The organism is Streptomyces sp. WM4235 (genome assembly GCF_001279725.1).
Lineage (GTDB): Bacteria > Actinomycetota > Actinomycetes > Streptomycetales > Streptomycetaceae > Streptomyces.
On record NZ_LGDE01000469.1, the window covers coordinates 1 to 56,952 of the forward strand.

General features: G+C 72.8%; 51 protein-coding genes and 1 pseudogene (1 of these 52 only partly in view). 38 read left to right on the plus strand and 14 right to left on the minus strand.

Translation table 11 applies throughout. The features are described 5' to 3' along the window. Positions 1–357: 357 nt before the first annotated feature. The 6 genes from ADK55_RS33990 (at position 358) to ADK55_RS34015 (ending at position 6,208) form a co-directional block, all read left to right on the plus strand. Entirely contained in the window at positions 358–1,290 is a 933-nt protein-coding gene (locus tag ADK55_RS33990; RefSeq protein ID WP_053684603.1) for a TauD/TfdA dioxygenase family protein, read from the plus strand. 28 nt (positions 1,291–1,318) lie between these two features. Next, positions 1,319–1,876 carry an NADPH-dependent FMN reductase gene (gene ssuE, locus ADK55_RS33995; protein WP_053684605.1) on the plus strand — a complete coding sequence of 186 codons (558 nt, stop codon included), beginning with the start codon at positions 1,319–1,321 and terminating at the stop codon, positions 1,874–1,876. Between the two features lie 27 nt (positions 1,877–1,903). After that, positions 1,904–2,935 (plus strand): ABC transporter substrate-binding protein, encoded by a 1,032-nt coding sequence (locus ADK55_RS34000; RefSeq protein ID WP_053684607.1) that lies wholly within the window; start codon positions 1,904–1,906, stop codon positions 2,933–2,935. A 9-nt stretch (positions 2,936–2,944) separates the two neighbouring features. Beyond that, complete coding sequence (locus ADK55_RS34005; RefSeq protein WP_053684609.1) at positions 2,945–3,775, plus strand: ABC transporter ATP-binding protein; 831 nt, start codon at positions 2,945–2,947, stop codon at positions 3,773–3,775. Next, positions 3,772–4,770, plus strand: a complete 999-nt coding sequence (locus ADK55_RS34010) for an ABC transporter permease (protein ID WP_234350369.1) — start codon at positions 3,772–3,774, stop codon at positions 4,768–4,770. The genes ADK55_RS34005 and ADK55_RS34010 overlap by 4 nt, the downstream gene beginning before the upstream one ends. A gap of 106 nt (positions 4,771–4,876) precedes the next feature. Beyond that, the gene (locus ADK55_RS34015; protein WP_053684611.1) at positions 4,877–6,208 is read left to right on the plus strand and encodes an LLM class flavin-dependent oxidoreductase; all 1,332 of its coding nucleotides are present in this window, start codon (positions 4,877–4,879) and stop codon (positions 6,206–6,208) included. Positions 6,209–6,256: 48 nt separating this feature from the next. Here ADK55_RS34015 and ADK55_RS34020 read toward each other — a convergent pair whose 3' ends face one another. Further along, positions 6,257–7,174, minus strand: coding sequence for an NADP-dependent oxidoreductase (locus ADK55_RS34020; protein ID WP_053684844.1), 918 nt, complete (start codon positions 7,172–7,174; stop codon positions 6,257–6,259). A 101-nt stretch (positions 7,175–7,275) separates the two neighbouring features. Continuing rightward, positions 7,276–8,001: a DUF2470 domain-containing protein gene (locus tag ADK55_RS34025; protein ID WP_053684613.1), complete on the minus strand. Its 726-nt coding sequence runs from the start codon at positions 7,999–8,001 to the stop codon at positions 7,276–7,278. A gap of 226 nt (positions 8,002–8,227) precedes the next feature. Here ADK55_RS34025 and ADK55_RS34030 point away from each other — a divergent pair, with 226 nt between their 5' ends. The 6 genes from ADK55_RS34030 (at position 8,228) to mmuM (ending at position 13,073) form a co-directional block, all read left to right on the plus strand. Then, positions 8,228–8,623: a cell division protein SepF gene (locus ADK55_RS34030; RefSeq protein ID WP_053684615.1), complete on the plus strand. Its 396-nt coding sequence runs from the start codon at positions 8,228–8,230 to the stop codon at positions 8,621–8,623. Positions 8,624–8,689: 66 nt separating this feature from the next. Next, entirely contained in the window at positions 8,690–9,940 is a 1,251-nt protein-coding gene (locus ADK55_RS34035; protein ID WP_234350370.1) for an AAA family ATPase, read from the plus strand. Then, on the plus strand, positions 9,937–10,308 hold the full coding sequence (locus ADK55_RS34040; protein WP_053684617.1) for a nucleotide pyrophosphohydrolase: 372 nt from the start codon (positions 9,937–9,939) through the stop codon (positions 10,306–10,308). Before ADK55_RS34035 ends, ADK55_RS34040 begins: the two co-directional genes overlap by 4 nt. A 122-nt stretch (positions 10,309–10,430) precedes the next feature. Continuing rightward, the gene (locus ADK55_RS34045; RefSeq protein WP_053684618.1) at positions 10,431–10,916 is read left to right on the plus strand and encodes a DUF6099 family protein; all 486 of its coding nucleotides are present in this window, start codon (positions 10,431–10,433) and stop codon (positions 10,914–10,916) included. Positions 10,917–11,226: 310 nt separating this feature from the next. Continuing rightward, positions 11,227–12,150 carry an LLM class F420-dependent oxidoreductase gene (locus ADK55_RS34050; RefSeq protein ID WP_053684620.1) on the plus strand — a complete coding sequence of 308 codons (924 nt, stop codon included), beginning with the start codon at positions 11,227–11,229 and terminating at the stop codon, positions 12,148–12,150. A gap of 14 nt (positions 12,151–12,164) precedes the next feature. Then, a complete protein-coding gene (mmuM, locus tag ADK55_RS34055; protein ID WP_053684621.1) occupies positions 12,165–13,073 on the plus strand; it encodes a homocysteine S-methyltransferase in 909 nt (302 codons plus the stop codon). A gap of 37 nt (positions 13,074–13,110) precedes the next feature. Here the strand turns inward: mmuM and ADK55_RS40815 are convergent, their stop codons facing one another. Continuing rightward, complete coding sequence (locus ADK55_RS40815; RefSeq protein ID WP_324611216.1) at positions 13,111–14,028, minus strand: excalibur calcium-binding domain-containing protein; 918 nt, start codon at positions 14,026–14,028, stop codon at positions 13,111–13,113. A 154-nt stretch (positions 14,029–14,182) separates the two neighbouring features. Between ADK55_RS40815 and ADK55_RS34065 the strand changes: the two genes are divergently transcribed. The 5 genes from ADK55_RS34065 to argF all read left to right on the plus strand — a co-directional run bounded on the left by ADK55_RS34065 (position 14,183) and on the right by argF (position 21,468). Beyond that, positions 14,183–15,769, plus strand: a complete 1,587-nt coding sequence (locus tag ADK55_RS34065) for a 3' terminal RNA ribose 2'-O-methyltransferase Hen1 (RefSeq protein WP_078999762.1) — start codon at positions 14,183–14,185, stop codon at positions 15,767–15,769. Beyond that, complete coding sequence (locus ADK55_RS34070; RefSeq protein ID WP_053684623.1) at positions 15,766–18,354, plus strand: polynucleotide kinase-phosphatase; 2,589 nt, start codon at positions 15,766–15,768, stop codon at positions 18,352–18,354. Before ADK55_RS34065 ends, ADK55_RS34070 begins: the two co-directional genes overlap by 4 nt. Positions 18,355–18,524: 170 nt before the next feature. Further along, complete coding sequence (locus ADK55_RS34075; RefSeq protein WP_053684625.1) at positions 18,525–19,028, plus strand: hypothetical protein; 504 nt, start codon at positions 18,525–18,527, stop codon at positions 19,026–19,028. A gap of 76 nt (positions 19,029–19,104) precedes the next feature. After that, positions 19,105–20,331 carry an arginine deiminase gene (locus ADK55_RS34080; RefSeq protein WP_053684627.1) on the plus strand — a complete coding sequence of 409 codons (1,227 nt, stop codon included), beginning with the start codon at positions 19,105–19,107 and terminating at the stop codon, positions 20,329–20,331. Positions 20,332–20,445: 114 nt separating this feature from the next. Further along, on the plus strand, positions 20,446–21,468 hold the full coding sequence (gene argF, locus ADK55_RS34085) for an ornithine carbamoyltransferase (protein WP_053684629.1): 1,023 nt from the start codon (positions 20,446–20,448) through the stop codon (positions 21,466–21,468). Between the two features lie 99 nt (positions 21,469–21,567). Here argF and ADK55_RS34090 read toward each other — a convergent pair whose 3' ends face one another. Next, positions 21,568–22,005, minus strand: a complete 438-nt coding sequence (locus ADK55_RS34090; protein WP_053684632.1) for an ATP-binding protein — start codon at positions 22,003–22,005, stop codon at positions 21,568–21,570. A 199-nt stretch (positions 22,006–22,204) separates the two neighbouring features. Between ADK55_RS34090 and ADK55_RS34095 the strand changes: the two genes are divergently transcribed. Both ADK55_RS34095 and ADK55_RS34100 read left to right on the plus strand, forming a co-directional pair. Further along, a complete protein-coding gene (locus tag ADK55_RS34095) occupies positions 22,205–23,032 on the plus strand; it encodes an enoyl-CoA hydratase family protein (protein ID WP_053684633.1) in 828 nt (275 codons plus the stop codon). 5 nt (positions 23,033–23,037) lie between these two features. After that, entirely contained in the window at positions 23,038–25,296 is a 2,259-nt protein-coding gene (locus ADK55_RS34100; protein WP_053684635.1) for a bifunctional salicylyl-CoA 5-hydroxylase/oxidoreductase, read from the plus strand. A gap of 9 nt (positions 25,297–25,305) precedes the next feature. Here ADK55_RS34100 and ADK55_RS34105 read toward each other — a convergent pair whose 3' ends face one another. After that, positions 25,306–26,106 (minus strand): PaaX family transcriptional regulator C-terminal domain-containing protein, encoded by an 801-nt coding sequence (locus tag ADK55_RS34105; protein ID WP_053684637.1) that lies wholly within the window; start codon positions 26,104–26,106, stop codon positions 25,306–25,308. 4 nt (positions 26,107–26,110) lie between these two features. Beyond that, the gene (locus ADK55_RS34110) at positions 26,111–27,721 is read right to left on the minus strand and encodes an AMP-binding protein (RefSeq protein WP_053684639.1); all 1,611 of its coding nucleotides are present in this window, start codon (positions 27,719–27,721) and stop codon (positions 26,111–26,113) included. Positions 27,722–27,898: 177 nt separating this feature from the next. Here ADK55_RS34110 and ADK55_RS34115 point away from each other — a divergent pair, with 177 nt between their 5' ends. The 3 genes from ADK55_RS34115 to ADK55_RS34125 all read left to right on the plus strand — a co-directional run bounded on the left by ADK55_RS34115 (position 27,899) and on the right by ADK55_RS34125 (position 29,930). Further along, positions 27,899–29,020 carry an acyl-CoA dehydrogenase family protein gene (locus ADK55_RS34115; protein ID WP_053684640.1) on the plus strand — a complete coding sequence of 374 codons (1,122 nt, stop codon included), beginning with the start codon at positions 27,899–27,901 and terminating at the stop codon, positions 29,018–29,020. Then, the gene (locus ADK55_RS34120) at positions 29,017–29,415 is read left to right on the plus strand and encodes a RidA family protein (protein ID WP_053684642.1); all 399 of its coding nucleotides are present in this window, start codon (positions 29,017–29,019) and stop codon (positions 29,413–29,415) included. The genes ADK55_RS34115 and ADK55_RS34120 overlap by 4 nt, the downstream gene beginning before the upstream one ends. 143 nt (positions 29,416–29,558) lie before the next feature. After that, complete coding sequence (locus ADK55_RS34125) at positions 29,559–29,930, plus strand: hypothetical protein (RefSeq protein WP_159041637.1); 372 nt, start codon at positions 29,559–29,561, stop codon at positions 29,928–29,930. A 38-nt stretch (positions 29,931–29,968) separates the two neighbouring features. Here the strand turns inward: ADK55_RS34125 and ADK55_RS34130 are convergent, their stop codons facing one another. Beyond that, a complete protein-coding gene (locus ADK55_RS34130; RefSeq protein WP_053684646.1) occupies positions 29,969–31,339 on the minus strand; it encodes an aminopeptidase P family protein in 1,371 nt (456 codons plus the stop codon). A gap of 187 nt (positions 31,340–31,526) precedes the next feature. On the opposite strand from ADK55_RS34130, the gene ADK55_RS34135 reads away from it, so the two are divergent. The 9 genes from ADK55_RS34135 (at position 31,527) to ADK55_RS34175 (ending at position 41,734) form a co-directional block, all read left to right on the plus strand. Then, positions 31,527–33,950 carry a collagenase gene (locus ADK55_RS34135; RefSeq protein WP_053684648.1) on the plus strand — a complete coding sequence of 808 codons (2,424 nt, stop codon included), beginning with the start codon at positions 31,527–31,529 and terminating at the stop codon, positions 33,948–33,950. Between the two features lie 92 nt (positions 33,951–34,042). After that, positions 34,043–35,215, plus strand: coding sequence for an NAD(P)/FAD-dependent oxidoreductase (locus ADK55_RS34140; protein ID WP_053684650.1), 1,173 nt, complete (start codon positions 34,043–34,045; stop codon positions 35,213–35,215). After that, positions 35,212–35,589 (plus strand): (2Fe-2S)-binding protein, encoded by a 378-nt coding sequence (locus ADK55_RS34145; protein WP_199826702.1) that lies wholly within the window; start codon positions 35,212–35,214, stop codon positions 35,587–35,589. The genes ADK55_RS34140 and ADK55_RS34145 overlap by 4 nt, the downstream gene beginning before the upstream one ends. After that, positions 35,570–36,970, plus strand: coding sequence for an NAD(P)/FAD-dependent oxidoreductase (locus ADK55_RS34150; protein WP_053684653.1), 1,401 nt, complete (start codon positions 35,570–35,572; stop codon positions 36,968–36,970). The genes ADK55_RS34145 and ADK55_RS34150 overlap by 20 nt, the downstream gene beginning before the upstream one ends. A gap of 84 nt (positions 36,971–37,054) precedes the next feature. Continuing rightward, complete coding sequence (locus ADK55_RS34155) at positions 37,055–37,972, plus strand: dihydrodipicolinate synthase family protein (RefSeq protein ID WP_053684655.1); 918 nt, start codon at positions 37,055–37,057, stop codon at positions 37,970–37,972. A gap of 17 nt (positions 37,973–37,989) precedes the next feature. After that, positions 37,990–38,994 carry a proline racemase family protein gene (locus tag ADK55_RS34160; protein ID WP_053684657.1) on the plus strand — a complete coding sequence of 335 codons (1,005 nt, stop codon included), beginning with the start codon at positions 37,990–37,992 and terminating at the stop codon, positions 38,992–38,994. Beyond that, positions 38,991–40,028 (plus strand): proline racemase family protein, encoded by a 1,038-nt coding sequence (locus ADK55_RS34165; RefSeq protein WP_053684660.1) that lies wholly within the window; start codon positions 38,991–38,993, stop codon positions 40,026–40,028. The genes ADK55_RS34160 and ADK55_RS34165 overlap by 4 nt, the downstream gene beginning before the upstream one ends. Positions 40,029–40,051: 23 nt before the next feature. Continuing rightward, positions 40,052–40,969: an ornithine cyclodeaminase family protein gene (locus ADK55_RS34170; RefSeq protein WP_053684850.1), complete on the plus strand. Its 918-nt coding sequence runs from the start codon at positions 40,052–40,054 to the stop codon at positions 40,967–40,969. A gap of 54 nt (positions 40,970–41,023) precedes the next feature. After that, positions 41,024–41,734 carry a GntR family transcriptional regulator gene (locus tag ADK55_RS34175; RefSeq protein WP_053684661.1) on the plus strand — a complete coding sequence of 237 codons (711 nt, stop codon included), beginning with the start codon at positions 41,024–41,026 and terminating at the stop codon, positions 41,732–41,734. Between the two features lie 39 nt (positions 41,735–41,773). On the opposite strand, the gene ADK55_RS34180 is transcribed toward ADK55_RS34175, so the two are convergent. Beyond that, positions 41,774–42,031 carry a hypothetical protein gene (locus ADK55_RS34180; RefSeq protein WP_053684663.1) on the minus strand — a complete coding sequence of 86 codons (258 nt, stop codon included), beginning with the start codon at positions 42,029–42,031 and terminating at the stop codon, positions 41,774–41,776. Continuing rightward, the gene (locus ADK55_RS34185) at positions 42,018–42,290 is read right to left on the minus strand and encodes a DUF6400 family protein (protein WP_053684665.1); all 273 of its coding nucleotides are present in this window, start codon (positions 42,288–42,290) and stop codon (positions 42,018–42,020) included. Before ADK55_RS34185 ends, ADK55_RS34180 begins: the two co-directional genes overlap by 14 nt. Before the next feature lie 204 nt (positions 42,291–42,494). Between ADK55_RS34185 and ADK55_RS34190 the strand changes: the two genes are divergently transcribed. Genes ADK55_RS34190 through ADK55_RS34210 form a run of 5 tightly spaced genes read left to right on the plus strand, consistent with a single transcriptional unit; the run spans position 42,495 to position 48,301 of the window. Next, entirely contained in the window at positions 42,495–44,240 is a 1,746-nt protein-coding gene (locus ADK55_RS34190) for an ABC transporter substrate-binding protein (protein WP_053684667.1), read from the plus strand. A 32-nt stretch (positions 44,241–44,272) separates the two neighbouring features. After that, entirely contained in the window at positions 44,273–45,307 is a 1,035-nt protein-coding gene (locus tag ADK55_RS34195) for an ABC transporter permease (RefSeq protein WP_107089386.1), read from the plus strand. After that, entirely contained in the window at positions 45,304–46,290 is a 987-nt protein-coding gene (locus tag ADK55_RS34200; RefSeq protein ID WP_053684669.1) for an ABC transporter permease, read from the plus strand. Before ADK55_RS34195 ends, ADK55_RS34200 begins: the two co-directional genes overlap by 4 nt. Beyond that, on the plus strand, positions 46,290–47,291 hold the full coding sequence (locus tag ADK55_RS34205; protein WP_053684671.1) for an ABC transporter ATP-binding protein: 1,002 nt from the start codon (positions 46,290–46,292) through the stop codon (positions 47,289–47,291). Before ADK55_RS34200 ends, ADK55_RS34205 begins: the two co-directional genes overlap by 1 nt. Continuing rightward, positions 47,291–48,301 (plus strand): ABC transporter ATP-binding protein, encoded by a 1,011-nt coding sequence (locus ADK55_RS34210; protein WP_053684673.1) that lies wholly within the window; start codon positions 47,291–47,293, stop codon positions 48,299–48,301. The genes ADK55_RS34205 and ADK55_RS34210 overlap by 1 nt, the downstream gene beginning before the upstream one ends. A 99-nt stretch (positions 48,302–48,400) precedes the next feature. On the opposite strand, the gene ADK55_RS34215 is transcribed toward ADK55_RS34210, so the two are convergent. Continuing rightward, a complete protein-coding gene (locus ADK55_RS34215) occupies positions 48,401–50,524 on the minus strand; it encodes a S9 family peptidase (RefSeq protein ID WP_053684675.1) in 2,124 nt (707 codons plus the stop codon). Positions 50,525–50,706: 182 nt separating this feature from the next. Here ADK55_RS34215 and ADK55_RS34220 point away from each other — a divergent pair, with 182 nt between their 5' ends. Next, positions 50,707–52,155: an MFS transporter gene (locus ADK55_RS34220; protein ID WP_053684854.1), complete on the plus strand. Its 1,449-nt coding sequence runs from the start codon at positions 50,707–50,709 to the stop codon at positions 52,153–52,155. Between the two features lie 41 nt (positions 52,156–52,196). Here ADK55_RS34220 and ADK55_RS34225 read toward each other — a convergent pair. Next, positions 52,197–53,610, minus strand: a pseudogene (locus ADK55_RS34225) (cytochrome P450). Positions 53,611–53,717: 107 nt separating this feature from the next. After that, positions 53,718–54,206 (minus strand): NUDIX domain-containing protein, encoded by a 489-nt coding sequence (locus ADK55_RS34230; protein ID WP_053684677.1) that lies wholly within the window; start codon positions 54,204–54,206, stop codon positions 53,718–53,720. A 25-nt stretch (positions 54,207–54,231) separates the two neighbouring features. Between ADK55_RS34230 and ADK55_RS40340 the strand changes: the two genes are divergently transcribed. Continuing rightward, positions 54,232–54,621: an HD domain-containing protein gene (locus ADK55_RS40340; RefSeq protein ID WP_324611217.1), complete on the plus strand. Its 390-nt coding sequence runs from the start codon at positions 54,232–54,234 to the stop codon at positions 54,619–54,621. A 245-nt stretch (positions 54,622–54,866) separates the two neighbouring features. On the opposite strand, the gene ADK55_RS34240 is transcribed toward ADK55_RS40340, so the two are convergent. Together ADK55_RS34240 and ADK55_RS34245 are read right to left on the minus strand one after the other, a co-directional pair. Beyond that, complete coding sequence (locus tag ADK55_RS34240; protein ID WP_053684679.1) at positions 54,867–56,396, minus strand: helix-turn-helix domain-containing protein; 1,530 nt, start codon at positions 56,394–56,396, stop codon at positions 54,867–54,869. Between the two features lie 367 nt (positions 56,397–56,763). Further along, positions 56,764–56,952 carry the end of an amidohydrolase gene (locus ADK55_RS34245; RefSeq protein WP_199826703.1) on the minus strand. Its footprint extends 1,704 nt past the window's final position, so 189 of the gene's 1,893 nt are visible here — the last part of the coding sequence; its start codon lies beyond the right edge, outside the window; it ends in the stop codon at positions 56,764–56,766.

A 56,952-nucleotide genomic window follows, 5' to 3' on the forward strand; every position in this document is an offset into this window, starting at 1 on the left:
GGGCAGGTCAGGGGTGCTGTGCGGGGTTTTGGCGCCGGGCGCCGGCGGGGGCTGCGGTGGGGGTTGACCCCGGCGGGGGGCGCTGACAGTCTCCGAGCCATGTCCGCGATCGAGCACCTCGCCCCGCGGCTCCACACCCCCGGCTCCTGTACCGCGCCGGGCGAGTGTCAGGGCCGCCTCCCGGCCCCGCGCCGCGCCTGAGCGACGCCGCTCCGGGGTCCTGTGACCCCGCGGTGCCCCGAGGCCGCTTCCGCCCCCGCCCCGCCCCGTGTGCGTGCCGTTCGCCGCGCATCGCGCCCCGTTCGCGTACCGGCATTTCTTCCCCTGCGGAAATAAATCTCTGACCCGGGAGTTCCCATGACCACTGTCACCGCTGTCTCCGTCGCCAAGATCGGCGGCCGCATCGGCGCCGAGATCGGCGGCGTCCGCCTCGGCGGCGACCTGCCCGCCGAGACCGTCGCCGAGATCCGTGCCGCCCTCCTCGCCCACAAGGTGGTCTTCTTCCGCGGCCAGGACCACCTCGACGAGGCCGGACACGAGGAGTTCGCCCGGCTGCTCGGCGCGCCGGTCGCCCATCCGACCGTGCCCTCCGCCGACGGCCGGTACGCCCTCGGCATCGACTCCGACCACGGCGCCCGCGCCAACCAGTGGCACACCGACGTCACCTTCGTCCCCGCCTACCCCGCCTTCTCCATCCTCCGCGCCGTCACCATCCCCCCGTACGGCGGCAACACGCTCTGGGCCAACACCGCCACCGCCTACGCGGGCCTCCCGGAGCCGTTGCGGGTCCTGGCCGACGGCCTGCGCGCCGTGCACTCCAACGAGTACGACTACGCCGCCCTGCGGCCCGACGCGCTCCCCGAGGCCCTCGCCCAGTACCGCGAGGTGTTCACCTCCACCACGTTCCTCACCGAGCACCCGGTGGTCCGCGTCCACCCCGAGACGGGCGAACGCACCCTGCTCCTCGGCAACTTCGTCCAGCGGATCACCGGCCTCACCGGCCGGGACTCCCGCGTCCTCCAGGACCTGTTCCAGGCGCACATCGAGAGCCCCGAGAACACCGTCCGTTGGCAGTGGCGCGCCGGCGACGTCGCGATCTGGGACAACCGCGCCACCCAGCACTACGGCGTCGACGACTCCGACGACCACGAGCGCACCCTGCGCCGCGTCACCGTCGACGGCGACGTGCCCGTCGGCCCCGACGGACGCCCGTCCCGCCTGATCAGCCCGGAGACCGTGCCCGACCCGGAGTTCGGCATCGCCTCCGGCGCCTCCTCCGCCTCCGTCTGACCCGCCCCCGCCGCACAAGGAGAGCCCCGTGCCCAAGCTGCTCGCCGTCACCGGCAGCCCCTCCGTCCACTCCCGTACCGCCGTGGTCGTCGACCAGGTGCTGCGTCGTCTGTCCCACTCCGGGTACGAGACCGCGCACCTCGCCGTACGGGAACTGCCCGCCGCCGACCTGCTCTCCGCCCGCCGCGGCGAGCCCGAGATCCGCCGCGCGGTGGAGGCCGTGGCCGAGGCGGACGGCCTGATCATCGCCACCCCGATCTACAAGGCCTCGTACACCGGCCTGCTCAAGGCCTTCCTCGACCTGCTCCCGCAGGACGGCCTGGCCGGCAAGACGGTCCTGCCGATCGCCACCGGCGGCAGCCTCGCCCACGTCCTGACCATCGACTACGCCCTGCGCCCGGTCCTCTCCGCGCTCGGCGCCCGACACGTCACCGCCGGCCGGTTCGTCCTGGACTCCGCCGTCGAGCGCGGGGACGGCCCGGACCGGCTCCGGCCCGAGGCGGAGCTGGACCTGTACCAGGCCGTCGACGAGTTCGCCGACGCGCTGCGCATCGCCCCCGCGGGCGCCCTCACCACCGCTCACTGACCCCGTACGCACCGACAAGGACCCGTCATGCCCGCAGCCTTCACCACGTCCTCCACCTCCCGACGCCAGTTCCTCACCCTGCTCGGCATCTCGGCGGCCGCGGTGAGCTGCGGCACGGCCACCGCCACCGGCGGCTCCGGCAAGCAGGTCACGTCCCTGAAGTACCAGGGCTCGGTGGGCGCGGTCACGCTCCCCGAACTGGCCGCCGATCTCGGGTACCTCGGCAACCTCACCCTGGACTGGGTCGGCAACACCATCAGCGGCCCCCAGGACATCCAGTCCGCGGCCACCGGCCAGACCCACTTCGGCGGCGCCTTCAACGGCGCGATCGTCAAACTCGCCGCGAGCAAGGCGCAGATCCAGGCCGTCATCTCCTACTACGGCTCCGACAAGGACACCTACCTCGGCTACTACGTCCTGGAGGACAGCCCGATCCGGTCGGCCCGCGACCTGATCGGCAAGAAGGTCGGCATGAACACCCTGGGCGCCCACGCGCAGGCCCTGCTCGACATCTACCTGGAGCGCAACGGCCTCTCCAAGGGTGACGCCGGCAAGGTCGAGTCCCTCGTCGTCCCGCCCGTCAACACCGAACAGGCCCTGCGCCAGAAGCAGATCGAGGTGGGCGTCCTCAGCGGTGTGCTGCGCGACAAGGCCCTCGCGGCCGGCGGGATACGCCCGCTGTTCAAGGACTTCGAGCTGTTGGGGGCGTTCAGCGCCGGCAGTTACGTGATGACCCGGCGCTTCATCAAGGAGAACCCCAACACCGTCAGGACGTTCACCACCGGCGTCGGCAAGGCCATCGATTGGTCGCGCACCACCCCGCGCGAGCAGGTCATCGCGCGGTTGACCGACATCGTGAAGAAGCGCGGCCGCAACGAGGACACCTCGACACTGCGCTACTGGCGCTCGTACGGGGTCGCCGAGCCGGGGGGCCGGATCGCCGACAAGGAGTTCCAGCTCTGGATCGACTGGCTGGGCGAGCGCGGCGAGATCAAGAAGGGGCAGCTCAAGGCCGCCGACCTCTACACCAACCAGTTCAACGGGAACGGGAAGGGCTGACCGACTGCCATGGCGAAGATCGTGTTCGACTCCGTGACGAAGACCTTCCCGACGAAGGACAGGAAGAACAGGAGGAACAAGCAGGAGTTCACCGCCCTCGACGGCATCGACCTGGAGATCGAGGCGGGGGAGTTCGTGGTCGTCGTCGGCCCCAGCGGGTGCGGCAAGTCCACCCTGCTCGACCTCCTCGGCGGCCTGACCCGCCCCACCTCCGGCAGGATCCTGCTCGACGGCGAACCCGTCACCGGGCCCGGGCTCGACCGGGGCATCGTCTTCCAGCAGTACGCGCTGCTGCCCTGGCGCACCGCACTGGGCAACATCGAGTTCGGCCTGGAGGCGACCGGCGTCCCGCGCCGCCAACGGACCGAGAGGGCAAGGGAGTTCCTGGACCTCGTCGGGCTCACCGGCTTCGAGGACCGCCACCCCCACGAACTGTCCGGGGGCATGCGCCAGCGGGTCGCCATCGCCCGCTCGCTCGCCTACGACCCCGACGTGCTGTTGATGGACGAGCCGTTCGCGGCCCTGGACGCGCAGACCCGCGAATCCCTCCAGGACGAACTGCGGCGCATCTGGCAGCGGACCGGCAAGACGATCGTGTTCATCACCCACGGCATCGAAGAGGCCGTGTACCTGGGGCAGAAGGTCGCCGTGATCACCTCGCGCCCCGGCCGCGTCAAGGAGGTCGTCCGGGTCGACCTCGGCGACCGTGCCACCGGCGCCACGGGCGAGGACCTGCGCTCCAGCCCGGAGTTCGCCCGTCACCGCCACGAGATCTGGACCCTGCTCCACGACGAGGTGGCCCGCGCTCAGCAACTGGAGAAGGAGGAGGCCACCGTATGACCACCGGAACCGACATCACCGCCGCCGCCCTGGCCGGCCTGGCACCCCCGCCGGAGACCGAGGACCCGGCCCGGCCCGCGGAACAGCCGACCACCGGGGCGCCCGCGCGGCCGGCGGCGCCCGCCGAAGCACCTGCCCCCGCGCCCGTCGAGGAGGCCGTCGCCCGTACGGAGCCGGTCACGGCGAAGACCCCCGTACGGAGCCCGGGGCGCGGGCGCGGTCTGCTCGCCGCCGTCGGGCGCGGGCTGAGCGCCGCCGTGCTGCGCTCGGCCGCCATCCTCGCCCTGCTCGCCCTCTGGGAGACGGCGCCCCGGCTCGGCCTGGTCGACGCCACGTTCCTGCCGCCGGTCAGCGAGGTCGCCACGGCCTGGTGGGAGCTGCTGGGGGACGGGCAGCTCGCCGAACACACCGGGGCCAGCCTGGTCCGCTCCTTCGGCGGCTTCGGCATCGCGGTCGTGATCGCGGTACCGCTCGGCCTGCTCATCGGCTGGTACCGGCCGGTCGCGGTGCTGCTCGGGCCGCTGCTGGAGGTCTTCCGCAACACGGCGGCGCTGGCGCTGCTGCCGGTGTTCGTGCTGCTGCTGGGCATCGGGGAGACCTCGAAGGTGTCCATCGTGGTCTACGCGTGCGTCTGGCCGATCCTGCTCAACACGATCAGCGCGGTCGGCAACGCCGATCCGACCCTGGTGAAGCTGGCCCGGTCGATGGACCTGTCCACGCCGAGGCTCTTCCAGAAGGTGATCCTGCCGTCGTCGGTGCCGGCGATCTTCACCGGGATCCGGTTGGCGGGAGCGGTGTCGATCCTCGTGCTCGTGGCGGCCGAGATGATCGGCGCCAAGGCGGGACTGGGCTACCTGATCAACGCCTCGCAGTTCAACTTCGCGATCCCGCAGATGTACGCGGGCATCGTCACCATCTCCGCGATCGGGCTGGCGTTCAACCAGCTCCTCGTCACGATCGAACGCCGCCTGAGCCTCTGGCGCGTACCCGCCTGACACCGGCGCCCCCCGCGGTGCGACCCGGGGCCGCCGCCCCGCGCCGCCCGCCCGCCCTTCCCCCCGGCGGTGCCCCGCGCGCGCCGACCCGACCCGAGGAACCGACATGACCGCTCCCCGCACCCTCCACCTCAACGCCTTCCTGATGAACGCCGGTCACCACGACGCCGCCTGGCGGCACCCGGACAGCAGCCCCGAACGGGTCACCGACCTGCGCTACTTCCAGGAGCTGGCGCGCACCGCCGAACGCGGACGCCTCGACTCGATCTTCTTCGCCGACGGCCTGGCCCTGTGGGGCAAGGCCCGCTACAACGCCCTCGGCGGGTTCGAGCCGCTGACCCTGCTCTCGGCCATCGCCGCCGTCACCGAGCACATCGGGCTCATCGCGACCGTCTCCACGACCTTCAACGAGCCGTTCCACACGGCCCGCAAGTTCGCGTCGCTCGACCACATCAGCAACGGTCGCGCCGGCTGGAACATCGTCACCTCCGGCACCGTCGACGAGGCCCGCAACTTCAACCAGGACGAGCACCTGGCCCACAACCTGCGCTACGAGCGGGCCCGCGAGTTCCTGGACGTCGCCGGCAAGCTCTGGGACAGCTGGGAGGACGACGCGATCGTCCTCGACAAGGAGCGGGGCGTCTACGCGGACACCGACAAGCTGCACCCGGCCGCCCACCGGGGCGAGTACTTCGGTGTCGCCGGCCCGCTCAACGTGCCCCGCTCACCCCAGGGACACCCGCTCCTCGTGCAGGCGGGTTCCTCCGAGGACGGCAAGGAGTTCGCCGCCCAGTACGCCGAGGCGGTCTTCACCGCGCAGCAGACCCTCGCCGACGGCCAGACCTTCTACAAGGACCTCAAGTCCCGGCTGGCCCGTTACGGCCGCGCCGAGAGCGACCTGCTCGTCCTGCCCGGCATCGCCCCCGTCATCGGCTCCACCGAGGCCGAGGCCAAGGCGCTGGAGCAGCAGCTCACCGACCTCCAGGTCCCCGAGTACGGGCTCGCCCAGCTCTCCGGGATGCTCGGCGTCGACCTCTCGGACCACCCCCTCGACGGCCCGCTGCCCGAGCTGCCCGAGGAGCGGGACATCAACGGCAACAAGAGCCGGTTCACGCTCGTCGCCGAACTGGCCCGGCGGGACGGGCTGACGCTGCGCCAGTTGATCGCCCGGCTCGGCGCGGGACGTGGACACCGGGTCTACGCCGGCACGCCCGAGCAGATCGCCGACCAGCTCCAGGAGTGGTTCACACAGGGCGCGGCGGACGGCTTCAACATCATGGCGCCGGTCCTGCCGACGGGCCTGACCGCGTTCGTCGACCACGTCGTGCCGATCCTCCAGAAGCGCGGTCTCTTCCGTACGGAGTACACCGGCACCACCCTGCGCGAGAACTACGGCCTCGCCCGCCCGGCCAACCGTCACCTCGCGCCGACGGCCTGAGCGCACGCGCCGCCCGGGTCCGACCCCGGGCGGCGCGCCCGTGCGCCGTCAGACGGTCAGGACGATCTTCCCTCGGGTCCTGCCGGAGGCGCTCAGCTCCCACGCCCTGGCGGCCTCGGCCAGCGGCAGGGCGTGCGCCACCTCGACCGTCAGCCGTCCGGAGTCGGCCAGCTCGGCCAGGAACGTCAGGTCGGCGGTGTCGGGCCGTACCCACGGCTGGTGCGCGCCCTTGGCGGCGGCCTCCTGGTCGGCCAGGGAGGACACCCGGTCACGCTGCTTGACCAGCGACTGGAGGAGTTCCACCCCGTCGCCGTGGAAGTCGAGGCCCGCGTCGACACCGTCGGGTGCCAGCGCGCGGATCCGCTCCGCCAGCCCCTCCCCGTACAGCACCGGTTCGGCCCCGAGCCCGCGCAGGTAGTCATGGTTGTGCGTGCCGGCCGTGCCGATGACGCGCAGGCCCAGCGCGACCGCGATCTGCACGCCCAGCGAACCGGTCCCACCCGCCGCGGAGTGGATGACGACGGTCTCGCCCGCTTCCGCCCCCACGCGCAGGAGCGACTGGTAGGCGCTGAGGCCGGCCAGCGGGAGACCGGCGGCCTGTTCGAAGCTCAGCGAGCGGGGCTTGCGGGCGAGGGTGCGCACGGGTGCGGCGACGCGTTCCGCGTAGGTGCCGAGCTGTACCCATTCCTTGCGGACGTAGCCGTACACCTCGTCACCGACGGAGTGGTCGAAGGTGTCGGGGCCGACCGCCTCGACGACTCCCGCGACGTCCCAGCCGGGTATGACGGGGTGGCGGACCTCCAGGACGGGGTCGAGGTATCCGAGGGCGAGCTTCCAGTCCACCGGGTTCACCCCGGCGGCCTTGACCCGGACGAGGACCTCGCCCGGTCCGACCTTCGGCTCCGCCACGTCGGTGAGTTCGAGGTTCTCGGCGGGTCCGTACGCGCTGTAAGTGATGGCCTTCATGATCATCACCAACCCGGGTCCCGCGGGCCTCTATTCCCGGACCGCGCGAAACCTCCGGAGAACTCGTCCGCGCCTCCAGGGAGTTCGGGTACGGCGCGGGCTCAGGCGGGCAGGGTGTTGCGGTGCGAACGCCGCCGGGCCGCGCTGAGCAGGGCCTGGATCTGCGCCCCCGACTGTTCGACGTCGTCCAGGGGGGAGGGGAAGGGCAGCCGCGCGTCACGGTGACCGTTCGCCTCCTCCAGCCGCAGCGTGATGCCGTACCGGTCCAGGGCCAGCGGCAGCGCGCGCACCACGGCGGCCGCGGGCGCCGGGCGGACCAGCCGCAGCAGCAGGGTGACCAGTTCGGGGTGGTCGTCGAGCAGGTGGGTGAGCATCCCGGCCTCGTACGGGGCGAGCGGGTCGGGCCAGGCCTGGTCCAGCTCCTCCAACCCGATGTACGAGGTCCCCTCGGCCGTCTCCAGGATGGCCTGGCCGTACTCCACGCAGGTGCTCTCGGCGCTGTTCTCGGTGTACGGGGTGAGCAGGTGCCCGATGACGGTGACCCGGGCGCGCACCCGGTCCCGTACCGGGGTCGGGGCGATGTCGGTGAACTCCAGCCGGATGACCGGCCGGTCCTCGGCGGGGGCGGTGCCCCCCTGACCGGCGGCGGGGGCGGCCGGGTGCAGGTGCAGCCGACCGAGCAGGTCTTCGCCCTCCATCTGGTGGACCTCGCTGCGCAGTCCGTCCGTGACCACGGTCATGGAGTGGGCGGCGGCCAGGATCGACCGGACCCGCTCGGCGTCGGTGGGCGCGGCGGCGGGCGTGGCAGGGGCACCGGACATGCGCATGCGGATCTCTCCATCGTCCGAAGGTTAGGTATGCCTAACCTAACCCATTCGTCTCCCGGGGAGTACCCCGCGCCCCGGTCGACCCGAAGGCTCGGCGATTTGTTCGGGCGAAGATTCGGGTCCCGCGGCGGCGCGCCCCGACACCCGCCGTGTCGGTGTTGGGCTGAACGGGTGAAACACGAGAGGATGGCCCGATGCACATGAAGCGCACGGCCGAGGCGGCCCGGTGAGCAGGTACGACGTCACGGACGAACAGTGGGAGGGACTCGCGCAGGTGGTCCCCCTGCGCAGTCGCAACGAGTGGCCCTCCCGGGTGGACCACCGCACGATCCCCACGGCTCCCGGGGCGTCGGCGGCGGAACAGCGGCGCTTCGTCGTGATCCGGGTCCAGATCTTCGCGGACGCGCGGGAGGTGGCCGAGTATCTGATCGCCCAGATCCCCGTGCTGCTGGACCTCACGGGCGCGGACACCGAGGTGGCCAAGCGGATCCTGGACTTCAGCAGCGGCGTCGTCTTCGGACTGGGCAGCGGGATGCACCGGGTCGACCGGAACGTCTTCCTGCTCGCGCCGGTCGGCACCGAGGTCGAGGGCATCGCCGCGGCGGCCGTCCCCCGATCGTAGGAAGGTCCGCACGACGGAACGGTTCGCCGGGACCGAGGGGTCACCGGCGGCCGTACCGTCCGGCGCATGGAAGCCACTGCGGGCACAGGGTTGGCCGAAGCCCCCGCCGTCGACGCCCCAGCGACCGAAGCCCTCGTCGCCGAAGCCCTCGTCCATGACACCCCCGGGGATCCCGCCCCCGGGCGGCCCGTCGCGCACCAGCGGCCCGCCGTCACCGAGTTGCGGCTGTCCGCCTTCGGCCCGCACCGCTCGGCCGTCTTCCCGCTCGGCCCCGTCACCCTGTTCGCCGGACCCAGCGGCAGCGGCAAGTCCCAGGCCCTGGACGCCTACGAGGCGCTGGCCGCCCTCGCCTCCGGGGCGACACTGGAATCCGTGTTCCCGGATCCTTCCGCCCGGGTGCCCGAACGGGCCGTGCCCGACGCCCAGCGCCGGCGCGGATTCCGGATCGGCTGCACCGTCGACGGACCCGTCGGACCGATCCGGCTCGACCTCGCCGTCCAGGCCGAACCCACGCTCCGCGTCGTCGGCGAACGACTCGCGCAGGACGGACAGATCCTGCTCGGCACGGCCCTGCGCGACCCCGGTCGACGCACCGTGCAGGCGAGTTGGCTGACCGGCGGGTCCGTCGGCATGACCCGCGCCCCGCTGCCGGACGACCGCCTCGGAACCGCCCTGCTGCCGCTGCGCGTCGCCGGGTCCACCGCCGGGCAGCGGCGCGTCCTGACCGCCGCCGAGCAGGTCGTGGTCGCGCTGCGCTCGGTGTTCCCCTGCGACCCGCGCCCGGAGCGGATGCGGGCCGCCGTCCCGCCCGGCGCCGGACGGCTCGCCGGCGACTGCGCGAACCTGGCCGACGTCCTGCGCCGCACCCGTCACGAATGCGGCACCCGCCACGCCCTCCTGACCGAGGCGGCGCGCACCGGCTGCGCGGGACCGGTGGCCGGGCTGACCGTACGGGACCTGCCGGACGGCTCCGTCGCCGCGCTGCTGGACCGGGGACCCGGCCGGCCCGGTACCGGCCTCGACCGCCTCGGCTCGGGCGAACTGCGCTTCCTCGCCCTGGCGCTCGTCCTGCTGACCGGACCCGGGGTGCTGGCCATGGACCCGGCCGCCGAACTGCTCTCCGCGCGGCAGGCCCTGACCGTGCTCGCCGACGACCTCGACCGCGGGATGGACCGGCGGCAGGAAGCCGAACTGCTGCGACTCGCCCAGCTCTGCTGCGCGCGCGGCCAGGTCAGGTTGGTGGGCTCCGTCGGAGAGGGGTGTGCGGGAACCGCGCGCGGACTCCCCGGCGTCTCGGTGGTAGACCTGGTCCCATGAGCGACACACAACCCCGGGAAGAGCGCCTGTACCTGCTCCAGCGAAGGCTCGCCGAGTTCGCGGCGGCCCGCGACTGGGCCCCCTACCACACACCCAAGAACCTGGCCGTGGCCCTCAGTGTGGAGGCGTCCGAACTGGTCGAGATCTTCCAGTGGTTGACGCCCGAGCAGTCGGCGCGGGTCATGGAGAAGCCGGAAAGCGCGCACCGTGTGGCCGACGAGGTGGCCGACGTGCTCGCGTATCTGCTGCAATTCTGTGAGGCCCTCGGGGTGGATGTGCTGGACGCGCTCGCGGCGAAGATCGAGAGGAACGAGCTCCGTTTCCCGGCACCGGGCGGTTCGAGCCAGAATCGTCACTCTTCGGAGTGATGGCGTCGTCCACAACCATGTTTGTGTCCATAGATTTCCGAATACCCCTGGCTTTACTGGCTCGTTGCCTTCACTCTGGGTAGTGGAGAACGGTGGGATGTCGTGCGGACGGGGGACGGCATATGGATGCGGTACGGCTCATCGCGGCCGGCCGGCACGCGCTGGCACAGAGTGGGGCTGCGTGGGACATCGTGGGCGAGGCCTGGCAGGCCCAGGCGCTCGCCCAGGGGATAGGGAGCTGGCTGGCGGTCACCGGGCCGCCGGAACTCAGAGCGGAGTCACGGGGACTGGGAGAAGCGGGTGGCAGAGGCTGCGGAGTGCTCGACCGCGCGGCACTGCGGGGCGAGGGCAGCGCGCCCGAGCCGCCGCCGAGAGCGGCGCAACTGGCCGGGGTGGCGGATGTCCGGCAGGCGCTGCTGGGGCTCCAGGCGCTGCTCGGCGAGGTCGGCATAGCACTGGTCGGGGTGGCCTGCGGAACGGACGACGAGGGCCTGTACTGGCAGTGCATCGAGTCCATCGACGCGGCCGACGAGTCCAGCGACCGGGTGCGGGCGATACTGCGCAAGATGTCCGTCCGGGAGCGGGGTTCCGCGTCGGGAGTGTCCTGAGCGACGAGGTTCCGGCGGCGGTGAGGCGGCGGTGAACCGCGGGGTGTCGGCGGGGTGCCCGGGCCGGACTTCCAGCCGGGGTGCCGGGGCGGGGTGCCGGGCCGGACTTCCGACGCGGGCCCCCCGGGCGGGACTTCCGGGGCGGGCACCCGGGCGGGACTTCCCGAGTGGGCTGATCGGCGCGCGGGGCCGGCGGTTCGGCTCCGTCCGGGCGGCGATCCCGGTCCGGGCCGGTCGCCGGCGGGGTAGGGGTGGACCGTCCGGTTGACGGAGATTCACCCGGGCGGGGCTGGAGGGGCAGGATAGGAGCATGGACCTCCGCATTTTCACCGAGCCCCAGCAGGGTGCGAGCTACGACACCCTGCTGACCGTCGCCAAGGCCACCGAGGACCTCGGCTTCGACGCGTTCTTCCGCTCCGACCACTATCTGCGGATGGGGTCGGCCGACGGCCTGCCCGGTCCCACCGACGCCTGGATCACCCTCGCGGGCCTGGCCCGCGAGACCAGCCGGATCCGGCTGGGCACCTTGATGACTGCCGGTACCTTCCGGTTGCCCGGTGTCCTCGCCATCCAGGTGGCCCAGGTCGACCAGATGTCCGGCGGCCGTGTCGAACTCGGCTTGGGGGCGGGCTGGTTCGAGGACGAGCACAAGGCGTACGGGATCCCCTTCCCGGCGGAGCGGATGGCCCGACTCGAAGAGCAGCTGGCCATCGTCACCGGACTGTGGGCCACCGCGCCCGGGGCCACCTTCGACTACCGGGGCACCCACTACCAGGTGGAGAACTCCCCGGCGCTGCCCAAGCCGGCCCAGGCCAAGGTGCCCGTCCTCATCGGCGGTCACGGAGCGAAGCGCACGCCCCGTCTCGCGGCCCGGTACGCCGACGAGTTCAACATGCCGTTCGCGTCGATCGCCGACAGCGAGCGGCAGTTCGGTCGGGTCCGGGCCGCCGCCGAGGAGGCGGGCCGCAAGCCCGGAGAGCTCGTCTACTCCAACGCGCTCGTGGTCTGTGTGGGCAGGGACGACGCCGAGGTGGCCCGCCGGGCCGCGGCGATCGGCCGCGAGGTGGACGAGCTCAAGGCCAACGGCCTGGCCGGTTCACCGGCCGAGGTCGTCGAGAAGATCGGCGCGTACGGGGCCATCGGCGCCTCCCGGATCTACCTCCAACTCCTCGACCTCGACGACCTGGACCACCTGGAGCTGATCTCCGCCCAGGTGCTGTCCCAGCTCGGCTGAGAGAGGCGGATCCGATGCCCCGTGCCCGCGAGGTGCTCGCCGAAGCCCTGGCGGGCGCCACCGTGCTCTTGGACGGCGGGCTGAGCAACCAGCTCGCCGCCGAGGGCTGCGACCTGTCCGGCGGCCTCTGGACGGGCCGGGTGCTCGCCGAGCGGCCGGACCTGATCGAGGCCGCCCACACGGCCTACGCGCGGGCCGGCGCCCAGGTGCTGATCACCGCGAGCTACCAGGTCGGGTACGAGGCCTTCGCCGCCCGGGGGTACGGGCGGGACCGGACCACGGCCCTGCTGGGGCGCAGCGTGCGGCTGGCCGCGACCGCCGCCGAAGCCGCCGAGCGGGACGTCTGGGTGGCCGCGAGCGTCGGCCCGTACGGGGCGGTGCTCGCGGACGGTTCCGAGTACCGCGGCCGCTACGGCCTCGGGGTGCGCGAGCTGGTCGACTTCCACCGGCCCCGCATCGAGGCGCTGTGGGCGGCCGGACCGGACGTGCTGGCCCTGGAGACCGTCCCGGACGCCGTCGAGGCCGAGGCGCTGCTCACGGTCGTGGCGGAGACGGGCGCCGCCGCCTGGTTGAGCTACACGCCGGCCGGCGGCCGGACCCGGGCCGGGCAGCCGCTCGCCGAGGCCTTCGCCCTGGCCGCCGGGGTGCCCGGGATCATCGCGGTCGGGGTCAACTGCTGCGACCCGCGGGACGTGCTGCCGTCCCTGCGGGTCGCGGCCGAGGCCACCGGGAAACCACTCGTGGCCTACCCGAACGACGGCTCCGTGTGGCAGGCCGACACCGACACCTGGCAGACCCCGGCCGCGCCGCCCCCCTGGCCCGTGGCGGACTGGCGCGCCGCCGGCGCCCGACTCGTCGGAGGCTGCTGCCGCATCGGCCCGGCCGAGATCGCGGCCCTGGCCGGGCGACTGCGGCTGGGGTAGGACACCACAGGCTAGGAAGGCGCCCCCGCCCGGAGGGCTACTCGCAGGCGATGCCGTCGCCGTCCCGGTCGAGGTGACGGCCGTAGCCGGGGTCGCCTCGCCGGATGGGGGCGGCGCCGGCGGCCCGCACGGCGGCGCAGTTCCGGTAGGAGACGTCTCCTCCGCCGGTCGAGGAGCCGCCATCAGTCGAGGAGCCGCCGGTCGAGGAGCCGCCGGTCGTGGTCGACGATCCGCCGCTGGTCGAGGACGAGCCGCCGCCCGTGCCGGAGGAGCCGCCACCGGTCGTCGAGGAGCCCGAACTCGACGCGGAACCCCCGCCGTTCGAGTCGTCGGCGGGCTCGGTGGGGGTCGGCTTCGGCTTCGGCTTCGGGTGGAGCACGGCGCCGACCGACGCCGGGCAGGCGGTGCCCGGTGCGACGAGGTGGACGTCCGTGCCTGCGGTGTCCGCGGCGAGTCGTGTGCCCGCGCCCAGGCCCTGGAAGCAGACGAGCCAAGTGGTGTGGTCCGCGGGGAGGGGGACGTCCGCGTACGCGCTACGAGCGGTCAACTCGCCCTTGATCAGGGCCTCGACCGCCTTCTCCGCCGCACCGAACGGCTTGCCGACGACCGCCGGCATCACGGGCTCGGCGCTCGGGGTGGGCGTGGGGCTCGGGCTCGCCGAGGGGGTGGCGGCGGGGGAGGTCGTGGCGACCGCGGCGGCCTTCGGCTTCGCGTCGTCGACGGGCTCCTTCGGCGGGTCCGACAGCATCACGATCAGGAACCACACACCGGACAGGACGGTGGCGACGATCTTCTGTGTCCGGTTCCAGCGGCTCGTCCAGGCGAGGACGATGCCCGCCGGGGGCAGCAGGACCAGGGCGCCGATGATCAGCGCGGGGTGCTGCCACCACCGTCTGACGGGGTGGACGGGCGCGTAGGCGTGGGGTGGCGGGTACATGGTTCTCCCGGAAGGCACGAGATGGAATGTCGTTCAAAGAAGCGACAATGCCAAACCAGGCCGCCCGGTGTACGGGGAATGGGACGGAAGGCGGATCGAGCAGGGGGAGGGACGCTTCCCCCGACCGGAATTCCGTTGTCCGGGAAGCCGCGATCCACACATACTCGACCGCATGTTCCTGACGATCTCCACGACCGGCACCGCCGCACGTCCCGCCACCGACCTGGGCTTTCTGCTGCACAAGCATCCCGGGAAGGCGCAGGCGTTCTCCACCTCCCACGGCACCGCGCACGTCTTCTACCCCGTGGCGTCGGACGAGGAGTGCACCGCGGCGCTGCTGCTGGAAGTGGACCCCGTCGCGCTCGTGCGCCGCGGGCAGGGCAAGGGGCGGGGCGGAGCACCGGACGCGGCCCTCGCGCAGTACGTCAACGACCGTCCGTACGCCGCGTCCTCGCTGCTGGCCGTCGCGCTCAGCGGGGTCTTCCGCAGTGCCCTCAAGGGCCAGTGCCTCGCCCGCCCTGAGCTGCCGGAACAGACCCGGCCGCTGCGGATCGAGATCCCGGCGCTGCCCGCCCGCGGCGGGGAGGAGCTGGTACGCCGGCTGTTCGGCCCGTTGGGCTGGGAGTCCGTCGGCGTGACGCGCGTACCCCTCGACGAACGGTTCCCCGAGTGGGGCGACTCCCGGTACGTACGCCTCGTGCTGGAGGGCGAGTTGCGCCTCGCCGACGCGCTCCGTCAGCTGTACGTCCTGCTGCCCGTGCTCGACGACGCCAAGCACTACTGGGTGGCGCCCGACGAGGTGGACAAGCTGCTGCGCGCCGGTGACGGCTGGCTCGCCGGGCACCCCGAGAACGGCCTCATCACCGCCCGCTACCTCGCCCGCCACAAGAGGCTCACCCAGGACGCCCTGGAACGCCTGGAGCTGGTCCGCCTCGCCGAGGTGGACGGCAGCGAGGTCGAGGAGATCGACAACGCCGTGGACGAGACGAAGGACACCGAGGAGCGTCCGGTGCCGCTCGCGGTGCGACGCCGCGAGGCGATCCTCGACGCGCTGCGCACCGCCGGCGCGGCCCGCGTCCTCGACCTGGGCTGCGGCCAGGGGCAGTTGCTGCAGGCCCTGCTCAAGGACGTGTCCTTCACGGAGGTCGTCGGCGTGGACGTGTCCATGCGGGCGCTCGGCACCGCCGTCAAGCGGCTGCGACCGGAGCGGATGGGGGAGCGGCAGAGTTCCCGACTCACCCTCCTCCAGGGCTCCCTGGCGTACACCGACAAGCGGCTGGCGGGCTATGACGCGGCCGTCCTCAGCGAGGTCATCGAGCACGTGGACCTGCCCCGGCTGCCCGCGCTGGAGTACACCGTCTTCGGCGCGGCCCGCCCGCGCACGGTCCTGGTGACCACCCCGAACGTCGAGTACAACGTCCGCTGGGAGTCCCTGCCCGCCGGGCACGTCCGGCACGGCGACCACCGCTTCGAATGGACCCGGGAGGAGTTCCGCGCCTGGGCGGACCGGGTCGCCGGGCGGCACGGCTACTCCGTCACCCACGCGCCCGTCGGGGACGAGGACCCGCAGGTCGGGCCGCCGACCCAGATGGCCGTCTTCACCCGCGAGGACGGCGCCGCGGCCGAGGCGACCCACGCCGGCAGGAACACCCACACCGACATCGACACCCACACCCACACCCACACCCACATCGACACCCACACCCACATCGACACCCACACCCACACAGACACCCCGAAGGAGGGCGAGGCAGCATGACCACCGAAGACGGCACCACCGCCACCGAAGACGGCGCCACCACCACCGACCGGGGGCGCGTGCTCCCCGTCACCGATCTGTCCCTCGTCGTGCTCATCGGCGCCACCGGATCGGGCAAGTCCACCTTCGCCCGCAGGCACTTCAAGCCGACCGAGGTCATCTCCTCCGACTTCTGCCGCGGTCTGGTGGCCGACGACGAGAACGACCAGAGCGCGAGCAAGGACGCCTTCGACGTCCTGCACCACATCGCCGGCAAGCGGCTCGCCGCGGGTCGCCTCACCGTGGTCGACGCGACGAGCGTGCAGCAGGAGTCCCGCCGGCAGCTGGTCCGGCTGGCCCGCGAGCACGACGTCCTGCCCATCGCCATCGTCCTCGACCTGCCCGAGGAGGTCTGCGCGGAACGCAACGCCACCCGCCCCGACCGGGCCGGGATGCCGCGCCAGGTCATCCAGCGGCACCGGCGCGAACTGCGCCGCTCGCTGCGCGGACTGGAGCGCGAGGGGTTCCGCAAGGTCCACGTCCTGCGCAGCGTCGAGGAGGTCGAGACGGCCGAGGTGGTGTTGGAGAAGCGCTACAACGACCTCACCCACCTCACCGGCCCCTTCGACATCATCGGCGACGTCCACGGGTGCGCGTCCGAGCTGGAGACCCTGCTCACCACACTCGGCTACGAGGACGGCGTCCACCCCGAGGGCCGCACCGCCGTCTTCGTCGGCGACCTCGTCGACCGGGGCCCGGACAGCCCCGGGGTCCTGCGCCGCGTCATGGGCATGGTCGGCTCGGGCAACGCCCTGTGCGTACCGGGGAACCACGAGAACAAGCTGGGCCGCCACCTCAAGGGATCCGACGTCCGCCGGACCCACGGCCTGGCCGAGACCATCGAGCAGCTCGCCCGCGAGCCGGAGGAGTTCGTCCGGGAGGTCCGCACGTTCATCGCCGGTCTCGTCAGCCACTACGTGCTCGACGGCGGCCGGCTGGTGGTCTGCCACGCCGGGCTGCCGGAGAAGTACCACGGCCGCACCTCCGGCCGGGTCCGTTCGCACGCCCTGTACGGCGAGACCACCGGCGAGACCGACGAGTTCGGCCTGCCCGTGCGCTACCCGTGGGCGGAGGACTACCGGGGCAAGGCCGTCGTGGTCTACGGCCACACCCCGGTCCCGAGCACGGCCTGGATCAACAACACCATCTGTCTCGACACCGGCGCGGTCTTCGGCGGGAAGATGACCGCCCTGCGCTGGCCCGAGCGCGAACTCGTCGACGTACCGGCCGAGAAGGTCTGGTACGAGCCGGTCAAGCCGCTCGCCGCCGAGACCCCGGGCGGACACGACGGACGACCGCTGGACCTGAACGACGTCATCGGCCGCCGGATCGTCGAGACCCGGCACCTGGGCAACGTCAACGTGCGCGAGGAGAACGCGGCGGCGGCCCTGGAGGTCATGAGCCGCTTCGCGGTGGACCCGCGGCTGCTCCCGTACCTGCCGCCCACGATGGCGCCCACGGCCACCTCGCGGCAGGAGGGCTACCTGGAACACCCCGCCGAGGCCTTCGAGCAGTACCGGAAGGACGGCGTCGAGCGGGTGGTGTGCGAGGAGAAGCACATGGGCTCCCGCGCCACCGTCCTGGTGTGCCGGGACGCCGAGGCCGCCCGCGAGCGGTTCGGCGTGGACGGCCCCACGGGCTCCGTCCACACCCGCACCGGGCGCCCCTTCTTCCACGACCCCGAGGTCACCGAGGAGGTGCTCACCCGGATCCGCCGGGCGATCACCGACGCCGGGACGTGGGAGGAGCTCGACACGGACTGGCTGCTCCTCGACGGGGAACTGCTGCCCTGGTCGCTGAAGTCCACCGGCCTGCTGCGCAACCAGTACGCCGCCGTGGGCGCCGCCTCCCGCGCCGTGTTCCCCGACGCCCTCGCCGCCCTGGAGGCGGCCGGGGCCCGGGGCGTGGACACCGCCGCGTTGACCGCCCGCCAGCGCGAACGTGCCGGCGACGCGGCCCTGTTCACCGACGCGTACCGGCGCTACTGCTGGAGCACCGACGGGCTGGACGGCGTACGGTTCGCGCCGTTCCAGGTCCTGGCGGCCGCCGGGCGCTCGCTGGCCGCCGTGCCGCACGACGAGCAGCTGGCCCTCCTGGACCGGCTCGTCGCCGCCGACGAGGCCGCCGGCACCGGGCTGTTGCGCCGCACGGGCCGGATCGTGGTCGACACCGGCGACGAGGCCTCCGTGCGGGCGGGCACCGACTGGTGGCTGGACCTCACCGCCGCCGGCGGCGAGGGGATGGTCGTCAAACCGCTCGTGGCGTACGCCAGGGACGTCAAGGGGCGCCTGGTCCAGCCGGGGGTGAAGGTGCGCGGGCGCGAGTACCTGCGGATCATCTACGGTCCGGAGTACACGCGCCCGGACAACCTGGAGCGGCTGCGCGGGCGGTTCCTCGGCCACAAGCGTTCGCTCGCCCTGCGCGAGTACGCCCTGGGGTTGGAGGCGTTGGACCGGCTGGCGGCCGGGGAGCCGCTGTGGCGGGTGCACGAGGCGGTGTTCGCCGTCCTGGCGTTGGAGTCGGAGCCGGTCGACCCGCGGCTGTGACCCCGCGCGGGCCGGGCCGCCCGTACGGCGCGTAAAGCAAGGGCCCCCGTACGGCCTCGAATTAGGTCGTATGGGGGAACTTTCGCGGAGAACTCCGGGAAAACCACCGGCGGGATCGTTCATCCAGGGCAGCGGAACGTCCGCGACCCCGAAAGGACGGAACCCCACCTATGAAGATGACCGCGCGCGGAAGCATTGCGGCGCTCATGACCTGTATGGCGGCGGCCGGCGCGACCACCCCGGCCCTGGCCGACGCGGTACCCGTCGCCGTCCCGCTTGAGGCCGTCGAGACCACGCTGGGCGTGGACACCCCGCGTGTGGCCACCGGCGTTCCGGTGCCGGTCGTCGGCGCCCCCGAGGCCCCGCGCCACCACACGGGAGACCTGCTTCCGACCCCACTGCTCCCGGTGGTCCCGATCGGCACCGACCTCGGTCACACCCTCGTGACCTCCCCGGTGCCGAACCTGGCGGGCAGCCCCGAGACGGACGGCGAGGGTTCGGTGGAGGCCCCCTCGACGACCCTGCACGCCAAGAGCCCCGGCGCGGTGATCGGCGCCCCGCTGAGCATGCCGGACGGGAGCAACTACGGGCTCCCGCGCCTCACCACCCCGAAGCTGGGTCTGACCGCCCCCGAGCTCACCGGTGCCCCGGCGGCGCTTCTCGGCCTGCGCTGAGGGCTTCTCGGCCTGCGCCGAGGCCGTTGAGCCGACGCCAGGTCAAAAAGCCGCCCGGTCTGGGAATGTGTACGGCATGGGATTCCATGTCGACTCCGAGACCGGGCGGCTTCGCCGCGTCATCCTCCACCGGCCCGACCTGGAGCTGAAGAGGCTCACACCAAGCAACAAGGACGCCCTGCTCTTCGACGATGTCCTGTGGGTGCGGCGCGCCCGCCAGGAACACGACGGCTTCGCGGACGTGTTGCGCGACCGGGGCGTCGCGGTGCACCTCTTCGGTGATCTGCTCCGGGAGGCCCTCGACATCCCGGAGGCGAGACACCTCGTCCTCGACCGGGTCTTCGACGAGAAGGAGTACGGGCCGCTGGCCACCGACCACCTGCGGTCGGTCTTCGACGGGCTGTCCGCGCACGCGCTCGCGGAGGCGCTGGTCGGCGGGATGACCAAGCGGGAGTTCCTGGACGCGCACGCCGAGCCGGTGTCGGTCCGGTTCCACGCGATGGAGTTGGACGACTTCCTGTTGGGGCCGCTGCCCAACCACCTGTTCACCCGCGACACCTCCGCCTGGATCTACGACGGGGTGTCCATCAACGCCATGCGCTGGCCGGCCCGGCAGCGCGAGACCGTCCACTTCGAGGCGATCTACAAACACCACCCCCTCTTCACCTCCTCCGGCGCCTTCCACTACTGGTCGCAGGGGCAGGCCGACTACCCGTCGACGATCGAGGGCGGCGACGTCCTGGTCATCGGCAACGGCGCCGTGCTGATCGGGATGAGCGAGCGCACCACCCCGCAGGCCGTGGAGATGCTGGCCCGCGGACTGTTCGCCGCCGGGTCGGCGACCACCATCGTGGCGCTGGACATGCCCAAGCGGCGGGCCTTCATGCACCTGGACACGGTGATGACGATGGTGGCCGCAGATACGTTCACTCAGTACGCGGGACTGGGCATGCTGCGCTCCTACACGATCGAGCCGGGAGCCGAGGCGAGCGAACTCAAGGTGACCGACCACCCGCCGGAGCACATGCACCGGGCCATCGCCGCCGCGCTCGGACTGGACTCGATCAAGGTGCTGACCGCCACCCAGGACGTGCACTCGGCGGAGCGGGAACAGTGGGACGACGGCTGCAACGTGCTGGCGGTGGAGCCGGGGGTGGTGATCGCGTACGAGCGCAACGTCACCACCAACACCCATCTGCGGCGGGAGGGCATCGAGGTGATCGAGATCCCGGGCAGTGAACTCGGGCGGGGGCGGGGTGGGCCGCGCTGCATGAGCTGCCCGGTGGAGCGGGACCCGGTCTGACGTCGGCCGGAGGGTGGCGGGGGCGGTGACCTGCCCGAGGGTGGTCTGTATATCAATGCGGAGCATCGTATAGACTTCCAGCATCCCCTGTCAGTGTCACCCTGGAGTGTCCCCATGGCCACCGATCTCGTCGGCCGCAGTTTCCTCAAGGAGCTCGACTTCACCGCCGCCGAGTTCCGCGGCCTGATCGAACTCGCCGCCGCCCTCAAGGCCGCCAAGCGGGCCGGGACCGAGCGGCGCCTGCTCCAGGGGCGCAACATCGCGCTGATCTTCGAGAAGACCTCCACCCGCACCCGCTGTGCCTTCGAGGTCGCCGCCGCCGACCAGGGCGCCCACACCACCTACCTCGACCCCACCGGATCCCAGATGGGACACAAGGAGTCCGTCAAGGACACCGCCCGGGTGCTCGGCCGGATGTTCGACGGCATCGAGTACCGGGGCGACAGCCAGGAGATCGTCGAGGAACTCGCCGCGTACTCCGGGGTGCCCGTCTTCAACGGCCTCACCGACGACTGGCACCCCACCCAGATGCTGGCCGACGTGCTCACCATGACCGAGCACTGCGCCAAGCCGCCGGAGCGGATCACCTTCGCCTACCTCGGCGACGCCCGCTTCAACATGGGCAACTCCTACCTGGTGACCGGCGCGCTGCTGGGCATGGACGTGCGGATCGTCGCGCCCCGCGCCTACTGGCCCGCCGAGTCGGTGGTGGCCGCGGCCCGCGACCTCGCGGCGCGCAGCGGTGCGCGGATCACCCTCACCGAGGAGATCGCCGAGGGCGTGGCGCAGGCCGACTTCGTCGTGACCGACGTCTGGGTGTCCATGGGCGAACCCAAGGAGGTCTGGGACGAGCGGATCGCGGCCCTGTCCCCGTACGCCGTGACCATGGACGTGCTCCGGGCCACCGGGAACCCGGACGTGCGGTTCCTGCACTGCCTGCCGGCCTTCCACGACCTCGGGACGGCGGTGGCGCGGGAGATCCACGAGCGGCACGGGCTGGAGTCCCTGGAGGTGACGGACGAGGTGTTCGAGTCCGAGCACTCGCTGGTCTTCGACGAGGCCGAGAACCGCCTGCACACCATCAAGGCCGTGCTGGTCGCGACGCTGGCCGAGCCCGGAGCGGATCTCCCCGCATAGTCATGCGGGTCGCGGGTCGCGGGTCGCGGGTCGCGGGGTCGCCGGGTCGCCGGGCGCGCGGCTCCGGTCGTGTGCCTCCCGGGTGGCCGCGCCGCCTCGTCACGCGTGCCGACGTGCGGGCAGCGTGAACCACACCGCCTTGCCGTGCTCGGTGGGCCGGTGGCCGCAGGCGGAACTCAGCGTGCGGATCAACAGCAGGCCCCGGCCGTGCTCCTGCCAGGGGTCGGGGTGCGCGTCGTCCCGGCGCGTCGCGAGATCGCCGGGCGGCCGGGGGTCGCCGTCGTGCACCTCGACCTGGCAACCGTTCGCCAGCAGTTCCACGACCAGTTCGATCGGGGCCCGGCCCGCGGTGTGCTCGACGGCGTTGGCGACCAGCTCGGCGGTCAGCAGTTCCGCGGTGTCGCTGTCCGCGGACGGTTCGATGTCGGCGAGGGCGGTACGGACCAGGGCGCGCGCGATGGGTACGGCGGCGGTCGTGTGCGGCAGGGCGATCCGCCAGGCGGATGGGTCGGGCAAGGCGGGGCTGTCCTTATCCATGGGGAGGCGGGCAGGGGTCGGGTAACTCCCGGTTTCAACGATACGAACCCGAAGTGTGGCCCCGTAGGGCACCCCGTCCGAAACGTGCGGGGCCGGCGCCACGGGTGGCGGGGACCTTCGGCGCGGGGCGTGGACACGCCCTCCGGTAGGTGTCGCGTTTCTGTGACGGGAGTCACGAGGCGGTGATACCGTCGGTTGGGTGAGCCCCTTCCTCGGTTCCACCTCAGCGACCGAACGGTGGCGCCACCTCCGGGTGACCCGGCAGGACGGCGTGGCCACCGTCACCCTCGACCGACCGGACAAGCTGAACGCGCTCACCTTCGGCGCCTACGCCGACCTGCGCGATCTGCTCGCCGAACTGTCCCGTGAGCGCTCCGTGCGCGCCCTCGTGCTGGGCGGCGAGGGGCGCGGCTTCTGCTCCGGCGGAGACGTGGACGAGATCATCGGCGCCACCCTCGCCATGGACACCGCCCAGCTCCTCGACTTCAACCGGATGACCGGCCAGGTCGTCCGGGCCCTGCGCGAATGCCCGTTCCCGGTGATCGCCGCCGTCCACGGGGTGGCCGCCGGGGCCGGCGCCGTCCTCGCGCTCGCCTCCGACTTCCGCATCGCCGACCCCACCGCCCGCTTCGCCTTCCTCTTCACCCGCGTCGGCCTCTCCGGCGGCGACATGGGCGCCGCCTACCTGCTGCCCCGGGTCGTCGGCCTCGGCCACGCCACCCGGCTGCTGATGCTCGGAGAACCCGTACGGGCCCCCGAGGCCGAGCGGATCGGCCTGCTCAGCGAGCTGACCGAGGAGGGCAAGGCCCACACCCGGGCCGCCGAACTCGCCGCCCACCTGGCCGCCGGCCCGGCCCTCGCCTACGCCCAGACCAAGGCGCTGCTGACCGCCGAACTCGACATGCCGCTGGCCGCCTCCGTCGAGTTGGACGCCAACACCCAGGCACTGCTGATGAACGGCGACGACTACGCGGAGTTCCACGCCGCCTTCACCGGCAAGCGCCCGCCGCAGTGGAAGGGCAGGTAACCCCCATGGCCGTCGAGAAGACCCTGCGGGTCGCCGTCGTGGGCGGCGGGCCGGGCGGACTGTACGCGGCGGCGCTGCTGGCCCGACAGGGTCACGCCGTGGACCTCTGGGAGCGCAACGCCCCGGACGACACCTTCGGCTTCGGGGTGGTGCTCTCCGACGAGACCCTGGGCGGCATCGAACGGGCCGACGCGGTCGTCCACGCCGCCCTCGGCGCGGAGTTCGTCCGCTGGGACGACGTGGACGTCGTCCACCGCGGGCGCCTGTTGACCTCGGGCGGCCACGGCTTCGCCGCCCTCGGCCGGCGCCGACTGCTGGAGATCCTGCACGAGCGCTGCGCCGGCCTCGGGGTCCGACTCCGCTTCCGGGCCGAGGCACCGGACGCCCGGGAACTCGCGACCTCCCACGACCTGGTGGTCGCGGCCGACGGGGTGCACAGCGCCACCCGGGAGAGCGGCGCCGCGCACTACGGTCCGAGCGTCACGCCCGGCCGCTGCCGGTACGTCTGGCTGGCCGCCGACTTCGCCTTCGAGTCCTTCCGCTTCGAGATCGCGGAGACCGAACACGGGGTCATGCAACTGCACGCCTACCCCTACGCGGCCGACGCCTCCACCGTGATCGTCGAGATGCGCGAGGAGGTGTGGCGGGCGGCGGGCCTCGACCTCTGCGACGAGGACGAGTCGGCGGCCCGCTGCGCCAAGATCTTCAGCGAGGCCCTGCGCGGCCGACCCCTGCGCGGGAACCGCTCGACCTGGACCCGCTTCCACACCGTCGTCAACGCGCGCTGGTCGCAGGGCAACGTGGCCCTCCTCGGCGACGCGGCGCACACCGCGCACTTCTCCATCGGATCCGGTACCAAACTCGCCGTCGAGGACGCGCTCGCCCTCGCCGAGGCCGTGGCGGCCGAACCGGACGTACCGGCCGCGCTGGCGGCGTACGAGGCGGCCCGGCGGCCCGCGGTCGCCAGCACCCAACGGGCCGCGGCCGCCAGCATGCGGTGGTTCGAGGAGATCGCCGGGTACGTCGACCAGCCCGCCCGGCAGTTCGCCTTCAACCTGCTCACCCGCAGCCGGCGGGTGACCCACGACAACCTGCGGCTGCGCGACGCGCGGTTCACCGGCGCCGTGGAACGGGACTTCGGCTGCCCGGACGCGCACACCCCGCCGATGTTCACCCCGTTCACCCTGCGCGGACTCACCCTGCGCAACCGGGTCGTGGTCTCGCCGATGGACATGTACTCGGCGCCCGACGGGACCGGCGTGCCCGGCGACTTCCACCTGGTGCACCTCGGCTCCCGCGCCCTGGGCGGCGCCGGGCTGGTCATGACCGAGATGGTGTGCGTGAACGCCGAGGGCCGCATCACCCCCGGCTGCACCGGCCTGTACACCGCCGAACAGGCGGCCGGCTGGCGGCGGATCACGGACTTCGTGCACACCTCCGCGCCCGGCGTCGCCCTCGGCGTCCAACTCGGCCACTCCGGCCGCAAGGGATCGACGCGCCTGATGTGGGAGGGCATGGACGACCCCCTCCCCGCGGGCAACTGGCCCCTGGTCGCGGCCTCCGCCCTGCCCTACCGGCCGGGGATCTCCGCGGTACCCCGCGCCCTGGAGGCCGCGGACCTGCCGGCCATCCGCTCCGACTTCGCCGCCGCCGCCGTCCGGGCCGCCGACTGCGGCTTCGACCTGCTGGAACTGCACTGCGCGCACGGCTACCTGCTCTCCGGGTTCCTCTCCCCGCTCACCAATCGCCGCACCGACGCCTACGGCGGGTCGCCGGAGAACCGGCTCCGCTTCCCGCTGGAGGTCTTCGACGCGGTCCGCGCGGTCTGGCCCGAGGACCGCCCCATGACGGTCCGGCTCTCGGCCACCGACTGGGCCCCCGGAGGCACCACCCCCGAGGACGCCGAACGGATCGCCGCCGCCTTCGTCGCCCGCGGGGCGGACGCCATCGACGTCTCGACCGGCCAGGTCGTGGCGGACGAGGCGCCGGAGTACGGGCGCTCCTACCAGACCCCCTACGCCGACCGGATCCGCAACGCCCTCGGCGTCCCCGTCATCGCCGTCGGTGCGATCTCCTCCTGGGACGACGTCAACTCGCTGCTCCTCGCGGGCCGCGCCGACCTCTGCGCCGTCGGCCGCCCCCACCTGTACGACCCGCACTGGACCCTGCACGCGGCCGCCGACCAGGCGTACCAAGGTCCGGCCGCGCCCTGGCCGGCCCCCTACCGCGCCGGCAGCCGCACACCCCCGACGGGCCGGGGCTGACCGGGGCGCCTACGCCTCCACGAAGCCCGCGCCGACGTCCCGCAGCCGGGCGTGCAGCTCGGCGAAGACCGCCGCCGCCCGGTCTCCGGGCCAGTCCGCCGGGAGCAGCTCGCGGGGCAGCCCCGGGTCGGCGTACGGGAGCCGCCGCCAGGTGTCCAGCGCGAGCAGGTAGCCCCGGTAGGCCTGCTCGGGGGTGGGGGCCGGGCCCGACTGGAGGGCCCGCAGGACCGGCTCGTGGAGGTCCAGGAACTCCTCGTGCTGTTTGGCGAGGGCGGCCAGGTCCCACCACCGGGCCACCGCCTCGGAGGTCGGGGCGAAACCCAGGTGCGCGCCGCGGAACAGTTCCACGTACGTCGTCAGGTGCAGCCGCTCCAGCGTCCGCCCGGTTTCCCCGTGCAGGTGCGCGGGCGCGATCCACACGCCCGGCGCGACCGAACCGAAGCCCAGCCGGGCCAGCCGGGAGCGCAGCAGGTGACGCTTGTGCCGCTCCTGCTCCGGTACGGAGAACACCGCGACCAGCCACTCCTGCGACAGGCGCGGGGATCCGTAGATCCGCCGGTCGCCGTCCTCCAGGAGCAGACGGGCCTCCGGGGACAGCTCGTACCCGGCCGACCCGTCGGCGGCGCGCGCGGGCAGCAGGAAGCCGCGCCGCTTCAGCCGGGACACCGACGAGCGGACGGACGGCGCGTCCACGCCGGCCGTGCCCAACAGGCGGATCAGCGCGGACACCGGGACGGCGCCCTCGAAGGCCCGCCCGTAGGCACCGTAGAACGTGACGATCAGGGATCGCGGAGTGTGCTGCTCGACCACGGGTTCACTCTAGATCGCGCAGCCGGAACCGCTGAAGTTTCCCGGTCGCGGTCCGCGGGAGGGCTGGCAGGAAGACGAACGAGCGCGGGCACTTGTGCGGGGCCAGTTCCTCGCGCATGAACGCCCGCAGCGCGTCCTCGGTGAGCACCGCGCCGTCCCGGGGGACGGTGTACGCCACGACGATCTGCCCGCGCCGTTCGTCCGGCCGGCCGACCACGGCCGCCTCGGCCACGTCGGGGTGGCGCAGCAGGGCCTCCTCGACCTCCGGGCCGGCGATGTTGTAGCCCGAGGAGATGATCATGTCGTCGGCGCGGGCGACGTAACGGAAGTACCCCTCCGCGTCGCGCAGGTAGGTGTCGCCGGTCAGGTTCCAGCCGTCCCGTACGTAGTCCCGCTGTCGGGGGTCGGCCAGGTACCGGCAGCCCACCGGGCCGCGGACGGCCAGCAGCCCCGGCACGCCGTCCGGCACCGGCCGGCCGGTCGCGTCCACCACCCGGGCCTGCCAGCCCGGCACCACCCGGCCGGTCGCACCGGGCCGGATGTCCTCGTCCGCGGCGGAGATGAAGATGTGCAGCAGCTCCGTGGCGCCGATCCCGTTGATGATCCGCAGCCCGGTCCGCTCGTGCCAGGCCCGCCAGGTGGCGGCGGGCAGGTTCTCGCCCGCGGAGACGCAGCGGCGCAGCGCGGAGAGGTCGTACGCGCCGGTGTCGTAGGGGCCCAGGGTGTCGAGCATCGACCGGTAGGCGGTGGGTGCGGTGAACAGGACGGTGACCCGGTGCTCGGCGAGCGCGGGCAGCAGCGCGCGCGGGGCCGCCCGCTCCAGCAGCAGTGCGCAGGCCCCGGCGCGCAGCGGGAAGACCACGAGTCCGCCGAGGCCGAAGGTGAACCCGAGCGGCGGACTGCCCGCGAACACGTCGTCGGGGCGGGGGCGCAGCACATGGCGGGAGAAGGTGTCCGCCACGGCGAGCAGGTCCCGGTGGAAGTGCATGCAGCCCTTGGGACGCCCGGTGGTGCCGGAGGTGAAGGCGATCAGGGCCACGTCGTCCGCGGAGGTCTCGACGGGCTCGAAGGGCTCCGGATGCCCTTGGGCGAGCCGCAGCAGGTCGTCGGGCGCCTCGCCGCCGTACGGCGTGACGCGCAGCCCGGGCACCTCGGCCTTCACCAGGTCGTCCAGCGCGTCCACGTGGCACAGCGCGTGTCCGACCCGCGCCATCGCGCACACCGTGGCCAGTTCCTGGGACCGCTGCCCGGCCAGCACGGTCACGGCCACCGCGCCCGCCCGCATCACCGCCAGCCAGCAGGCGGCGAGCCACGGCCCGGTGGGTCCGCGCAGCAGCACCCGGTTGCCGGGCACGACACCGAGGTCGACCGTGAGGACGTGGGCGATCCGGTCGACACGCTCGCGCAGTTCCCCGTACGACCACACCGCGCCGGCGCCGTCGCGGAAGGCCGGGCGGTCGGGTCCGAACCGGTCGATGGTGGCGTCGAGCAGTTCGGCGCCGCAGTTCAGCCGGTCCGGGTAGGCCAGCTCGGGCAACTCGAAGAGCAGGTGCGGCCAGGCGTCCGCGGCCGGCAGATGGTCGCGGGCAAAGGTGTCGACGTGAGCGGAAGGCATGAGCTCCAAGGCGGGTTCGCCCCCTTGCGACGGTCCGGCCCCGGTGTGGGGGGCCGGGCCCTGCTGTATGGAACCGAATGTATGGAACCGGGGTGGAGCTGTCCGTGCGTGGGCAACACGAGCGTATCGTGATGGTGACGGCAGTCAACAGGACGCGATAGATGCGGGGACATTCGGATGACCGGATTCGCGCTCGAAGCGGAAGACGAGCAATGGTGCGGGCGGTTGCGCGCACTGTCGACCGAGCGGTTGAGGCCGCTGGCCGAGAAGGGGGAGGCGGGCCGGGTGAACCGCCCCCTGCTCGCGGCACTGGGTGAAGAGGGCCTGCTGGAGCGGGTGTTCACCTCCGGCGCCCTGCACCTGTGCCTGCTGCGGGAATCCCTCGCCTACGGCTGTACGGAGGCGGAGACGGCGCTCGCCCTCCAGGGGTTGGGCGCCCACCCGGTGCTGAGCGCCGGCAGCCCGGCCCAGCGGGAGCGCTGGCTGCCCGGCGTGCGGGAGGGCCGGCTCGTGGCGGCGTTCGCGCTGTCCGAGCCGGGCGCCGGCTCGGACGCGGCCGCGCTGACCCTGGCCGCCGAGCGGGACGGCGAGGGATGGCGGCTGCGCGGGGAGAAGCGCTGGATCTCCAACGCCCCGGAGGCGGATTTTTACACCGTCTTCGCCCGAACGGGTGAGGGCTCGGGCTCCAGGGGGATCACGGCCTTCCTGGTGCCCGCCGACCGGCCCGGCCTGACGGGCGAGGCCCTGGAGATGCTGTCCCCGCACCCGATCGGCGCGCTGGCCTTCGACGGGGTGCCGGTCGGGCCGCAGGACGTGCTGGGGGAGCCGGGGCGCGGCTTCCGGGTCGCGATGGACACCTTGAACCGGTTCCGGCCGAGCGTCGGCGCCTTCGCCGTCGGCATGGCGCGGGCGGCGCTCGACGCGACACTGGCGCACACGGCCGGTCGGGCCGCCTTCGGCGGGGTCCTCGCCGACCTCCAGGCGGTCGCGCACCGGGTGGCGGAGATGGCGACCCGCGTGGAGGCGGCCCGCCTGCTGGTCTACGCGGCCGCCGGCGCCTACGACAGCGGCTCGCCCGAGGTCCCGCGACGGGCGGCCATGGCGAAGCTGCTGGCCACCGAGACCGCCCAGTACGTGGTGGACCACGCGGTCCAACTGCACGGGGCCGTCGCCCTCCAGCGGGGGCACCTCCTGGAGCACCTGTACCGGGAGGTGCGGGCGCCGCGGATCTACGAGGGGGCCAGCGAGGTGCAGCGCACGATCATCGCGAAGGAGCTCTACCGGGAGGTGGCGGGATGAGCCTGGAACGCCACAACCCGCAGGAGCTCTCCCCGGCGACCGGGTTCTCGCACGCCGTGGCCATGACGGGCGGCCGGCTCGTCTTCCTGGCGGGCCAGACCGCGCTGGACGGTTCCGGCAAGGTCGTGGGCGAGGGCCTGCCGGAACAGTTCGAGCGGGCGCTGTCCAACCTGCTGGCGGCCCTGGCGGCGGCCGGCGGTACCCCCGGGGGGTTGGCCCGGGTCACCGTCTACGCGGTGGACGTGGCCTCGTATCGCGAACACGCCGGTGAACTGGGCCGCATCTGGCGCCGGTTGGCCGGGCGCGACTATCCGGCGATGGCCGTCGTCGGCGTGGTTCGACTCTGGGACGAGGAGGCGCTGGTCGAACTCGACGGCATCGCCGTCCTGCCGTGATTTTGACAGCGACCCAAAGCCGGGGGAGTGTGGTTAAGACCGTTTTGGCATGCTTCGCCACCAACACTCGGAGGTGCATGGACATGCGCCGTGGGTTCGTTGCGGCAGCCGTGACAGGGGCGGCCGGGCTCACGCTCGGTCTGATGCCCGTCAGCGGCGCCTTCGCGACAACAAGTCTTCCGCAGGCCGACTGGTGTTCCGACTCGCGGTACGGAGAGTGGTCCGCCTGCTGCGACCCCGCACGCGGCAACTACCGGCCGGGCTGGTGCTGGGACAACAACGGTCGCAACGAAGGCAACTGGCGCGACGCCAGTTACGACCCGAACTGGAACAACTGGAACAACTGGAACGACGGCCGGTACGACAGCCGGTACGACGACGGTTGGCGTGACGGCGGCTGGAACAACGGCGGCAACGGCGGCTGGAACGACGACTGGCACGACGGCGGCCACGGGTACGACGGCTACCAGGGCAACTGGCACGACAGCGGCTACCGGAACGACTGGAACCACTAGCCGCCGCCCGCCCCCGCCCGGTGACCGGGCCCCCCCGCTCACCCCGCCAGGAGGCGGCCCATCCACTCCTCGATGTCCGTCACGGACCTCGGCAGGGCGCCCGACATCAGTCGGGCGCCCTGCGCGGTGACCACCAGGTCGTCCTCGATGCGCACGCCGATGCCGCGAAGCTCCGCCGGCAGGGTCTCGTCGTCGGGCTGGAAGTACAGACCCGGCTCCACGGTGAGCACCTGCCCCTCCTCCAGCGTGCCGTCCAGATAGGTGTCGGCCCGCGCCTTCGCGCAGTCGTGGACGTCCAGCCCCAGCATGTGCCCGCTGCCGCACAGGGTGTAGCGCCGGTGCAGGTCGCCCGCCGCGTTCTTCAGGACGCCCCACTCGGCGAGCCCCTCCGCGATCACCCGCATCGCGGCCCGGTGGAAGTCGCGGAAGCCCGCGCCCGGGCGCAGCGCCGCCATCCCCGCGTCCTGCGCGGCCAGGACCAGTTCGTACACCTGCCGCTGCACCGGCGAGAACCGGCCCGACAGGGGCAGGGTGCGGGTGATGTCCGCCGTGTAGAGGGCGTCCGTCTCGACGCCCGCGTCCAGCAGCAGCAGTTCGTCGCGGTTCAAGCGGCCGTCGTTGCGGATCCAGTGCAGGACGCAGGCGTGGGCGCCGGACGCGGCGATCGTCTCGTAGCCGGTGCCGTTCCCCTCCGCCCGGGCGCGCAGGCCGAAGACCCCCTCGATCCAGCGCTCCCCGCGCGGATGGGCCAGCGCGCGCGGCAGCGCCCGAACGACGTCCTCGAAGCCGGCCGTGGTGTGGTCCACCGCCCGTTGCAGCTGTTCGACCTCCCAGGCGTCCTTGACCAGGCGCAACTCCGAGAGCGCGGTGGCGAGTTCGGGATCGCGGGAGGCGTCTCGGGCCGGCGGTGAGCCGAGCGTGTCCAGGTGGGCGCAGCGCAGTCCGGTCAGCCGCTCGGTCTCCGCCAGGTCCGGGCGGCGCCCCACCCAGAACTCCCCGTACCGGCGGTCCCGGTAGAACTCCTCGTTGCCGTCGGCCCGCGGCGAACGGGGCCGCAGGTACAACACGGCCTCGTGTCCGTGCGCACCGGAGGGTTCCAGCACCAGTACGTGACCCACCTGGTCCTCGCCGGTCAGGCCGGTCAGCCAGGCGTACGCGCTGTGCGGCCGGAAGCGGTGGTCGCAGTCGTTGGAACGGACCTTCAACTCGCCCGCCGGGACGATCAGTCGCTCGCCCGGGAAGCGTGCCGAGAGTCGGGCGCGGCGGGCCGGGGTGACGGCGGACGCCGGCGCGGGACCCCGGTCGGGGAGAGGGGTGGCGGTCCAGTCGGCGGCCATGAAGCGGGACAACTCCGGCGAGACGGGCAGGTCGTGGCTGCCGATGTGGAGGCCGGAGGGGGTGTCGGTCACGGGGGCTCCCTGAAGAAGAAGCGAACTGGTGGTCGCACAGGTCTTGTCAGTGCAATTTCACATTACTATGTTACAGCTCACACCGCGGCACGTTAATCCCCGTCAAACGCCGTGTGACGCAGGGCAGTCCACCGCAGGCAGTTCGCGCACCACTTCCCCCACCTCCCCTCCCCACCAGGAGTTCTCGGTGTCCCAGCACAGAGCTGTGCGTACGTCCCTCCTCTCGGCCGCCGTCGCGGTCACGCTCCTCGCCTTCGCCGGGCAGGCCGTGACCCGGGCGGCCGAGAACGGCGCGACGGTTCCCGCGACCTTCGCGGCCGGCGCCCCCGCCGCGGGCGCCCCCGGCGTCGGCGCGCCGAACCCCTTCGACGAGGTCGACCGCCTCGCCGACGCCCGGGAGCCCGTACCGGCCCCGGCCACCGCACCCGGCGGCCTCGCCGTCGACAAGGGCGCGATCCCCGGGGCCGCGCGCCCCGCCACGAAGCCCCTCGACGCGGCCTCGGCCTCGGCCGGCGAGCGCGCGGAGAAGAGCCGCACGGCGGCCGCCGCCCAGGCCGCGCCCACCACCCGGAACCAGGCCGTCGCCGTCCCCTGCACCCTCGACGGGATCACCGGCCTCTCGCCGGAACGTTTCGCCGACTTCCTCGGCGACCCGGCCGTCCTCGCCGACGGCTGTCTGCGCGGCCTCATCTGGACCTGGGACGCCCGCCTCGCGCCCGTCATGTCGGACGCCCACGTCCAGGCGGTCTCCCGCCGGATATCCGCCGCGGCCGCCGCCCACGACGGCCGCAACTCCTCACACCTGGAGGAGATGTTCACCTACCTGCACGCCGTCGCCTACCACGACTACTCCCGCGACGAGATCGACGTCACCGACGCCCCGACCGTCGACGCCATGCGCCGCGCCGTCGCGGACTTCGGCGCCGCCGCCCACACCTTCGACGCCACGCCGACCAACGCCCGCACCCTGCGCGAGGCCCTCTACGCCGCGAGCGCCCCCGGCCTGCGACAGCACCAACTCGGCCTGATCTCCAAGGTGCTCGCCACCATGGACCCGGCGCACCCCGCGACCAACCAGGACGCCTCCTGGGGCGGCGCGGCCCTCGCGGCGCTCTCCGTCAACTACCTCGGCGTCTACCCGGGCAACCAGGACGCCGCCTTCCAGGCCGCGGTCTCCGCCGACCCGGCCTACCGGGCCGTGTTCAAGGCCTTCGGCGGCTACGTCCACCTCAAGGGCGGCGGCAACGCGTGGGTGGCCCGTGACGCGCTCGGCGAGTACGGCCGCTTCGGCCAGATCGACGCCCTCAAGGGCCAGGTCGTCGCCGACCTCGGCGCCCTGCTGGAACCGGTCCGGTCCGGCTTCGGCAACGGCAGCGAGCAGTGGGCCAAGATCGTCTCCTGGCTCAACTTCTACGAGGCGTGCAAGCCGTACGGGGTGTGCAAGGAGGACATCGAGAAGCAGCTCTTCCCCTACACGTACCCCTACGACAACGGCGCCATCAAGGTCCGCACCGCCCTCGACCGGGCCACGGTCGACCAGCTCTACTACGCGAGCAAGCAGGTCAAGTCCCAGTACCACCGGGTGCTCGGCACCGAGCAGCCGCTCGCCGGCGACCCCAACACCACGCTGAACATCGTGCTGTACGCCTCCCGCGCCGACTACGAGAACTACCACCCCATCCTCACCGGCTACGGCACCAACAACGGCGGCATCTACATCGAGAACGGCGCCACCTTCTACACCTACCAGCGCCGCGTCCCCCAGGACTCCTCCCTCACGCTGGAGGAGCTGTTCCGCCACGAGTACACGCACTACCTCAACGGCCGCTACGCCGTCCCCGGCTTCTTCGGCGAGGGCCCCTGGTACGAGGGCGACCGCACGACCGCCATGGACGAGGGCACGGCCGAGTTCTTCGACGGAGCCACCCGGGACAACGGCATCGCCGTGCGCAAGTCCCTGGTCAAGAGCGTCATCGCCGACACGGCGGGCGGCGGCCCCCGGATGACCGTGGAGCAGCTGCTCAACGCCACCTACGACGGCGACGGCTTCCGCTTCTACAGCTACGCCGGCACCTTCTTCGAGTTCCTGTGGACCGAGAAGCCCATGCTGTTGCGCGAGATGTACACCCATCTGCGGGGCGACGACGTCGCCGCGTACGACGCCTGGCGCCACCGGACCGGCGCGGACACCTACCTCCAGCGCGATTACAACCGCTTCCTGGACGCGCAGATCGCCAAGGTGGACCAGCTGTACGTGCCGAACACCACCTTCACCGCCAACGACCGGCTGCGCGACTCCGCGCTCGCCTCGGTGAAGTCGACCTTCGCGACGGCCACGTACAACACCCCGGACTGCGTGGAGAACGGCGAGCCCGGCAAGCGCCGGTTCACCTGTACCGGCCGGATCACCGCGAACCTGAAGAACTGGCGCAACGACGACCAGAACTTCAAGGACATGTCCGAGACGGTGGACTACTTCCTCCTCGACCGGGCGGGCGCGGCCTCGAACAACCTGGCCGACATGAACTGCTCGTTCGGCCCGGTGGAGATCTGGACCAACAAGGTCGCGGGGACCTCCCCCTACAGCTGCGAGGGACCGCTGCGCGACTGACCGACGCCGGTGGTCGGTCCCGTCGTGAACGGGGGGCGGGACCGGCCCCGGAGTGCCTAGGCACCCTATGAAGAATGTGACATATTACTGCCGTGCCCCAGAGACACTCCCTGGACGTCGTCGTCATCGGCGCCGGCGTCGTCGGCGCCGCGTGCGCGTACCACGCCGGCCGCGCCGGACTCTCCGTGGCCGTCGTGGACCGCGGCCCCGTGGCCGGCGGCACCACCGGCGCCGGCGAGGGCAACCTGCTCGTCTCCGACAAGGAGGCCGGGCCCGAACTCGACCTGGCCCTGCTGTCGGCGAGGCTGTGGCGCGAACTCGCCGAGGTCCTCCCGCACGCCGTGGAGTACGAGGCCAAGGGCGGACTGGTCGTCGCACCGGACGACACCACCCTGAAGGCCCTGCGCGCCTTCGCCCGGGGCCAGCGCGGCGCCGGCGTCGACGCCGTCGAGGTGGGACCGGGGGAACTGCGCGACCTGGAACCCCATCTGGCCCCGGCGCAGGCGGGCGGCTTCCACTACCCGCAGGACGCCCAGGTCCACCCCGCGCAGGCGGCGGCGCGACTGCTCGCCGCCTCCGGCGCCCGGGTCCACCTCGGGGAGGAGGTCACCGGGCTCCTCACCGAGGGCGGCCGGGTGTGCGGGGTGCGCACCGGTCGCCGGGAGCTGAGGGCGTCGGCCGTCGTCAACGCCGCCGGCACCTGGGGCGGGAGGATCGCCGAACTCGCCGGGACCACCCTGCCGGTGCTGCCGCGCCGCGGCTTCGTCCTGGTGACCGAGCCGCTGCCGAGGGTGGTCCGGCACAAGGTGTACGCCGCCGACTACATCGCGGACGTGGCCAGCGGCTCCGCGGCCCTCCAGTCCTCGGCCGTCGTCGAGGGCACCCCCTCGGGGCCGGTGCTCATCGGGGCGACCCGGGAGCGGGTCGGCTTCGAACGGGGCCTGTCCACACGGGCGCTGCACCGGCTCGCCGCGCAGGCGGCCGCGCTGTTCCCGGTACTGGCCGACGTACGGGTGCTGCGGACCTACCACGGGTTCCGGCCCTACCTGCCCGACCACCTCCCGGCGATCGGCCCCGACCCCCGGGCCCCCGGGCTGCTGCACGCCTGCGGCCACGAGGGCGCCGGCATCGGCCTGGCGCCGGCCACCGGGCTGCTGATCGCCGCGGCCCTCACCGGGACCGAACCCCCGCTGGATCCGCGTCCGTTCCGCCCGGACCGGTTCGGCCCCCCGGCCACCGGCGAACCGAAGGAGACCAGGCGATGACCGGCCCCACCGACCCCGACCGCCCGCCGCGCGGCCCCCTGCGCCGGCTGCTTCGCGGCCCCGCCCGGTCGCCCCGCGACCTGGTCGGCGGCGCGCCCCGGGCCACGTACGTCCTGCGCTTCGACGGCCGCGAACTGCCCGCGAGCGCGGGCCAGAGCATCGCCGCCGCCCTCTGGGGCGCGGGCGTCCTCGCCTGGCGCACCACCCGCGAGAACGGCGCGCCGCGCGGGGTGTTCTGCGGGATCGGGAGCTGCCACGACTGCCTCGTCACCGTCAACGGGCGCCCGAACCTGCGCGCCTGCCTGACCCCGGCCCGCCCCGGGGACACCGTCACCACCCAGGAAGGGACCGGCCGTGCCGAACTCGGCGTCTGACGGCGTGCCGTGCGACCTCGCCGTCGTCGGAGCGGGCCCCGCCGGGCTCGCCGCCGCCGTCACGGCCGCCGACCTCGGGCTGAACGTCACCCTGCTGGACGCGGGGGAGCGGCCGGGCGGCCAGTACTACCGCCGCCCCGCACCCGCCCTCGGCGCGGCCCGCCCCGAGGTCCTGCACCACGACTGGGCCGCCTTCGCCACCCGCGAGGCCGCCCTGCGCGCCCACGCGTCGGCGGGCCGGATCACCCACCTCCCGCTCCACCACGTGTGGACCGTCGTCCCCGCCGGAGCCGGCCTGCTGCTGCACGCCGTCGCCGGCCCCGAGGAGGAGGCCGTCGCCGTACCCGCCCGCGCCGTGCTCCTCGCCACCGGCGCCTTCGAGCGTCAACTGCCCTTCCCCGGCTGGACACTGCCCGGGGTGATCGGGGCCGGCGGCGCGCAGGCCATGCTCAAGGGCGGGCTCGTGCTGCCGGGCCGGCGCATCGTCGTCGCCGGGAGCGGGCCGCTGCTGCTCGCCGTGGCCGGGTCCCTCGCGGCGGCCGGCGCCACCGTCGCGGCGGTGGTGGAGGCCGCCGCGTACACCGCGTACGCCGGCCGGCTCCCCGCCCTGCTGCGCAACCCCGGCAAGCTCGGCGAGGCCGCCACGTACGGCGGGGCCCTGCTGCGGCACGGGATCCGCCTGCTCACCCGGCACGCCGTCACCGAGGCGCACGGCGCCGACCGGGTCGAGGCGGTGACCGTGGCCCGACTCGACCGGCAGTGGCGGCCGGTGCCCGGCACCGGCCGCCGCGTCCCCTGCGACGCCCTCGCCGTGGGCCACGGGCTGGTGCCGCAACTGGAACTGGCCACCGGGCTGGGCTGCGCCACCCGACTCGGGGCGGACGGCGCCGTCGCCCTGGAGGTGGACGCGCGCCAGCGGACCTCCGTGCCCGGCGTCTGGTCGGCGGGGGAGACCGGAGGCATCGGCGGCGCCCGACTGGCCCTGGTGGAAGGGGAGATCGCGGCCCACACGATCGCCGGTCGGCCCGTCCCCGCCGCGCTCGGCCGACAGCGTGCGCGGCTGCGCGCGTTCGCCGAGGCGATGGGCGCGGCCCACCGTCCGGGGGCGGGGTGGACCGGATGGCTGCGGGAGGACACCGAGGTGTGCCGCTGCGAGGAGGTCCCCGTCGGCCCGATCCGCGAGGCGGTGCGCGACCTGGGCGCGCGGGACGCCCGTACCGTCAAACTGCTCACCCGGGCGGGCATGGGCTGGTGTCAGGGCCGGATGTGCGGCCCGGCCGTCGCCGCCCTCGCGGGGCGGGACCCGGACCCGGACCGCAGGCCCCTGTCCTGCCCGGTTCCGCTGCGCCGGCTCGCCGAACTGCCCGCCGAGGAAAGCTGATCGATCCCGATCCGGGATCCCGGGACCCTTGTGGGCTTCCTGCGCCCACTAGTAAAATGTCACACACCACTCTAGGGAGCTCTCATGACCCACGCGCACACCCCCGCGCCCGCCCGCACCCGCCCCTGGCACGGAATCATGGTCGCCACCGCACTGCCCCTGCGCGACGACCTGACCGTCGACCACGACGCCTACGCCGAACACGTGGCCTGGCTGATCGCCAACGGCTGCGACGGCGTCGTCCCCAACGGCTCCCTCGGGGAGTACCAGACCCTCACCGACGAGGAGCGGGCCCGGGTCGTCCGTACGGCCGTCGAGGCGGCCGGCGACGGCGAGCGGGTCATGCCCGGCGTCGCCGCCTACGGCAGCGCCGAGGCCCGCCGCTGGGCCGACCAGGCCGCCGAGGCGGGCGCGGGCTCCGTCCTGCTGCTGCCCCCCAACGCCTTCCGCGCCGACGAGCGGACCGTACGGGAGCACTACGCCCAGGTCGCCCGCGCGGGCCTGCCCGTCGTGGCCTACAACAACCCCATCGACACCAAGGTGGACCTGACCCCGGCCCTGCTGGCCCGGCTGCACGCCGACGGCAGCATCGTCGCCGTCAAGGAGTTCTCCGGCGACGTCCGCCGCGCCTACGAGATCGCGGAACTCGCCCCCGGACTCGACCTGCTCGTCGGAGCCGACGACGTGCTCCTCGAACTCGCCCTCGCCGGGGCCGTCGGCTGGATCGCCGGCTACCCCAACGCCCTGCCGCGCTCCTGCGCCACCCTCTACCGGGCCGCCGTCGCGGGTGACCTCGACACCGCGTTGCCGCTCTACAAGTCCCTGCACAGCCTGCTGCGTTGGGACTCCAAGACCGAGTTCGTCCAGGCCATCAAACTCTCCATGGACCTGGCCGGACGCCCCGGAGGCGCCACCCGCCCGCCCCGCTTCCCGCTGACCGGCGAGACCGAGGCGGCGGTCCGGGCCGCCACCGAGAAGGCCCTCGCCGAAGGCCTCAACTAGCCCCCGGAGGAGTCCACATGCGTACGCGACACATCTACCACGCGGTCGATTCGCACACCGAGGGCATGCCGACCCGGGTGATCACCGGCGGGGTCGGGGTGATCCCCGGAGCCACGATGGCGCAGAAGCGGCTGCACTTCATCGAGCACCTCGACCACGTCCGCACGCTGCTCATGTACGAGCCGCGCGGCCACTCCGCGATGAGCGGCGCGATCCTCCAGCCCCCCACCCGACCCGACGCCGACTTCGGCGTGCTCTACATCGAGGTGTCGGGCCTGCTCCCCATGTGCGGACACGGCACCATCGGGGTGGCCACGGTGCTCGTCGAAACCGGCATGGTGCCGGTCGTCGAACCGGTCACCACCGTCCGCCTCGACACCCCGGCCGGGCTGGTGAGCGTGGACGTCCTGGTCGAGGACGGCGCCGCCCTGTCCGCCACCTTCACCAACGTCCCCGCCTTCGCCGTCGGCCTCGACCGCAAGGTCGAGGTCCCCGGCTTCGGCACCGTCACCCACGACCTCGCCTACGGCGGCAACTTCTACGCCTTCGTCGAACTCGACGCCCTCGGGCTGCCCTTCGACCGCGCCCGCGGCGACGAACTGCTCGCCGCCGGGCTCGCCGTCATGGACGCCGTCAACGCCTCGGACGACCGGCCCGTCCACCCCGAGGACCCCTCCATCGCCGGCGTCAAACACGTCTACCTCGCCGCCCCCGGATCCGACGCCCGCCGCTCCCGCCACGCCATGGCCATCCACCCCGGCTGGTTCGACCGCTCGCCCTGCGGTACGGGCACCAGCGCGCGCATGGCCCAACTGCACGCCCGCGGCCTGCTGGAACAGGGCGCGGACTTCGTCAACGAGTCCTTCATCGGCACCGAGTTCACCGGCCGGCTGATCGGGGAGACCACCGTCGGCGGACTCCCGGCGGTCGTCCCCACCGTCACCGGCAGGGCGTGGATCACGGGCACCGCCCAGTACTTCCTCGACCCGTCCGACCCCTTCCCCGGAGGGTTCCTCCTGTGACCAACGCGCCCCGCCCGGTCCACGCCGTCGACTACCACACCGCCGGCGAACCCTTCCGCATCGTCTGCGACGGCCTCCCCCCGATCCCCGGGGACACCGTCGCCGAGCGCTGCGCCACCGCCATCGGGCCCGGCGGCTCCGGGACGGCCCCGCGCCGGGGCGCGCTGGACGACGTACGGCGTCTGCTGGTGCGGGAACCGCGCGGCCACGCGGGCATGTACGGCGGGTTCGTGGTGCCCCCGGACGACGACGGCGCCCACTTCGGGGTGCTGTTCTGGCACAAGGACGGCTACTCCACGGCCTGCGGGCACGGCGCCATGGCCCTCGGCGCCTGGGCCGTGGACAGCGGCCGGGTCCCCGCCCCGGACACCGGTGACGCACAGGTCCGCATCGACGTGCCCTCCGGACGGGTCGCCGTCACCGTGCACCGCGAGGCGGCCCGCACCACCGGGATCACCTTCCGCAACGTCCCGGCCCGGATCGGCGCCCGCAAGGTCCCGGTGGCCACCACCCTGGGCCCGGTCGAGGTGGACCTCGCGCACGCCGGCGCCTGCTACGCCACCGTCCGGGCGCGCGACCTCGGGCTGGACGTCTCCCGCGCGGCGCTGCCCGAACTGGTCCGCGCCGGGCGGGAGATCAGAGCCGCCCTCGCCGGCCACCCCGGTACCTGGCACCCCGACGGACCGCTGCTCTCCGGGGTGTACGGGGTGATCCTCCACGAGGAGCTGCCCGACACCCCCCGCGGGCCGCACCAGCGCAACGTCACCGTCTTCGCCGACGGGCAGGTCGACCGCTCGCCCTGCGGCTCCGGGACCTCGGCCCGGCTCGCGCTGCTGGCCGAGGACGGGCGGCTGGGCCCGGGGGAGGAACTGCTCCACGAATCGGTCCTGGGAACGCTGTTCACCGGCCGGCTGCTGCCCGGTACCGCCCCCGACGCCCCGGTCACCGAGGTCACCGGCACCGCCCACCGCACCGGCGAGCACACCTTCACCGTCGACCCGCACGACGACCTGGGTACCGGGTTCCTGCTGTGATCCCCCAGTGGTCCGCCGCGCGGATGGCCGCGCTCCTCACCCCGACCGGGGCGGCCGACGCCCTCGCCGACGCGCTGCGGGCCGGGCTCGACCCCGAGGCCTGCCCGCCCCGCACCGCCCTGCCCGTGCCCGGCGGGGAACTGCTGCTGATGCCGGCCGCGTTCGGGGGGTACGCCGGCGTGAAGGTCGCCGGGGTGGCCCCCGGGAACCCCGCGCGCGGCCTGCCCCGGATCACCGGCTCGTACCTGCTCCTCGACGGGCCCACACTGAGCCCGCTCGCCCTCTTCGACGGGGCCGCGCTGACCGCCCTGCGCACCCCGGCGGTGTCGGCGCTCGCGCTGCGATACCTGGCCCGGGGGGAGAGGCCACCGAGCATGGTCCTCTTCGGGTCGGGTCCGCAGGCGTACGGACACCTCGAAGCCGTCCTCGCCGAGCGGGGGACGGCGGACGTCGTGGTGGTGGCCCGCGACCCGGCCGGCGCCGCGAAACTGGTCGCGCACGCCCGCTCCCTCGGGGTCACGGCCCGGCCTGGCACGGCGTCCGCGGTGGCGGAGGCCGACCTGATCGTCTGCTGCACCACGGCCCGCGCACCCCTCTTCGACGGCCGGCTCGTCGCCCCGGGCGCCACCGTCGTCGCCGTGGGCTCCCACGAACCGGACGCCCGGGAGACCGACAGCGCCCTGGTACGGCGCGCGGTCGTGTACGTGGAGTCGCGCGCGGCGGCCCTGCGCGAGGCGGGGGACCTGCTGATCCCGGAGGCGGAAGGCCTCCTGGGGCCCGGCCACGTCGCGGGCACCCTGGCCGACCTGGTCGCGGGACGCGTCCCGCCGCCGGGGCGGGCGGATGCCCCGCGACTCTTCAAGAGCGTGGGCATGGCCTGGGAGGATCTCGCCGTGGCGGTCGCCCTGTACCGGGCCGCCGGGGCGAGTGGCGCAACGTGACATTGTACGCTGGCCTCTGCTCGCCGCTGGTGTAGTGGTCTCGGAGGAAACGCAATGGGTGACCTGAAGCAGCACAGTCTCATCAAGGCCCAGGAACGACTTCGGGACCAGGTCGGCCATGCCCTGCGAGCAGCCCTGATAGCGGGTGAACTGCGCCCCGGGAGCGTGTACTCCGCCCCCGGCCTCGCCGCCGAGCTGGGCGTCTCGGCCACCCCGGTGCGCGAGGCCATGCTCGACCTGGCCCGCGAGGGGCTGGTGGAACCGGTCCGCAACAAGGGCTTCCGGATCACCGAGGTCAGCGAACGCGACCTCGACCAGTACACCGAACTCCGCACGATGATCGAGGTGCCGACCATCGGCCGGATCACCGAGATCGCCACCCCCGAGAGGCTGGAGGCGCTGCGCCCCGTCGCGTTGGAGATCGTCACCAGCGCCCGGGAGCACAACCTCATCGGCTACCTGGAGGCGGACCGTCGCTTCCACCTGGGTCTGCTGGCCCTCTCCGGCAACGACCGCCTCGTCGAGACGGTCGGCGACCTGCGCAAGCGCTCCCGGCTCTACGGCCTGACCGGCCTGGACGAGGCCGGGAAGCTGGTGTCCTCCGCCGAGGAACACATCGAGCTGCTCGACCTGATGATCAGCGGCGACGCCGAGGCCGCCCAGGCGTGCATGGTCCGCCACCTCGGCCACGTGCGTTCCCTCTGGGCGCAGCGCCGCGACGAGCCGGTGGGACGCACGCCGGGCCGGCTCGGCTCCGGCGTCTGAGGCGGCCCCGCGCGGGCCGGTGCTCCCGGCCCGTCGGGGTCAGAGGCGTGAGCCGCCGCCGGTGACCCGGCTCCACAGGGAGCGGGTGGCACCGAAGCCGCTCTCGTGCGCCCAGACGTGGGTGCAGGCCGGGCACTGGAGGTGGAGCAGGCTCCCGTTGTTGGAGAGCAGGTAGCGCCAGTGGGCGGAACACGTCCGCCGCTCCCCGCACGGCGCGCAGTCGCGGTCGTCCGCGCAGCTCGGGCAGGGCACCCAGGCGCGGCGTCCGGGATCCGCCTGCGGGTCAAGCGGAAGCACGGCCGCCCCCGCGCGGGGAGAGCACGCCGGCGGCGACGAGCCGGTCGTGCACGCGCTGCTGCTCCTCGTCGAGGCCGGAGTACAGCAGGTCGTACGCCGCCTCCTCGCCGCGGAGCACCTCGACGGGATCCCAGTCGTCGCCGAGGGCGTCCAGAACGTGGGCCCGCCGGAGCACCTCGTGCGCGGTGAGGTCGACGTCGAATCCGACGAGCGCCGGGTCGGTCGGGCCGGTGGTGGGGGTGGGGTCATGTGGGGGCATACGGTCGAACTTAGGTAACCCTTCCTTCTCACGGCAAGAGGGGGTGGGGCATGTCACAGCGGGTCGGCGGCCCCCTCGGAGGGCCTGTCGTCGACGTCCTTTGAACACGGCTGGGTAACGGCGTGACCGAACCCTTGTCAGTGCAATTTCACATTACTATGTTACCGGTCACATCGTAGAGAGTGCCCCTCACTGGAGTGACCCATGACCAAGCGCACCCAACTCGCCCTCGCCACCGCTCTGGTGGCGGCACTCGCCGTCGGCGCCTCGGGTTGCTCCGACGCCGGCGGCAAGGGCTCCGCCGGCGGCCCCGCCGCCAACCCCGCCGCGGCCAACGAGGGCAAGACGCTCGGCGGCACCCCGACCAAGGGCGGCACCCTGACCGTCCTGTCCAACCAGGACTTCTCCCACCTCGACCCGGCCCGCAACTGGACGATGCCGACCATGGACTTCGGGACCCGCCTGCTCTACCGCACGCTCGTCACCTTCAAGGCCGAACCGGGCAAGGCCGGCAGCGAGTTGGTGCCCGACCTCGCGACCGATCTCGGCACCCCGTCCGACGGCGGCAGAACCTGGACCTTCACCCTCAAGGAAGGCGTGAAGTACGAGGACGGAACGCCCGTCCGCGCCCAGGACGTCAAGTACAACGTCGAGCGCTCCTTCGCCCCCGACCTGACCGGCGGACCCGACTACGCCGCCCAGTACCTGGCCGGCGGCGAGAGCTACAAGGGCCCGCTCCAAGGGCAACACCTCGACTCGATCAAGACGCCCGACGACCGCACGATCGTCTTCCGACTCAAGCGCCCGGTCGCCGACTTCTCCGCCACCGCCACCCTGCCGACCTTCGCGCCGGTCCCACAGTCCAAGGAGACGGGCACCCGCTACGACGCCCGCCCCTTCTCCTCCGGCCCCTACAAGATCGAGTCCTACGACCGGGACAAGAAGCTGGTCCTGGTCCGCAACGAGCACTGGGACGCCCGCACCGACACCGTCCGCAAGGCCTACCCCGACCGCTTCGTCGTCGTGATGGGCCTCAAGGGCGGCCAGATCGACGACCGCATCATCGCCGGGGAGGGCGCGGACGCCTCCGCCGTCCAGTACTCCGACATGCGGCCCGAGAGCGCACCGAAGGTCCTGCCCAAGGCGGACGTCAAGGCCCGACTGCTCGCCGAGTCCCAGGGCTGTACGGAGATGCTCCACCTCAACAACTCCCGCGCCCCCTTCGACGACCCCCGGGTCCGCGAGGCCATGCAGTACGCGGTCGACAAGGAGGCCGTGGTCACGGCCGGAGGTGGCCCCGCCCTCAACGAGGTGGCCACCGCCTACCTGCCCCCGGCCCTCTCCGGCGGCCGACAGGCCGACACCCTCAAGATCCCGCCCGCCGGCGACCCGGCCAAGGCCAAGGAACTCCTCAAGGCCGCGGGCAAGGAGAAGCTGAAGGTGTCCTTCGCCGTCTCCACCGGTGACAAGGGCAAGGCCGAGGCCATCCAACAGGGCCTGGCCCGGGCGGGCGTCGAGGTCGTCATCGACACGATCGACCCCGGCGCCTACTACGACGTCATCGGCGACCTCTCCACCACCCCCGACATGACCCTCGCGGGCTGGTGTCCCGACTACCCCTCCGGTTCCACCTGGATCCCCTTCGTCTTCGACGGGCGCACCGTCAAGGAGAAGGGCAACCAGGGCAACTACAGCCAGTTCCGCGACGAGGCGACGACGAAGCGGATCGACGAGATCAACGCCATGGCCGACGCCGGGCAGGCCGAACGGGCCTGGATCGCGCTCGACGCGGAGATCATGAAGAAGTCCCCCTCCGTCCCGGTCCTGCTGGAACGCAAGCCCCTGCTCATCGGCACCAACATCGCGGGCGCCTTCGGCCACCCGGTGTGGACCGGCACCGTCGACTACGCCGCGATCGGTCTCAAGGACCCGTCGAAGAGCCGGGGTTGAGGCCCGACGGACACCCGGAAGCCCGTCGAGCCATGACCGACAACCGAGTCGCCGCATCCCAACGCGCCGACCATCAACGCGCCGACCAGCAGACCGCCGACCACCAGCCCGCCGCATCCCGACCCGCCGCGGCCGAGGCGACTGCCGCCCCGACCAAGGACGTTCCCCCGGGCAGCAGCCCCTGGCAGCTCGCCCGCCGTGAACTCCGTCGTCGCCCCACCGTCCGCGTCAGCCTCTGCGTCGTCCTCCTCTTCGTCCTGATGGCCGTCGGAGCCCCCTGGCTGGGCTCGCTCGGCGGCTGGTCCCCGAACGAGTTCGACAAGTCCGCCATCGACCCCTACCTCGCGGGCCAACCCCTCGGCTCCTTCGGGGGGATCGGCTCCGCGCACTGGCTGGGCGTCGAACCCGTCACCGGCCGCGACCTGTTCGCCCGCGTCGTGGCCGGCGCCCAGGTCTCCCTCCTGATCGCCTTCGCCGCCACCGCCATCGTGGTGGCCGTCGGCACGGCCGCCGGGATCGCCGCCGGCTACTTCGGCGGCCGCGTCGACGCGGTGCTCTCCCGCCTGATGGACCTCACCATGTCCTTCCCGTCCCTGATCTTCATGATCGCCATGCTCTCGGTGGCCAAGGAAGTCAACCGGATCGTGCTCATGACCGCCGTCATCGGCCTCTTCGGCTGGCCCGGCGTCGCCCGCGTGGTCCGGGGCCAGACCCTCTCCCTCAAGCACCGCGAGTACGTGGACGCCGCCCGCGTCGCCGGCGCCGGCTCCTGGCGCATCCTGACCCGCGACGTCCTCCCGGGCGTCGCCGGGCCGGTGATCGCCTACACCACCCTGCTGATCCCCGGAATGATCAGCACCGAGGCCGCCCTCAGCTACCTCGGTGTCGGGGTCCGCCCGCCCACCCCGTCCTGGGGCCAGATGATCGCCGAGTCCGTGGCCTACTACGAGACCGACCCCGTGTACTTCGTCATCCCGAGCGTCTTCCTCTTCCTCGCGGTCCTCGCCTTCACCCTGCTCGGCGACGCGCTGCGCGACATCCTCGACCCGAGGGGCGGGCGGACGTGATCCTCTACCTGGCCCGCCGGCTGCTCGCCCTCGCGGGCGTGCTCCTCGCCATCGCCGCCGTCACCTTCGTCATCTTCCAGGTCCTGCCCTCCGACCCGGCCGCCGCGGCCTGCGGCAAGACCTGCGGTCCCGAACGACTCGCCGACGTCCGCGAGTACCTCGGTCTCGACCAGCCCCTCTGGAGCCGGTTCGTCCACTTCCTCACCGGCATCTTCACCGGCCGCACCCTCGGCACCGGCCAGTACGCCGTCCAGTGCGACTTCCCCTGCCTGGGCTACTCCTACGAGAACTCCCTGCCCGTCTGGGACCTGCTGATGGACCGGCTCCCCGTCTCCGCCTCCCTCGCCGTCGGCGCGGCCGTCCTGTGGCTGGTCCTCGGTCTCGGCGCCGGGGTCACCGCCGCCCTGCGCAAGGACACCGCCACCGACAGGACGCTCATGGTCGGCGCCGTCGCCGCCGCCTCACTGCCCGTCTACTTCACCTCGGTGATGCTGATCTTCGGGGTCATCCGCGTCGCGGGACTGCTGCCCTACCCGACCTACCGGGCCCTCGCCGACGACCCGCTCGGCTGGGCCTCCAACCTGCTCCTGCCCTGGACCGCGCTCGCCCTGCTCTACGCCGCCATGTACGCCCGCCAGAGCCGGGGTTCGATGATCGAGGCGATGGCCGAGCCGTACATCCGCACCGCCCGCGCCAAGGGGATGCCCGAACGCATCGTCGTGGTCAAACACGGGCTGCGCTCCGGCATGACACCCATCCTCACCATCTTCGGCATGGACCTCGGCGGGCTCCTCGCCGGCGCCGTCATCACCGAGTCCATCTTCGGACTCCCCGGTGTCGGGCGGCTGTTCTACGGGGCGCTCGTCAGCTCCGACCAACCCGTGGTCCTCGGAGTCACCCTGCTTGCCGCCTTCTTCATCGTCCTCGCCAATCTCGCCGTGGACCTCCTGTACGCCGTCGTCGACCCGAGGGTGAGGTACTGATGGACGCCCCCGCACCACCGCCACCCCTGCTCGAAGTCCGCGACCTGCGCGTCACGTTCACCACCCCGCGCGGGGTCGTACGGGCCGTCGACTCGCTCGGCTTCACCGTCGAGGCCGGCCGCACGCTCGGAATCGTCGGGGAATCGGGCTCGGGCAAGTCCGTCACCTCGCTCGCCGTCATGGGTCTGCACCGCGGCGCCGAGGTCGGCGGTTCCGTCGCCCTCGACGGGGAGGAGCTCACCGGGATGTCCGAGAAACGGCTGTCCCGGATCCGCGGCCGTCGGATGGCCATGATCTTCCAGGATCCGCTGAGCAGCCTGCACCCCTACTACACCGTCGGTGAGCAGATCGCCGAGCACGTCCGCGTGCACCTGCGGTCCGGGCGGGCCGCGGCCCGCAAGCGGGCGGTCGACATGCTCGGCGAGGTCGGCATCCCCGAACCGGCCCGGCGGGCGGGGGAGTACCCGCACCAGTTCTCCGGAGGCATGCGTCAGCGTGCCATGATCGCGATGGCCCTGGCCTGCGAACCGGACCTGCTGATCGCCGACGAGCCGACGACCGCGCTCGACGTCACGGTGCAGGCCCAGATCCTGGAGCTGATCGCCCGGCTCCAACAGGACCGGGGCCTCGGCGTCGTGATGATCACCCACGACCTGGGGGTGGTGGCCCGCGTCGCCCACGAGGTGCTCGTCATGTACGGCGGCCGGGTCGCCGAACGAGCGGACGTGGACGCGCTGTTCGCGGACCCCGCCCACCCCTACACCCGCGGGCTGCTGGACTCGCTGCCCCGGCTCGACGACCCGGACGACGCCCCGCTGCGGGCCATCGCCGGCTCCCCGCCCTCGCCGGCGCACCCTACGCCGGGCTGTGCCTTCGCGCCGCGCTGCCCGATGGCCACCGCGCTGTGCACGGACGTACGACCGGAACTCGTGCCCCACGCCGGCGGGCGGACGGTGGCCTGCCACCACGCCGGGACCCGGTACGCGAAGGAGGTGGCCTGATGGCCACGCCCACCACCGAGCCCACCTCGGCGGACACCGCCGCGGACACCCTGTTGTCCGTACGCGACCTGACCATGACCTTCCCCGGCAGGCGGTCGGTGACCGGGCGTCGGGGGGCGCCCGTGCGCGCCGTCGACGGGGTCTCCTTCGACCTGGCGGCGGGCGAGACCCTCGGGTTGGTCGGGGAGTCGGGCTGCGGGAAGTCCACCACGGGCCGGATGCTCGTACGGCTGCTGGAGCCCACCTCCGGCAGTGTCACCTTCGACGGCCGGGACATCAGCCGGCTCTCCCAGGGCGCCCTTCGGCCCCTGCGGCGCGACCTCCAGATGGTGTTCCAGGATCCGCACTCCTCCCTCAACCCCCGCCAGACGGTGGCCCGGATCATCTCCGACCCGCTGCTCGTGCAGGGCTGGTCGGCGGCCGACGCCCGGCGCAGGGCGGTCGAGCTGATGGAACTGGTCGGCCTCGTCCCCGAACACGTCGACCGCTACCCGCACGAGTTCTCCGGCGGTCAGGCCCAACGCGTCGGTATCGCGCGCTCGTTGGCCACCGGACCCCGGTTGGTCATCGCGGACGAGCCCGTGTCCGCCCTGGACGTCTCCGTACAGGCCCAGATCGTCAACCTGTTGGAGCGGCTGCGCACGGAACTGGGCCTGGCGTACGTGTTCATCGCCCACGACCTCTCCGTCGTCAAGCGGATCAGCGACCGGGTCGCCGTCATGTACCTGGGCCGGATCGTGGAGATCGGCGACAAACGCGCCCTGTACGAGAACCCCCAACACCCCTACACCCGGGCCCTGCTGTCCGCGGTGCCGCTGCCGGACCCGGCCGCCGAGCGGCGGCGCGAGCGGATCGTGCTGCTCGGCGACCCCCCGAGCCCGACCGCCCCGCCACCCGGCTGCGCCTTCCACCCGAGGTGCCCGAAGGCGCGGGAGATCTGCCGCGCGGAGCGGCCCGTGCTCCGGTCCGTCGCCTCGCGAGAGGTGGCCTGTCACTTCCCGGGTGACTGACGGGGATCCCAGGGAAGGGAGAACGAGGGGCCCCGGAGCCGACACGATCGGCTCCGGGGCCCCTCGCCCGTCACGGTCCCGCAGCCGGCGGCCCGGTCGTCAGGGCCGCAACTCGGCTCGGAGGAAGGTCAGTTCCTGCGCCATCACCTTCTCCCTGACGCCTCCGGGGGTCATGTGGGTGACTCCCGGCAGCGCGAGCAGCCGGTGCGGGCGCCCCGCGTCCGTCAGGGCCCGGGACAGGCGCAGCGTGTGGGACGGGTGGACGTTGTCGTCGGCCAGGCCGGTGATCAGCAGCAGCGGACGCCTCAGCCCGGGGGCGTCCGCGATCAGCGCATCGCGCTCGTACGCCTGCGGGTGGTCCCGGGGGAGCCCCAGGTAGCGCTCGGTGTACGCCGTGTCGTAGTGCCGGAAGTCGGTGGGGGCGGCCCCGGCGGCGGCCGCGTGAAAGACGTCCGGGCGGCGCAGCACCGCGAGGGCGGAGAGGTAGCCGCCGAAGGACCAGCCGCGGATCCCGACCCGGGTCGGGTCGAGGTCGCGGTGGCGTGCGCCGAGGGCCCGCAGGGCCGCGACCTGGTCGTCGAGGACGACCCGGGAGAACCCGCCCTGTACGGCGTGGGTGTGGGTGGGCGAGACGTACGCGGTGCCCCTGTTGTCGATGGTGACCACCGCGAAGCCCTGGTCGGCCCACCACTGCCGGTGCTGCCAGCGCCGGGGCTCCGCGCTCACGTCCTGCATGCCGGGGCCGCCGTAGCCGTCCACGAGCACGGGCAGCCGGGTGCCGGGCACGTGGCCGCGCGGCAGGACCAGCGCGGTGGGGATGCCGTGCTCGGTGACCCGTTCCAACAGCGGGACCACCCGGTGGGGCAGTGGCGCGGACAGGTCGCCCGGGGTGAACTCCCGCCCGTCCGCGGTGCGCAGGGTCCGGCGGATCCCGTCGGCGTCGGCGGAGGTGAGCAGCAGGGCGCCGGCGGACGCCTGGACGCAGTGCACCCCGGGCCCGTCCGCGACCGCGCTCACCTCGCCCGTCGCGGGATCGAGCAGCAGCACCCGCTGTTCGGCGGGGTCCTGCCCGCCGGCCTCGATCAGCAGCCGGTCCCGGTGGACTCCGGCCACCCGGCGGACCTGGAGGTCGTCGCCGGTGAGGAGCCTTCCGTCGAGGGCGAGCGCGCGGGCGCGCCCGCCGGGGGTGTCGGCGGCGGTCAGCATCCGCCCGTCGGGCAGCCGGTCGGGCGTGCCGGGCAGCATGGGGTCCACCCACAGCGGGTGAGTGGTGCGGGACAGCTCGCGGGTACGGCCGGTCACCGGGTCCGCGCCGAGCAGCAGGACCTCGCGCTGGGGCCGGTCCTGGACGGTCAGCAGGATCTCCTCGGGCGACTCCCAGCCGGCGTCCGAGACGTACGGGTACGCGGCGGCGTCCCAGTCGAGCCGGACGCGCCCGCCGTCCGGCCGGAGCACCCACAGCCCGACGTCCGCGTTGGGGCCGCCGGCCTCGGGGTACGCGAAGTCCTCGGGCGGCAGTTCCGGGTGCTCCGGGTCGGTGAACCAGCGCCTCGGGAGCGCGGACTCGTCGACCCGGGCGGCGAGCAGGGTGACCCCGTCGGGTGACCACCAGTGCCCCCGGGACCGGCCGAGCTCCTCGGCGGCGGCGAACTCGGCCACCCCCCAGCGGGCGCCGTCGTCGGGGCTGACCCGGCCGCCGGGGGTGACGTACAGGGCGTCCTCGGTGACGTACGCGATCCGGGAGGCGTCCGTGTTCGGGCGCGGATCCCAGGCGGGTCCGGCGACGGGGAGTTCCCGCGGGCCGCCGGGCTCTGCGGCGTTCCCGTACGCGACCTCGTACAGCCGCCCGTACAGGGCGAAGACCGCGCGCAGGCCGTCCCCGGAGAGCTCGTACGAGCCGATGCCCGCGGCGACGAGCCGGGTGCGTTCGCGGAGCCGACGCTCGGCGAGGGGGAGTTCGCCCGATCCCGCGGAACCCTCGGGGGACAGGGCGCGCGGGTCGGCCAGGAGGGTCTCGGCGCCGGTGGCGCTGTCGAGGACCCACAGGCCGTCGAGGGGGTCGGTGGGTCCCGTCGAGCGGAGGAACCACAGGAGCCGGCCTTCGTCCCCGAAGGAGAACGCGCGCGGGGCGCCGTGGGTGTACCGGGCGGTGGCCGCGGAGTGCGCGAGGAAGGGATCGAGTGCCGCGAGGAGGGGATCGAGTGGGAGGAAAGGATCATCCATCTCCGTAGTGTGACATGTGAAATATCACACCCGCTAGGCCGTTCGAGTGGTAGCCCCGGGCACCCGGGCTTAGCGTCGAAAAGGTGGACCCGAACCAGCAGCCCGGCGACGCCGGGACCGACGGCAGGCTCCGAAGCGGGGGGCACACGCTCGCGCTGCTCGTGATCGCCTCGTGTCAACTCATGGTGGTTCTCGACATCACCATCGTGAACATCGCGCTGCCGCACATCCAGACGGCCCTCGGCTTCTCCACCGAGAGCCTGTCGTGGGTCGTCAACGCCTACACGCTGACCTTCGGCGGACTGCTGCTCCTCGGCGGACGCGCGGGCGACATCCTCGGCCGCCGACGCGTGTTCATGTTCGGCGTGCTGCTCTTCGGCCTGGCCTCGCTGATGGGCGGATTCGCCCAGAACGCCGGGCAGTTGATGGGTGCCCGGGCCCTCCAGGGCGTCGGCGCCGCCATCGCCTCCCCGACGGCCCTGGCCCTGATCACCAGTACCTTCCGGGAAGGCCCCGAACGCAACCGGGCCTTCGGCGTGTTCGCCGGCGTCTCGGCCGGCGGCGGCGCCATCGGCCTGCTGGCCGGCGGCATCCTCGTCGAATGGCTCAACTGGCGCTGGGTGCTCTTCGTCAACGTCCCCATCGCCCTGATCATCGCCGTCGTGACGCCCCGGGTGATCCGCGAGTCCGAACGCCACTCCGGCCACTTCGACCTGGCCGGCGCCCTGCTGTCGACCTTCGGCATGGTCGCGCTGGTCTACGGGTTCATCAGCGCGTCCCAGGACGGCTGGTCCGAGCCGGTGACCCTGGGTTCCTTCGGCGCGGCCGTCGTCCTGTTGACCCTGTTCATCGCCAACGAGCGCCGCTCGCCACAGCCGATCACCCCACTGCACATGTTCGCCGACCGCAACCGGGCCGGAACCTACGCGATCATGCTCTTCTTCGCCTGCGCGATCTTCGGCATGTTCTTCTTCCTGACGCTCTACGTGCAGAACGTGCTGGGCTTCAGCCCCCTGCGGGCCGGCCTCGCCTTCCTGCCGGTCAGCGCGATGATCGCGGTGATGGCGGGCATGACCTCCCAACTCCTGCCCAAGTACGGGCCGAAGCCGTTCATGGTCACCGGCTCGCTGTCCGCGGCCGGCGGGCTGGCGTGGCTGACGCAGATCGACGTCGGCTCGACGTACCTGGGCAGCATCCTGGGCCCGATGCTCCTGTTCAGCGCGGGCATGGGCATGCAGTTCGTCTCCCTCACGCTGATGGCGCTCTCCAACGTCCCCAACCGGGAGTCGGGCGCCGCCTCCGGACTGCTGAACGCCATGCAGCAGGTGGGCGGTTCGCTGGGCCTGTCGATCCTGGTCACGGTCTTCGGCACGGCCAGCCGCAACGAGGCCAAGGACCAGGTGGGCTCCTTCCTGGGCACGGCCACCCCGGAACAGAAGGCGTTCTTCGCGCGGACGAAGCAGTTCCCGAAACCCTGGAGCGACCAGGTCCTCACCTCGGGCGTGAGCGCGGCGTTCGTGGCCGCCGCGGCCTTCACCCTGCTCACCGCGCTGATCGCGCTCTTCGTCATCCAGGTGCGCCCCTCGGACCTGGAGCGACTCCAGGGCAAACACACCCCGACGGCCGTCTGAGGGCCGCCGCCGGGGCAGCGGACGCACCTGGCCCGAATCCGCTACCCGGCCACCCTGCGGATCCGGCAGCGCATGGGCCCCCGCGTCCGCAGCGTGATCCCGGCGCTCACCGACACCTCCTGGTCCACGGCGTCGAAGGTGTACTCCCGCAGGACCATCGCCAGCGCGAGCACCGATTCCAGCATCGAGAAGTGCTGCCCGATGCAGGCGCGCGGGCCGCCGCCGAAGGGGAACCAGGCGTAACGCGGCCGGGCGGCCTCCGCCTCCGCGGTGAAACGCTCGGGGTCGAAGCGGTCCGGGTCGGGCCAGTAGGCGGGGTGCCGGTGCGTCACCCACGGCGCGAGGATCACGTCGGCGCCCGCCGGCACCGCATGGCCCGCGACCTCGGTGGCGGCGACGGCCCGGCGGCCGATCACCGGCGCGGCGGGGTAGAGACGCATGGCCTCCTTGAGCACCCGGGTGAGGTACGGGAGCCGGTCCAGGTCGGCGGCCTCCGGCGTACGGTCGCCGAGCACGCGGGAGATCTCCTCGCGGGCCCGCGCCTGCAGATCGGGGTGGAGGGCCAGCAGGTGCAGGGCGAAGGCGAGGGAGGTGGCGGTCGTCTCGTGCCCCGCGAGCAGGAAGATCAGTACCTGGTCACGCAGTTCGCCGGCGTCGAAGGCCCCGTCGTCCGAACTCTGCGCCGCGGCGAGCAGGGTCAGCAGGTCCTCCCCCCTCCCCGCTCTCGCCCCCCTCCAGGCCGGCGCGCCGGCGCTCCGCGATGATCCGGTCGCAGACCCCGTACAACTCGCCCATCGCGGCGGCGGCCCTCCGGTTGCCCGGAGTGGGCCAGGTGCGCGGGATGTTGGCGGGGGAGTAGCCGCGCCTCAGCACGTACTCCGTGATGATCGGGAAGCTCCTGTCGACCACGTCGACGGTGGCGTCCACGTCCGCGCCGAACAGGATCCGGGCCACCGCGCGCAGGGCCAGGTGAGTCATCTCGTCGCAGACGTCCACGATCCCGTCGGCGGCCTCCTCCCAGGAGGTCAGCGTCGAGAGGGTCTCGGCGGCGACCGCGTGCGCGTAGCCGTCCACCCGGCGCCGGGTGAACAGTGGCTGGACCAGCCTGCGCTGTCGCAGGTAGTCCTCGTCCTGACTGGTCAGCAGGCCGTTGCCGAACGACTCCCGGACCTCCTGGTAGAAGGGGTTGTCCTTGCGGAAGTTGGCCGATTCCGACGCCAGGACCTGCTGGGCGCCCTCCGCGGAGAAGACGCAGTACAGCTCGGCGCGCAACCCGGGGGGACCGGCGGTGATCCGCACGACGTCGCCCTGTTCGCGGTGGGCGCGCAGGTAGGTGCCCAGCGAGTCCGCCTTGAGGGCCGGCAGCGACCCCAGCAGCGGGAGCCCGGAGAGCGCCGGCGGCGCCGTACCCGCCCCCGCGTCCGCACCGGTGTCCGCGATCCTGTCCGTAGCCATGGTCGGCCCCCGCCCCCTCGACGACTTCACGATCACCCGATTCTGCCGGGCCCCGGCCGTCACGGCGAGGGCCCGCACGTCATCAGGCCAGGGAGGGGTCCGCCTCTCTAGCGCTCCATGTAGACCACGGTGCCCGCCCGCCTGGCCGCGTCGATCTCCCGCAGGCGGTCGAAGTTGACGGGGGTCATGGTCGCCCGCCACTCCTCCATCGTCCGTACGCTCACCTCGGTGTGCTCCGAGGGATCGAGGACGAAGGCGCCGATCTGCTCGTCCGTGAGCGTTCCCCCGTCGAAGACGAAACCGATGTGGTTCGCCGGCCAGGTCGCGCCCTGATGGGAGATGAAGTGCGCGGCCAGCAACCGCGGCTCGCCCTCGAAGGCCATGCCGGTCTCCTCCAGGCACTCGCGCACCGCGCACTGCCAGGGCGTCTCGCCGGGATCCATGTTCCCGCCCGGCCACTGCCAGGTCTCCGTCGCGTACGTGGCCCGCAACTGGACGGGGCGGCCGGCGGTGTCGGTGAAGTAGAGACAGGCGTAACTGGTCGCCCGGGCGATGGTCTCGATGTACTCCGCGGGCGGAAGCCAGACGTTCGCCATGCGGACCCCTTTCACGGCTTGCGGCGTGGACCCCGATTGTCCCGCCCCCGCCCGCCGCGTCGGCGCCTCTCGCGAAACCGGCCACCGGTTCGGGGGACAACGGCGCAAGAACGACCGAGGCCCCCGTTCCGCCGACCAGGTCTCTGCCGCGCATCCGGCGGTCAAGGCGGGGGTTCAGCGGGTGGTGGGCGAGTACGAGAGCGGTGACACCCCGGAGGCGATCGTGGCGAAGGACGCGGACAAGCTGGAGTGTCTGGTGCAGGCGGTGGAGTACCGAGCCCAGGGCTACGCCCTCGTACAGGACTGGATCGACACCTCGCTGAACAGCCTCAAGACGGCTTCGGCGCAGGCCCTCGCGGAGGCCGCGCTGACGATGTCGCCGCTGGAGTGGCGGAAGACCTTTCTGGGGCAGTAGGCCAGAAAACAGCGAAGCCCCCGTCGGCCCGTGGATTGCGGGTGGCGGGGGCTTCTGCGTACAGAGGGGGATCAGGCTTAGCCGACGGGTTTTCAGTGCTTGATTCCCGGGCTGCACGTTCGCTGCGCAAGACGTCGGAAACGACGGGAAGGCAACGGAAGGCGTGGAGGGGTGTTTACGCAGGTCAGGCCGGGGGTTGACCGAGCATCAGGATAGGTCCGAATTTTATGGGTTCGTCCTGATTCCTAGATGTCCCGGAAGATCTCGATCTGGGCGCCGACCGAGTTGAGGCGCTCGGCCAGTTCCTCGTATCCCCGGTTGATGACGTAGACGTTGCGCAGTACCGAGGTGCCCTCGGCGGCCATCATCGCCAGCAGGACGACCACCGCCGGGCGCAGGGCCGGCGGGCACATCATCTCCGCCGCCCGCCAGCGGGTGGGGCCCTCCACCAGGACGCGGTGCGGGTCCAGCAGCTGGAGGCGGCCGCCGAGGCGGTTGAGGTCGGTCAGGTAGATCGCCCGGTTGTCGTACACCCAGTCGTGGATCAGGGTCTGGCCCTGCGCGACGGCGGCGATGGCCGCGAAGAACGGCACGTTGTCGATGTTCAGCCCGGGGAACGGCATCGGGTGGATCTTGTCGATCGGGGCTTCGAGCTTCGACGGGCGGACCGTCAGGTCCACCAGGCGGGTGCGGCCGTTGTCGGCGGTGTACTCGGCGGAGCGGTCGTGGTCCAGGCCCATCTCCTCCAGGACCGCGAGCTCGATCTCCATGAACTCGATCGGAACCCGGCGGATGGTCAGCTCGGACTCCGTGACCACGGCGGCGGCCAACAGGCTCATCGCCTCGACCGGGTCCTCCGAGGGGGAGTAGTCCACGTCCACGTCGATGTTCGGGACGCCGTGGACGGTCAGGGTGGTGGTGCCGACGCCCTCGACCTTGACGCCGAGCGCCTCCAGGAAGAAGCACAGGTCCTGGACCATGTAGTTGGAGGAGGCGTTGCGGATGACGCTCACGCCGTCGTGGCGTGCGGCGGCCAGCAGCGCGTTCTCGGTGACCGTGTCCCCGCGCTCGGTCAGCACGATCGGGCGGTCGGGGGAGACCCCGGCCTCGACCTGCGCGTGGTAGATGCCCTCGGTCGCGGTGATGTCCAGGCCGAACCGGCGCAGGGCGATCATGTGCGGCTCGATGGTGCGGGTGCCGAGGTCGCAGCCGCCGGCGTAGGGCAGCTTGAAGTGGTCCATCCGGTGCAGCAGCGGGCCCAGGAACATGATGATGCTCCGGGTCCGGCGGGCCGCGTCCGCGTCCATGGCGTCCATGTCGAGGCGGGCCGGCGGGACGATCTCCAGGTCCACGCCGTCGTTGATCCAGCGGGTGCGCACGCCGATGGAGTTCAGCACCTCCAGGAGGCGGTAGACCTCCTCGATGCGGGCCACGCGCCGCAGCACGGTACGACCCTTGTTGAGCAGCGTGGCGCACAGCAGCGCGACACATGCGTTCTTGCTCGTCTTGACGTCGATGGCGCCGGACAGCCGCCGCCCGCCGACGACCCGCAGGTGCATCGGCCCCGCGTAGCCCAGAGAGACGATCTCGCTGTCGAGAGCTTCACCGATTCGGGCGATCATCTCAAGGCTGATGTTTTGATTGCCGCGTTCGATCCGATTCACGGCGCTCTGGCTGGTGCCGAGAGCATCGGCGAGCTGACTCTGTGTCCAGCCACGGTGTTGCCGGGCGTCACGGATGAGCTTGCCGATGCGTACGAGGTAGTCGTCTGCCATGGGTGCACGGTATCTCAGATATGAGATGGTGATCGCGTCGGGTGTGGCAGACGGGTGTCACCGACCGTCAGATCGCAGCCCCGCACGGGGATGCGGGTGGTGCGCGTGGGGTTCGACGATCCGGCCGGGGGGCCGTGTGGGTCGCTCCCGACCGGTGGTCGACGGGGGAGCCGCCCGTTCCTCCCGGGTCGCATGGGGGAGTTGTTCCCTTTTGCGCGATCTGCGTCGACCCGCCCCGACCTGATGCGACCCGACCTGAGTTGACCTGATACGCCCCGCCCCGACCGCCCCGCCCCGGCCGCCCGACCCGACCGCCCGGCCCCGGCCGCCTCGCGTCCACCGAGGGCCGGGGCCGGGGCGAGGGCCGTCAGTGCCCGCAGGCGTGGTGTCGGCCGCCGTGCACCGCCGCGTACGAGGCCGGGCGCGGCGCGGTCCGCGCACGCGAGGCCCGCGCCGAGGCCGCCCGTCCCGTCGAGGAGTCCGCGTCGTGTACGACACGCCCCCCGACCAGGGTCATCCGTACGCCCGTTCCGCTGATGTCGGCCACCGGGCAGCG

Bases quoted from the DNA above. Each gene is read 5' to 3' on its own strand.
- ADK55_RS33990 (WP_053684603.1), top strand. From the start codon at position 358: ATGACCACTGTCACCGCTGTCTCCGTCGCCAAGATCGGCGGCCGCATC.
- ADK55_RS34000 (WP_053684607.1), top strand. From the start codon at position 1,904: ATGCCCGCAGCCTTCACCACGTCCTCCACCTCCCGACGCCAGTTCCTC.
- ADK55_RS34005 (WP_053684609.1), top strand. From the start codon at position 2,945: ATGGCGAAGATCGTGTTCGACTCCGTGACGAAGACCTTCCCGACGAAG.
- ADK55_RS34010 (WP_234350369.1), top strand. From the start codon at position 3,772: ATGACCACCGGAACCGACATCACCGCCGCCGCCCTGGCCGGCCTGGCA.
- ADK55_RS34015 (WP_053684611.1), top strand. From the start codon at position 4,877: ATGACCGCTCCCCGCACCCTCCACCTCAACGCCTTCCTGATGAACGCC.
- ADK55_RS34020 (WP_053684844.1), bottom strand. From the start codon at position 7,174: ATGAAGGCCATCACTTACAGCGCGTACGGACCCGCCGAGAACCTCGAA.
- ADK55_RS34025 (WP_053684613.1), bottom strand. From the start codon at position 8,001: ATGCGCATGTCCGGTGCCCCTGCCACGCCCGCCGCCGCGCCCACCGAC.
- ADK55_RS34035 (WP_234350370.1), top strand. From the start codon at position 8,690: ATGGAAGCCACTGCGGGCACAGGGTTGGCCGAAGCCCCCGCCGTCGAC.
- ADK55_RS34040 (WP_053684617.1), top strand. From the start codon at position 9,937: ATGAGCGACACACAACCCCGGGAAGAGCGCCTGTACCTGCTCCAGCGA.
- ADK55_RS34045 (WP_053684618.1), top strand. From the start codon at position 10,431: ATGGATGCGGTACGGCTCATCGCGGCCGGCCGGCACGCGCTGGCACAG.
- ADK55_RS34050 (WP_053684620.1), top strand. From the start codon at position 11,227: ATGGACCTCCGCATTTTCACCGAGCCCCAGCAGGGTGCGAGCTACGAC.
- mmuM (WP_053684621.1), top strand. From the start codon at position 12,165: ATGCCCCGTGCCCGCGAGGTGCTCGCCGAAGCCCTGGCGGGCGCCACC.
- ADK55_RS34065 (WP_078999762.1), top strand. From the start codon at position 14,183: ATGTTCCTGACGATCTCCACGACCGGCACCGCCGCACGTCCCGCCACC.
- ADK55_RS34070 (WP_053684623.1), top strand. From the start codon at position 15,766: ATGACCACCGAAGACGGCACCACCGCCACCGAAGACGGCGCCACCACC.
- ADK55_RS34075 (WP_053684625.1), top strand. From the start codon at position 18,525: ATGAAGATGACCGCGCGCGGAAGCATTGCGGCGCTCATGACCTGTATG.
- ADK55_RS34080 (WP_053684627.1), top strand. From the start codon at position 19,105: ATGGGATTCCATGTCGACTCCGAGACCGGGCGGCTTCGCCGCGTCATC.
- argF (WP_053684629.1), top strand. From the start codon at position 20,446: ATGGCCACCGATCTCGTCGGCCGCAGTTTCCTCAAGGAGCTCGACTTC.
- ADK55_RS34090 (WP_053684632.1), bottom strand. From the start codon at position 22,005: ATGGATAAGGACAGCCCCGCCTTGCCCGACCCATCCGCCTGGCGGATC.
- ADK55_RS34100 (WP_053684635.1), top strand. From the start codon at position 23,038: ATGGCCGTCGAGAAGACCCTGCGGGTCGCCGTCGTGGGCGGCGGGCCG.
- ADK55_RS34110 (WP_053684639.1), bottom strand. From the start codon at position 27,721: ATGCCTTCCGCTCACGTCGACACCTTTGCCCGCGACCATCTGCCGGCC.
- ADK55_RS34115 (WP_053684640.1), top strand. From the start codon at position 27,899: ATGACCGGATTCGCGCTCGAAGCGGAAGACGAGCAATGGTGCGGGCGG.
- ADK55_RS34120 (WP_053684642.1), top strand. From the start codon at position 29,017: ATGAGCCTGGAACGCCACAACCCGCAGGAGCTCTCCCCGGCGACCGGG.
- ADK55_RS34125 (WP_159041637.1), top strand. From the start codon at position 29,559: ATGCCCGTCAGCGGCGCCTTCGCGACAACAAGTCTTCCGCAGGCCGAC.
- ADK55_RS34145 (WP_199826702.1), top strand. From the start codon at position 35,212: ATGACCGGCCCCACCGACCCCGACCGCCCGCCGCGCGGCCCCCTGCGC.
- ADK55_RS34155 (WP_053684655.1), top strand. From the start codon at position 37,055: ATGACCCACGCGCACACCCCCGCGCCCGCCCGCACCCGCCCCTGGCAC.
- ADK55_RS34160 (WP_053684657.1), top strand. From the start codon at position 37,990: ATGCGTACGCGACACATCTACCACGCGGTCGATTCGCACACCGAGGGC.
- ADK55_RS34170 (WP_053684850.1), top strand. From the start codon at position 40,052: ATGGCCGCGCTCCTCACCCCGACCGGGGCGGCCGACGCCCTCGCCGAC.
- ADK55_RS34175 (WP_053684661.1), top strand. From the start codon at position 41,024: ATGGGTGACCTGAAGCAGCACAGTCTCATCAAGGCCCAGGAACGACTT.
- ADK55_RS34185 (WP_053684665.1), bottom strand. From the start codon at position 42,290: ATGCCCCCACATGACCCCACCCCCACCACCGGCCCGACCGACCCGGCG.
- ADK55_RS34190 (WP_053684667.1), top strand. From the start codon at position 42,495: ATGACCAAGCGCACCCAACTCGCCCTCGCCACCGCTCTGGTGGCGGCA.
- ADK55_RS34195 (WP_107089386.1), top strand. From the start codon at position 44,273: ATGACCGACAACCGAGTCGCCGCATCCCAACGCGCCGACCATCAACGC.
- ADK55_RS34205 (WP_053684671.1), top strand. From the start codon at position 46,290: ATGGACGCCCCCGCACCACCGCCACCCCTGCTCGAAGTCCGCGACCTG.
- ADK55_RS34210 (WP_053684673.1), top strand. From the start codon at position 47,291: ATGGCCACGCCCACCACCGAGCCCACCTCGGCGGACACCGCCGCGGAC.
- ADK55_RS34215 (WP_053684675.1), bottom strand. From the start codon at position 50,524: ATGGATGATCCTTTCCTCCCACTCGATCCCCTCCTCGCGGCACTCGAT.
- ADK55_RS34220 (WP_053684854.1), top strand. From the start codon at position 50,707: ATGGTGGTTCTCGACATCACCATCGTGAACATCGCGCTGCCGCACATC.
- ADK55_RS34230 (WP_053684677.1), bottom strand. From the start codon at position 54,206: ATGGCGAACGTCTGGCTTCCGCCCGCGGAGTACATCGAGACCATCGCC.
- ADK55_RS34240 (WP_053684679.1), bottom strand. From the start codon at position 56,396: ATGGCAGACGACTACCTCGTACGCATCGGCAAGCTCATCCGTGACGCC.